The organism is Thioalkalivibrio sp. ALMg9 (genome assembly GCF_000380625.1).
Classification (GTDB): Bacteria; Pseudomonadota; Gammaproteobacteria; order Ectothiorhodospirales; family Ectothiorhodospiraceae; genus Thioalkalivibrio; species Thioalkalivibrio versutus.
Genome location: NZ_AQYC01000006.1, coordinates 1 through 52,766, shown reverse-complemented (window position 1 = coordinate 52,766; position 52,766 = coordinate 1). Strand labels below are relative to the sequence as shown.

Here is a 52,766-nt window from a genome sequence, read left to right as displayed (position 1 = left end):
GTCGGGTCGGACACGCCGATGTAGAGGCGATTGCCGCGTGCCATCAGTGGCAGGGCATGGTGCTTCTGGATCAGCTTCTCGTTGAGGTGATCCTTGGGCAGCAGTTCCGCATCGAAGCTCCCCAGGTCGAATACCGGGAGCCCGAACTCCTCGGCGGCGGCCTCGACCAGGCGGGCTTCCGCCACCTGGCCCTTGCTGGCAAGCAGGGTCATCAGCGGCGTCTGCTGGGACTGGGCTTCCTCGACCAGCTGGGAGGCGATGTCCTCCGCGATCAGGCCGGCTTCGACCAGGCGTTTCGCCAGCCCGGGTAGCCGCGGTGCCGTAGTGGTATTCGCCATGGGCCTCTGCGTATACAAACCTAGTGATGGGCCACACTCTACGTGCGTCCGCGGCGGAAGGGAAACGCGCTGCCAGGCAGCGAGAGCCCCTTGCTGAGCTCCGATCATAGGAATCAACCCTGCAAATGACAAGGCTGTAGTTCGCCCCCCTTGAGGGGTAATTCGGCGGGTGCTTGACGCTGTGCTTCGCGCTGGTTCAGAATACGCGGCTTGATCGAGGAGGGATACCCAAGCGGTCAACGGGGGCAGACTGTAAATCTGCTGGCTCAGCCTTCGGAGGTTCGAATCCTCCTCCCTCCACCATCGGGTTTTTCAAGCCAGCGGCCAGAAGCGGACGGTGGTGCGGCAAGCCAGGGTTCTGCGGGTGTAGTTCAATGGTAGAACCTCAGCCTTCCAAGCTGATGATGTGGGTTCGATCCCCATCACCCGCTCCAGATTTGGCCCGCACGATGTCGGGCGAGGCCCTGGCGGTAGTTCGGCTCATGTAGCTCAGTCGGTAGAGCACTTCCTTGGTAAGGAAGAGGTCACCGGTTCGAATCCGGTCATGAGCTCCATATTAATGTCAGCGTACAACCTGCGTCGCTGTTGAGTTTTAGCGTCACGATCCGGGGAAGCGAGAGATGTCCAAGGAAAAGTTCGAGCGTAAGAAGCCGCATGTGAATGTGGGTACGATTGGTCATGTGGACCATGGGAAAACGACGCTGACGGCGGCGATGACGGCGGTGCTGGGCAAGAAGTACGGTAGTGAAGCCCGTGCGTTTGACCAGATCGACAACGCGCCGGAAGAGAAGGCGCGCGGTATTACGATTGCGACCGCGCACGTCGAGTACGAATCCGACCTTCGTCACTATGCGCACGTCGATTGCCCCGGTCACGCGGACTACGTGAAGAACATGATCACGGGTGCGGCGCAGATGGATGGCGCGATCCTGGTGGTTTCGGCGGCCGATGGCCCGATGCCGCAGACCCGCGAGCACATCCTGCTGGCGCGTCAGGTCGGTGTTCCGTACATCGTGGTGTTCCTGAACAAGGCCGACATGGTCGATGATCCGGAGCTGCTGGAGCTGGTCGAGATGGAAGTACGCGACCTGCTGTCCTCGTACGATTTCCCGGGTGACGACACCCCGGTCATCACCGGTTCCGCGCTGAAGGCGCTGGAAGGTGACGAGAGCGAAGTAGGCGCCCCGGCGATCTACAAGCTGGTCGAGGCGATGGACACCTGGATTCCGGAGCCGGAGCGTGCCGTGGACGGCGCGTACCTGATGCCGGTGGAAGATGTGTTCTCGATCTCCGGTCGCGGCACCGTGGTGACCGGTCGTATCGAGCGCGGCGTGGTGAAGGTGGGCGAAGAGATCGAGATCGTCGGTATTCGCGACACGCAGAAGACTACCGTCACCGGTGTCGAGATGTTCCGCAAGCTGCTGGATCAGGGCGAAGCGGGCGACAACGTCGGCATTCTGCTGCGTGGCACCAAGCGTGACGACGTCCAGCGTGGTCAGGTGCTGTGCAAGCCGGGTTCGATTACCCCGCACACGCACTTCGAAGCCGAGGTGTACATCCTGGGCAAGGAAGAGGGCGGTCGTCACACGCCGTTCTTCAACGGGTACCGTCCGCAGTTCTACTTCCGCACGACGGACGTGACGGGCTCGGTGGAGCTTCCGGAAGGCACCGAGATGGTGATGCCGGGTGACAACGTGAAGATGACGGTGTCCCTGATCAATCCGATCGCGATGGAAGACGGTCTGCGCTTTGCGATCCGCGAAGGCGGCCGCACTGTGGGCGCCGGCGTCGTCTCCAAGATTATTGAGTGAACCAGATGGCTAACCAGCGCATTCGAATTCGTCTGAAGGCCTTTGATCATCGACTGATCGACCGTTCCGCGGCCGAGATCGTCGAGACTGCGAAGCGGACCGGTGCCCGAGTCAAGGGCCCGATCCCCCTGCCGACCAAGAGCGAGGCGTATACCGTCCTGGTTTCGCCGCACGTCAACAAGGACGCGCGGGACCAGTACGAGCTGCGCACGCACAAGCGACTGATGGATATCCTCGATCCGACCGACAAGACCGTGGATGCCCTGATGAAGCTGGATCTGGCTGCAGGCGTAAATGTTCAGATCAGGCTTAACTAACGTTAAATTTTCTGCCATACTATTGGGCTTTCCGTGGCCCGGCGGAATTTTCGCCGGGCCACGGCTTTAGGGCGCTTGTTAGCGCCGTCTGATACGGAAGGGGTTTTGTAATGGCTCTTGGACTCATCGGTCGCAAGCTCGGCATGTCGCGCGTCTTTACGGACGATGGCGTCTCTGTGCCGGTTACGGTGCTACAGGTGGACAACAATCGCGTGGTCCAGATCAAGCGCACCGAAGGCGACGGCTACAACGCGGTCCAGGTGACGGCGGGCTCGCGCAAGCCGTCCCGGGTAAGCAAGCCGGAGGCCGGGCACTACGCCGCGGCGTCGGTGGAGCCCGGGCGCGGTCTGTGGGAGTTTCGCGTCGACGAGACCGACCTCGAAGGCCTGGCTGCCGGTGATGCAATCACCGTCGACCGGTTCGAGGAGGGGCAGATCGTGGATGTGACCGCTCAGAGCAAGGGTAAGGGTTTCCAGGGTGCCGTGAAGCGTCACAACTTCCGCACCCAGGATGCGACCCATGGCAACTCGCTGGCGCATCGCGCTCCGGGTTCCATTGGTCAGAACCAGAGCCCGGGCCGTGTGTTCAAGGGCAAGAAGATGGCCGGGCACATGGGCGCCGAGCGCAAAACCATCCAGAACCTCAAGGTGGTGCGCGTCGACGCTGATCGCAGCCTGGTCCTGGTTCAGGGTGCCGTGCCGGGCGCGCCGAGTACCGACGTGATGATTCGTCCGGCCGTGAAGGCGAAGGGTTAAAACAATGCAAGTTACGACTGCCGATACCGGGGCCAGCGTGGAGCTGTCCGCCACCTGCTTTGAGCGGGATTTCAATGAACCGCTGGTGCATCAGAGCGTCGTCGCTCAGCTGGCCGGCGCCCGCAGCGGGACCCGTGCCCAGAAGACCCGGGCCCAGGTCAGTGGCGGCGGCATCAAGCCGTTCCGCCAGAAAGGGACTGGGCGCGCTCGCGCTGGTACGATTCGCAGCCCGCTGTGGACGGGTGGCGGCAAGGTGTTCGCTGCGCGCACTCAGGATTTCTCGCAGAAGCTGAACAAGAAGATGTACCGCGCCGCTATGGCGTCCATCCTCTCCGAACTGCTGCGGCAGGATCGCCTGAAAGTGGTCGCTGCATTCGCCGTCGAGTCGGGCAAGACCCGTGACGGCATTGCCAAGCTCGGTGAGCTCGGCCTGGAGCGGGGGCTGGTGGTGCTGGCCGAGGATGACGCGATGACCGAACGTGCGTTGAGCAACGTCCCGCACGTGGATGTGATCGATGTGAGCGGTGTCAATCCCGCCAACCTGGTCGGGGCCGATACGGTCGTGATTACGGAAGGCGCCATCCGCAAGCTTGAGGAGTGGCTGGCATGAATTCGCGTCTGATGCAGATTATTCAGGGTCCGGTGGTGTCGGAGAAGTCGACCAACGCCGGCGAAGTGGGGCAATACGTGTTCCGTGTGCTGCCGGATGCGGACAAGGCCGAGATCAAGGCCGCGATCGAGAAGCTGTTCGAGGTTCGGGTGGAGCACGTGCGCACATTGAACCAGCAGGGCAAGAACAAGCGCTTCGGTCGCATGTTCGGGCGTCGCAACCACTGGAAAAAGGCCTATGTGGCCCTCGCGGAAGGCGAGAGCATCGACATGGGTGAAGGAGAACAGGTCTAGTCATGGCGATTATCAAGACCAATCCGACCTCTGCCGGGCGCCGTCACGCGGTGAAGATCCGCGGCGAGGGTCTGCACAAGGGGGCGCCGCACGCGGCGCTGCTCGAAAAGCAGACTCGCTCGGGCGGCCGCAACAACGCTGGCCGCATTACCACGCGGCACGTCGGTGGTGGCCACAAGCAGCGCTACCGCATCGTTGACTTCAAGCGGAACAAGGACGGCGTGCCCGGCAAGGTCGAGCGGCTGGAGTATGATCCGAACCGCAGCGCTCATTTGGCGTTAGTACTGTACTCTGACGGCGAACGCCGGTACATTATTGCGCCCCGCGGGCTGAAGCAGGGTGATGCCGTGACTAGCGGCTCGCAGGCCCCGATTCGCGTGGGTAACGCGATGCCGCTGCGCTCTATTCCGGTGGGCACGGTGATTCACTGCATCGAGATGAAGCCGGGGAAGGGAGCGCAGATTGCGCGGTCCGCCGGTGCCTCGGCCCAGGTCGTGGCACGTGAAGGCGCGCACGCGACGATTCGCCTGCGCTCCGGTGAGATGCGCCGCATCCAGTCCGAGTGCCGGGCCACGATCGGCGAAGTCGGTCACAGCGAGCACAGCCTCAAGAAATTCGGGAAGGCCGGTGCCAAACGCTGGATGGGTGTCCGCCCAACCGTGCGTGGCACCGCGATGAACCCGGTCGACCACCCGCATGGTGGTGGTGAAGGTCGCAACTTCGGGCGTCACCCGGTGACCCCGTGGGGCCGCCCGACCAAGGGTTACAAGACCCGCAACAACAAACGTACCGACGGCATGATCGTGCGTCGGCGCAAGAAGTAACGGAGTGCCAGCATGCCGCGTTCACTGAAGAAAGGCCCGTTCGTCGATCATCACCTTCGCAAGAAGGTGGATGAGGCGCTCGAGAAGAACGATCGGCGTCCGATCAAGACCTGGTCGCGCCGCTCGATGATCATCCCGCAGATGGTGGGTCTCACCCTCGCGGTACACAACGGGCGTCAGCATATTCCGGTGCTGGTCAACGAAAACATGGTCGGCCACAAGCTGGGCGAGTTTGCGTTGACGCGGACCTTCAAGGGTCACATCGCCAACAAGAAGTCGCGCTGAGGACGAACGATGGAGACGATTGCAAAACTGCGCTACGCGCGCATCTCGCCGCAGAAGACGCGGCTGGTCGCCGACCAGGTTCGTGGTATGCGGGTGGAAGAGGCTCTGAACGAGTTGACTTTCAGCCCCAAAAAGCCGGCAGCGATTGTAAAAAAGGTGCTGGAGTCCGCGATTGCCAATGCGGAGAACAATGACGGTGCAGACATCGACGAGCTGCGCATCTCGCGCATCCAGATCGACGAAGGCCCGGTTCTCAAGCGCATGCAGGCGCGAGCCAAGGGTCGCGGCAACCGCATCATGAAGCGCACTAGCCACATTGTAGTGGGCGTGAGCGAGAAGGGAGCGAACTAACCATGGGTCAGAAAGTACATCCAACCGGCATCCGGCTGGGCATTTCTCGCCCGTGGTCGGCGACCTGGTACGCGGACGGTCGCGAGTTTGGTGAAACGCTGAACAACGACATCAAGCTGCGCACGTTTCTGCAGAAGAAACTTGCCCACGCGTCGGTCAGCCGAATTACCATCGAGCGTCCCGCCAAGGCCGCGCACATCACGATTCACACGGCACGTCCGGGGATTGTGATTGGCAAGAAGGGCGAGGACATCGAGAAGCTGCGCCGCGAAGTGGCAGCCGAGACGGGCCTGGAGCAGGGCAACGTCAAGATCAATATCGAAGAGGTGCGCAAGCCCGAGATCGAAGCCCAGCTGGTCGCGGAAGGCATCGCCCAGCAGCTTGAACGCCGCATCATGTTCCGTCGTGCGATGAAGCGCGCCGTGGGTAACGCGATGCGCCTGGGTGCTCAGGGCATCAAGGTGCACGTGGCCGGTCGCCTCAATGGCGCCGAGATCGCGCGTTCCGAGTGGTACCGCGAAGGCCGCGTACCGCTGCACACCCTGCGTGCGGACATCGATTACGGTTTCGCCGAGGCGCGTACGACCTACGGGATCATCGGCGTCAAGGTGTGGATCTTCAAGGGCGAAGTTTTCGGCCTGGAACCGGTCGAAGGGACGCGCGCTGCGGCCAACGCGAGCTAGGACATAGACCATGTTGCAGCCAAAAAGAACCAAATTCCGCAAGCAGTTCAAGGGCCGGAACCGGGGCATGGCCTCCACCGGCGCCAAGGTCAGCTTCGGCGAGTACGGCCTTCAGGCCGTGGAACGCGGTCGCATTACCGCGCGCCAGATCGAGGCGGCGCGGCGTGCGATGGTGCGTCACATCAAGCGTGGCGGGAAGATCTGGATCCGGGTGTTCCCGGACGTCCCGGTCACCAAGAAGCCGCTTGAAGTGCGCATGGGCAAGGGCAAGGGCGGTGTCGAGTACTGGGTCTGCAAGATTCAGCCCGGCCGCGTGCTCTACGAGATGGAAGGTGTGCATGAAGACGTTGCGCGTGAGGCAATGCGTCTGGCCGCCGCCAAGCTCCCGGTCAAGACGGTGTTTACCCGTCGGCAGGTGATGTGATGAAAGCAGAAGAGCTCAGAAAGAAGTCGGACGGCGATCTGGACCAGGAGCTGGAAGCGCTCTACAAGGAACAGTTCGGCCTCCGCATGCAGAAGTCGGTCGGGCAGCTTGCGCGCCCGGATCGTGTCGGCAAGGTGCGGCGCGAGATCGCGCAGATCAAGACGCTGATGAATGAACGTAGAAGGGCAGGTTAAGACAATGACCGAAGAAGGTTCCAGGACTCAGCGTTCCGTCGTCGGGCGCGTGATTAGCGACAAGACGGACAAGACCCGCACGGTTCTTGTCGAGCGTCGCGTCCGTCATCCGCTGTACGGGAAGTTCATTCGTCGCAGCACGAAACTGCACGTCCATGACGAAGAAAATGTATCGCGCATGGGCGATCGGGTTCGTATCCGTGAATGCCGGCCGATTTCCAAGCAGAAGCATCATGCCCTGATCGAAGTGGTCGGGCAGGACGCTCTCTGAATCGGCTGCCAGGAGATAAGTCATGATTCAAATGCAGACCGTGCTCGAGGCCGCCGATAACAGCGGTGCCCGACGCATCCAGTGCATCAAGGTGCTGGGCGGGTCGCACCGCCGGTACGCCCGGGTGGGCGACGTCATCAAGGTGAGCGTCAAGGATGCGATCCCGCGTGGCAAGGTGAAGAAGGGCGATGTCTATGACGCCGTCGTGGTGCGCACGGCCGCGGGCGTGCGCCGTGCGGATGGATCGCTGATCCGCTTCGACCGCAACGCCGCGGTCCTGCTGAACAACCAGCATCAGCCGATCGGCACCCGTATCTTCGGGCCGGTGACGCGTGAACTGCGAGGGGAGAAGTACATGAAGATTATCTCCCTCGCCCCGGAAGTGCTGTGAGGACGTGATGAACAAGATTCGCAAAGGCGACGATGTCGTCGTGATTTCTGGCAAGGACAAGGGTCGCCGGGGCACCATTATCAAGGTCCTCGATGGCAAGGTTCTGGTTCAGAACATCAACATGGTGAAGAAGCATCAGAAGCCGAACCCGCAACAGGGCGTCGGCGGTGGGATCATCGAGAAGGAAATGCCGATCGATGTGTCCAACGTGATGGTCTTCAACCCAGCAACCGACAAGGGTGATCGCGTGTCGTTCAAGACCCTGGAAGACGGCCGTAAGGTGCGGGTCTTCCGCTCGAACGGCGAAGTCGTGGACGCATAACGCGGGACGGACGGTTTTATGGAACGCTTGAGAGAAGAATACGAATCCACGGTGAAGCAGGCCCTGCGCGAGCAGTTCAGCTATGCCAACGTGATGGAAATCCCGCGTGTCACCAAGGTGACCCTGAATATGGGTCTGGGTGATGCCGTCGCGGACAAGAAGGTGATCGAGCACGCGGTCAGCGACATGACGGCCATTGCCGGGCAGAAGCCGGTCGTGACCAAGGCGCGCAAGTCGATCGCCGGGTTCAAGATCCGCGATGACTATCCGATCGGCTGCAAGGTCACCTTGCGCCGGCGGCAGATGTACGAGTTCCTGGATCGCCTGATCAGCGTAGCGCTGCCGCGCGTGCGGGACTTCCGCGGGTTTTCCGCGAAAGCCTTCGATGGCCGTGGCAACTACAGCATGGGCATCAAAGAACAGATCATCTTCCCGGAGATCGATTACGACCGTGTCGACAAATTGCGCGGCATGGACATCACGATTACCACCAGTGCAAGAACGGACGCGGAAGCCAAGGCCCTTTTGGAGGCCTTCCGATTCCCGTTCCGGCAGTAACCGAGGTAGGCGCACATGGCAAAGACATCGATGCTCGAACGCGAGAAAAAGCGCGAGCGACTGGTCAACAAGTACGCGGCCAAGCGGGCCGAACTGAAGGCGATCCTGGTCGACGAGACCAAGTCGTCCGAAGAACGCCTGGCAGCCATGCATGCGCTGCAAAAGCTGCCGCGTGATTCCGCGCGCGTCCGGCAGACGAACCGGTGCGGCGTCACTGGTCGGCCGAAAGGGTACTACCGCCGGTTTGGCCTGGGGCGCAACAAGCTGCGCGAACACGCCATGAAGGGCGAGATTCCGGGCCTGCGCAAGGCGAGCTGGTAAGGAGATTTGAACCGATGATGACCGATCCGATTTCCGACATGCTCACCCGTGTTCGCAACGCCCAGCGTGCGAACAAGGAGCAGGTGGCCATTCCTTTCAGCAAGGCCAAGGAGCGTATCCTTAAGGTCTTCGCCGATGAGGGTTTCGTAGGCGACATCCAGGTCGAGGGTGAAGTTGCCCAGAAGAAACTGGTGGTGAAGCTGAAGTACTTCGAGGGACGGCCGGTCATCGAGACCGTCGAGCGCATCTCGCGTCCGGGCCTGCGGATTTATCGCGGCAAGGACGAGCTGCCGCGAATTAACGCCGGTCTCGGGGTTGCCGTGGTCTCCACGCCACAGGGTGTCATGAGTGACCGCGCTGCCCGGGCCGCAGGCCAGGGCGGCGAAGTCCTCTGCAAGATTTACTGAGGAATCAGCCATGTCGCGCATTGCAAATCTGCCGATCAAGCTGCCGAACGGCGTCTCCGTCGAGCAGTCGGAAAGCGAGATCAAGATCAAGGGTCCGAAGGGCGAGCTACAGCTCACCTGCCCCGAGGCCGTGATCGTTACCGTCGAGGACGGGGTGGTTCGAGTGAAGGCCACGGAGAACGCGAAGAATGTCGCGTTGGCGGGTACTATTCGGGCACTCCTGGGCAATCATGTCCACGGGGTGAGCGAAGGGTTCGTCCGGGCGCTGGAGTTGGTCGGCGTCGGCTATCGCGCCCAAATGCAGGGCGCGAAGCTGAACCTGACGCTCGGGTACTCGCATCCGATCGACTTCGACATTCCGGAAGGCGTGACGGTGGAGACACCGACCCCGACCGAGGTCGTGGTCAAGGGAACGGATCGCCAGAAGGTGGGCCAGGTGGCAGCGAATATTCGCGCCTTCCGCCCGCCGGAGCCCTACAAGGGCAAGGGCGTGAAGTACAAAGACGAGCGCATCGTGCGCAAAGAAGCCAAGAAGAAGTAGGTAGGCACCAGTGGACAAGAAAGAGGCCAGACTTAAGAGGGCGCGGCGCGCACGGTTCAAGATCCGTGAGCTGGGGGTGCATCGTCTCTGTATCCACCGGACGCCGCGCCACATGTACGCGCAGATCATTGCCCCCTCGGGCGACGCGGTGCTTGCCGCGGCGTCGACCGTGGAGAAGGATCTGAAGAATGCCGGGGGTTCCACCGGCAACGCCGAGGCCGCCGCCCGCGTGGGCCAGGCCATCGCGGAGCGTGCGCGCAAAGCAGGGATCGAACAGGTCGCGTTTGACCGCGCGGGTTTTCGTTATCACGGACGGGTGAAGGCACTTGCCGACGCCGCCCGTGAAAGCGGCCTGCAGTTCTAGTCAAACGCGATCGAGCGGAGAGAGAAATGGCACGTAACGATGTAAGCGAAGCGCAGGACGGCCTCCAGGAAAAGCTGATTGGCGTCAACCGCGTTGCGAAGGTGGTCAAGGGCGGCCGGCAGTTCCGGTTTGCCGCACTGACCGTCGTCGGTGATGGCGAGGGACGAGTTGGATACGGGTACGCGAAGGCGCGCGAAGTGCCGGCGGCCATTCAGAAGGCAATGCAGCAGGCGCGCATGGAAATGCGCAATGTGTCGCTGAACGAAGGCACGCTGCACTATGCGGTGAACGGTCATCATGGCGCGGCCAACGTCTACATGCAGCCGGCTTCTGAGGGTACCGGGATCATCGCCGGGGGCGCGATGCGCGCAGTGCTCGAAGTAGCGGGCGTGCGTAACGTGCTGGCAAAGTGTGTCGGTTCGCGCAACCCCATCAACGTCGTGCAGGCGACCATCGACGGGCTCACCATGGTGAACTCGCCGGAACGGGTTGCGGCCAAGCGCGGCAAGTCCGTCGACGAAGTGAAGAGCTAAGCCATGAGCAAGCTGAAACTGACACTGGTACGCAGCACCGCCGGCCGTATCGCCACGCACAAGGCGTGCGTGCGTGGACTCGGGCTGCGCAAGACCCACAGCAGCGCGATCATCGAGGCCACGCCCGAGAACATGGGCATGGTCAAGAAGGTCTCGTACCTGCTGAAGGTAGAGGAAGTCTAATCATGCGACTGAATAACATTTCCAGCCCCGACGGTGCCCGCAAGCCGGCCAAGCGCGTCGGTCGGGGGATTGGCTCCGGTCTGGGCAAGACCGGCGGCCGCGGCCACAAGGGCCAGAAGTCTCGCTCGGGTGGTTACACGAAGGTCGGGTTCGAAGGCGGCCAGATGCCGCTGCAGCGTCGCCTGCCCAAGGTGGGCTTCCGCTCGCGCAAGCAACAGTATTCGGCCGAAGTGCGTCTCAGCGAACTGGCCAAGGTCGACGGCGACGTGACCCTGGACACCCTGAAGGCTGCGGGCGTCGTGCGCAGCGATGCGCAGAGCGCCAAGATCTTCGCCTCCGGTGAAGTCTCGAAGGCCTGTGCCGTGAAGGGCGTGGGCGTCACCAAGGGCGCGCGGGCGGCGATCGAAGCCGCTGGCGGGAGCGTTGAGGCCTAAATAATGGCACGTGGAGCGACAGCACGTTCCGGTGGCGGGCTCACCGGTTTTACCGAGTTACGCCAACGCCTGCTGTTCGTTCTGGGTGCCCTGGTGGTGTACCGGATCGGTACATTCATTCCGGTGCCCGGTATCAACCCGGTGGCCGTCTCGCAGTTCTTCGAACAGCAAAGCGGGACCATCCTGGACATGTTCAACATGTTTTCCGGGGGGGCGCTGGAGCGCCTGTCGATCTTCGCCCTGGGGGTGATGCCGTACATCTCGGCCGCCATCATCATGCAGCTTCTGGCCGCGACCGTTCCGGCGCTCCAGCAGTTGAAGAAAGAGGGCGAACAGGGACGTCGCAAGATTACGCAGTACACGCGCTACGGGACCGTGGCGCTCGCGCTGTTCCAGAGTATCGGGATCGGGATTGCCTTGAATGGTCAGACCATCCAGGGGATGCCGATGGCCCTGAACCCGGGCCCGATCTTTATCTTCACCGTGGTGGTCTCGCTGGTGACGGGGACGCTGTTCCTGATGTGGCTGGGTGAGCAGATTACGGAACGCGGCATTGGCAACGGGATCTCGATCATCATCTTCGCCGGTATCGTCGCAGGGCTTCCGGGCGCGATTGGCGGAACCCTGGAGTTGGCCCGCACCGGAGAACTGGCGGCAGCATTCGTGGTGATTCTGATCGTCTTGGCCCTGGCGGTGACCGCCTTCGTGGTGTTCGTCGAGCGCGGACAACGCCGGGTGACGATCAATTACGCCAAGCGCCAGGTGGGAAGGAAGATGGTCGGTGGCCAGTCCTCGCACCTGCCGCTGAAGCTGAACATGGCCGGGGTGATCCCGCCGATCTTCGCATCGAGTATCATTCTGTTCCCGTCGACGTTGGGGCAATGGTTCGGCCAGGCTGAAGGGATGGACTGGCTGCGCGAGATCTCGACGACGCTGGCGCCGGGACAGCCGCTGTACGTGATGTTCTATGCGGCCGCGATTATTTTCTTCTGCTTCTTCTATACCGCGCTGGTGTTCAACTCACGCGATACGGCGGAAAATCTGAAGAAGCAGGGCGCCTTCATTCCGGGGATCCGGCCAGGTGTCCAGACCGAAAGATTCATTGACGGGGTCATGACTCGACTGACGGCGGTGGGGGCGGTGTACATCACCGCAGTGTGCCTGCTGCCGGAGTTTCTGATCCTGTATTGGAACGTGCCCTTCTACTTTGGCGGGACCTCGCTTCTGATCATCGTGATCGTGGTGATGGATTTCATGGCGCAGTTGCAGTCGCATCTGGTGTCCCACCAGTACGAAGGCTTGATGAAGAAAGCGAATCTGAAGGGTTTCGGCGGGACCGGGATCCGCTAGACCAGGAGAAAGACCATGAAGGTACGTGCATCTGTAAAGCCGATGTGCCGGAACTGCAAAGTCATTCGGCGTAATGGCGTGGTCCGGGTGATCTGTTCCGACGCCCGCCACAAGCAGCGTCAGGGCTGAAGCTTGGCGTAACGCATAATCATTGCTACTATAGCCGGCTTTGCCGGATTTTGATGGAGAAGTTGGATGGCTCGCGTCGCTGGAATCAATATTCCTGACCAGAAGCACACGGTAATCGCGCTGACCGCGATCTATGGCATTGGCCCGACTCGGGCCGGCCTGATCTGCGATGGGGCGGGTGTGCGTCGGGACATCAAGGTGCGGGATCTGACGGATGCCGAAGTGGATGCTCTGCGCGCCCAGATCGACAAGATCCCCGTGGAAGGGGATCTGCGCCGGGAAGTCAGCATGAACATCAAGCGATTGATGGATCTGGGCTGCTACCGTGGCGTGCGCCACCGTCGCGGCCTGCCGCTGCGCGGTCAGCAGACGCAGACGAATGCACGCACCCGAAAGGGCCCGCGTCGCCCGATTCGCAAGTAATCAGACTGGGATCTCAGGTACATGGCACAAGCGCAAACACGGACCAAGAAAAAGGTCCGCAAAAACATCGCCGAGGGCGTGGCTCATGTGTACGCCACGTTCAACAACACGATCATCACGATCACCGACCGGCAGGGGAACACGATCAGCTGGGCCACCTCCGGTGGTTCGGGCTTCCGTGGTTCCCGCAAGTCGACGCCGTTCGCCGCGCAGATCGCGGCCGAGCGCGCCGGGACGACTGCGGCCGAACACGGCGTGAAGAATCTCGACGTGATGGTGCGGGGCCCGGGTCCGGGTCGCGAGTCGGCGGTACGTGCGCTGAACAATGCCGGGTTCAAGATCACGAATATCAGTGATGTAACCCCGATCCCTCACAACGGCTGCCGGCCGCCCAAGAAACGCCGCGTTTAAGGCTGGAGTTGAAGAATGGCTCGTTACATTGGACCGAAATGCAAGTTGAGTCGCCGTGAAGGCGTGGACCTGGGCCTGAAGAGTGGGGTCCGTGCGCTGGAAACAAAGTGCAAGCTCGACAAGCCGCCGGGTCAGCACGGTGAACGCCGTACTCGCCTGTCGGACTACGCCGTGCAGCTGCGCGAGAAGCAGAAGCTTCGCCGCATCTACGGCGTGCTGGAAAAGCAGTTCCGCAACTATTACAAGAAGGCCGCTCAGCGCAAGGGCTCGACGGGTGAGAACCTGCTGAAGCTGCTGGAAGGTCGTCTGGATAACGTGGTGTACCGCATGGGCTTCGGCTCCACCCGCTCCGAAGCGCGCCAGCTGGTTGCGCATCGAGCGATCCAGGTGAACGGCCAGGTGGTCAACATCGCGGCCTACCAGGTGCAGCCGTCCGACGTGGTTACGGTCCGGGAGAAGGCGCGCAAGCAGGTGCGCATCCAGGACTCGATGACGCTGGCCGAGCAGACCGGGTTCCCGAGCTGGATCGAAGTGGACACCAGCAAGTTCGAGGGTACGTTCAAGGCGATCCCGGATCGTTCCGATCTGCCTGCGGACATCAACGAGTCGCTCGTCGTCGAGCTGTACTCGAAGTAATCGTTTTTCGGCCTGGCGCCAGGAGTCACAATGCAGTCGAACGAACTGGTCAAGAAACAGCAGATCGAGGTCGAGGCCGAGAATCGGAATCAGGCCAAGGTCGCCCTCGAGCCGCTGGAACGCGGCTTCGGCCACACCCTGGGCAATGCCCTGCGACGTGTGTTGCTGTCGTCCATCCCGGGTGCCGCCATTGTCGAGGCCCGGATTGAAGGCGTGCTGCACGAGTACACCACCATCGAAGGGGTACAGGAAGATGTCGTCGACATCCTGCTGAACCTGAAGGGTGTTGCGCTGCGTATGCACAGCCGCGACGAGTCCACGCTGACCCTGAGGAAGAAGGGTCCGAGCGTGGTGACGGCCGGCGACATTCAGGTCGACCATGACGTCGAGGTGGTGAACCCGGAACACGTGATCGCGACGATCACCAAGAACGTGGATCTGGACATCACTCTGACGGCGCGCGCGGGTCGCGGGTACGAACCCGTCAGCACGCGTCGGCAAGCCGAGGGTGGGGATGACACGGGTATTGGTCGACTGTTGCTGGACGCCAGCTTCAGCCCGATTCGCCGCGTGTCCTATCGCGTCGAAAGCGCGCGTCTGGCCCAGCGGACCGATATGGATCGCCTGGTGCTCGAGCTCGAAACCAATGGTGCGATCGCCCCGGATGACGCCGTGCGTCAAGCCGCGACGATCCTTCAGGGCCAGCTGGCGCCGTTCGTGGACTTGCAAGAAGAGTCGGCCGAAGTGGCGGGTGCCGTGGGTGGCGCGATCGACCCGGTGCTGCTGCGTCCGGTGGACGAGCTGGAACTGACGGTGCGTTCGGCCAACTGCCTGAAGGCCGAGAACCTGTACTACATTGGGGATCTCGTCCAGCGCACCGAGGTCGAGCTGCTGCGTGCGCCGAACCTTGGTAAGAAATCGCTGACTGAAATCAAGGACACGCTGGCGACCCACGGGCTGTCGCTCGGCATGCGTCTCGAGAACTGGCCGCCGCCGGGTCTGCGCGACGACAACGAGTAATCACGGCGCCCCGCGCCCATCGTTTTTTAGAGGAAGCCTCTCATGCGTCATCGTCATTCCGGCCGTCAGCTGGGCCGCAACAGCTCGCACCGCAAGGCCACGTTTCAGGCCATGTCCGTGGCCCTGTTCCGGCACGAACTGATCAAGACCACGCTGCCCAAGGCGAAAGAGCTGCGTCGCGTCGCCGAACCGCTGATCACGCTGGCCAAGGAAGACAGCGTTCACGGTCGTCGGCTGGCGTTTGCCCGTCTTCGTGACAAGGAGATTGTGGGCAAGCTGTTCGCCGAACTGGGTCCGCGCTACCAGGCGCGGCCCGGTGGCTACCTGCGGATCCTGAAGTGCGGCAACCGCGCGGGTGATAATGCCCCGATGGCCTACGTTGAACTCGTGGATCGTCCGGAACTGGATGCCGGAGAAGGCGAAGCCGCCTGAGGGTCCGTCGCCAGAGGAAATCGCGCTCGCAGGTTGGGCGCTCGGAAAGCCGGCCTTGCGCCGGCTTTCTTGCGTCTGGGTAACCGCGAATTTAGAAAGAGAGAGGGAAGCGCGGTCTGTGGGGACGGTGCGCAGGCGCGCAGCCCGTGGAGATGGAAAAGGCCGCGGGTCGTTAACCGTTGGCGGCGTGGGAAGAGCTTGCGGCGGGGAGCAGCGGTGCAAGGAACTGCCCGGTGTGGCTGTGGGCGGTGGCGGCCACCGCTTCGGGGGCGCCTGCCACGAGGAGTTCACCGCCGCCGCTGCCGCCTTCGGGGCCGATATCGATCAGCCAGTCGGCGGTCTTGATGACGTCGAGGTTGTGCTCGATCACGACGATGGTATTGCCATGGTCGCGGAGGCGGTGGAGCACGCGCAGGAGCTGGGCGATATCCTCGAAATGCAGGCCGGTGGTCGGCTCGTCGAGGATGTAGAGCGTACGACCGGTATCGCGCTTGGAGAGCTCCCGGGCGAGCTTGATGCGCTGGGCCTCGCCACCGGAAAGGGTGGTGGCATTCTGTCCCAGCTGGATGTAGGACAGGCCCACCTCCATCAGCATCTCGAGCTTGCGGTGGATCACCGGTACCGGCTGGAAGAAGTCGAGGGCCTCTTCGACGGTCATCTCCAGGACTTCGTGGATATTCTTGCCCTTGTAGCGCACGTCCAGGGTCTCGCGGTTATAGCGATGCCCCTTGCAGACGTCGCAGGGGACGAAGACGTCCGGGAGGAAGTGCATTTCCACCTTGATCACGCCATCGCCCTGGCAGGCCTCGCAGCGCCCGCCACGGACGTTGAACGAGAAGCGCCCGGGCTTGTAGCCGCGCGAGCGGGCCTCGCCGGTTGCGGCAAACAGTTCGCGTATGGGCGTAAACAGGCCGGTATAGGTGGCCGGGTTGGAGCGCGGGGTACGCCCGATCGGGCTCTGGTCGATGTCGACCACTTTGTCGATCAACTCCATCCCGTCGATGCGGTCGTGGTCCTCGATGTGGTGGCGCCCGCCATGGAGGGCGGTGGCGACGGCCGGGTACAGGGTGTTGTTGACCAGGGTGGACTTGCCGGAGCCCGAGACCCCGGTCACGCAGGTGAACAGCCCGGTGGGGAAGGCGAAATCACCGCCCTTCAGGTTGTTGCCACGCGCGCCGATTACGCGGATCTCGCGCTCCGGGTCGGGCTGGGTCCGCTGGTCCGGCACCGGGATGCAGCGGGTGCCGCGCAGGTATGCGCCGGTGAGGGAATCGGGATGATTCGCGACCGCCTCCGGGGTGCCCGACGCCACAATGTGGCCGCCGTGGCGACCCGCGCCGGGGCCGATGTCCACCACATAATCGGCTTGGCGGATGGCATCCTCGTCATGCTCCACCACGATGACGGTGTTGCCGAGGTCGCGCAGGTGGCTCAGGGTCTTCAGCAGGCGTGCGTTGTCGCGCTGGTGCAGTCCGATTGATGGCTCGTCGAGGATGTACATCACCCCGACCAGGGCCGAGCCGATCTGCGAGGCGAGGCGGATACGCTGGGCCTCGCCGCCGGAAAGCGTGTCGGCGGAGCGGTCCAGGGTCAGGTAGTCGAGGCCGACATCGTTGAGGAACCCCAGGCGCGCGGAGATCTCGCGCACGATCTTCTCGGCGATCTGGGCGAAGCGTCCCGGCAGGCGGAGGTCGTCGAAAAAGGCCTGCGCGTTGGCCACGCTCATGTGCGTGACCTCGGGCAGGGTCATGTCGCTGACAAAGACGTTGCGCGCCGCCGAGTTGAGGCGCGTGCCGTGGCAGTCGGGGCAGGGCTGTTCCGCCTGGTAGCGGCCCAGTTCCTCGCGCACTGCCGCGGAGTCGGTCTCGCGGTAGCGCCGCTCCAGGTTCGGGATCACACCCTCGAACACGCGTTCGTCGGTGCGCAGTTGGCCGTTGGCGGCCGGGGTCGACAGCTTGACCTTCTCCGTGCCCGAACCATGCAGGACCACCGCGCGGACCTCGGCCGGCAATTCCTGCCAGGGGGCCTCCACGTCGAAGTCGTAATGCCGGGCGAGACTGGTCAGTAGGCTGAAGTACCAGGCGTTGCGCCGATCCCAGCCCCGTACGGCCCCGCCACCAAGGCTTAGCTCGGGCTGCGACACGACCCGTTCGGGGTCGAAGAACTGGTGCACACCGAGGCCGTCGCAGGTGGGGCAGGCGCCTGCCGGGTTGTTGAACGAGAACAGCCGGGGCTCCAGCTCGCGCAGGGCATAGCCGCAAATCGGACAGGCGTAGCGCGCCGAGAAGATCATCGGCTCGCGTTCCGGCTCGTCCATCCACGCGATCAGCGCCAGGCCATCGGCCAGTTCGGTGGCGGTTTCGAAGGACTCGGCCAGGCGCTGGCGCAGGTCCTCGCGCACGCGGAAGCGGTCGATCACGATCTCGATGTTGTGCTTGCGCTTGGGGTCCAGCGCCGGCAGGGCGTCGAGGTCGTGGATCTCGCCATTGATACGCGCGCGCAGGTAGCCCTGGGAGCGCATCGCCTCGAGCATCTTGTGGTGTTCGCCCTTGCGGCCGCGGACCACCGGCGACAACAGCATGACCTTGTCGCCCTCTGGCAGATCGAGTACCTGGTCGACCATCTGCGAGATGGTCTGGGCGGCCAGGGTCTCGCCGTGTTCCGGGCAGCGCGGCTCGCCGGCGCGCGCGAACAGCAGGCGCAGGTAGTCGTAGATCTCGGTGATGGTCCCGACGGTGGAGCGCGGGTTGTGCGAGGTACTCTTCTGCTCGATGGAGATCGCCGGCGACAGACCCTCGATCTGGTCGACGTCGGGCTTTTCCATCATCGACAGGAACTGCCGGGCGTAGGTCGACAGGCTCTCCACGTAGCGGCGCTGGCCCTCGGCGAACAGGGTGTCGAAGGCCAGCGAGGATTTGCCCGAACCGGAAACGCCGGTAATCACGATCAGCCGTTCGCGCGGCAGGTCGAGGTCCACGTTCTTCAGGTTATGGGTGCGGGCGCCGCGAATGCTGATGCTGTCCATGGGGCTGGATCGACTCCACTGGGTTACGTCGCGCGGCGCGCTAGCGAAAACACGGATCAGTGTTTCCATTGGGGCGCCGCAAACCATCCATGGTAACACCCGGGCCGCGCTCGCCATGGTTTCCCCGCCGCGCTTGCCGGTAAACTCCCCGGACATGAAGAGTTCTTCTTGCCTGCGTCGGTCCCGGACGCCATGAATCCCCGCGAGCTGCGCGCCACCACTGGGCTGGCGGCGATTTATGGCGTGCGCATGGCCGGCCTGTTCATGGTCCTGCCGGTGTTCATGCTGCATGCCGACCGTATCCCCGGCGCAACCCCGCTGCTGATGGGCCTGGCGCTCGGGATCTACGGACTCACCCAGGCCGTGCTGCAGATCCCGTTCGGTCTCTTGTCGGACCGGGTCGGCCGCAAGCCGCTGATCCTCGCCGGGCTGTTGCTGTTCGTTGCTGGCAGTGTGCTCGCCGCGGTCGCCGAGACCATCCACGGCATCATCCTCGGGCGTGCCCTGCAGGGGGCGGGTGCGGTGGCAGCGGTGATCCTGGCCCTGACAGCGGACCTGGTCGGCGAGGAACGGCGTATGCGGGCCCTCGCCGTGATCGGGCTGACCATCGGCCTGACCTTCACCGCAGCGATGGCCCTGGGCCCGGTGGTGGACCAGGCGGCGGGATTGTCCGGGATCTTCGGCCTGTCGGCATTGCTCGGGCTGGTTGCGATCGTGATCCTGTTCCTTTGGGTGCCAACCCCGGCACGGGCGCGGGCACACCCGGACATGGTGCCGGTCTGGTCGGCACTGCCCCGCGTGCTGCGCGCCCCGGACCTGTTGCGCCTGAACCTCGGCATCTTCGTGCTGCACCTGGTCCTGGCCGCGAACTTTCTGGTTATCCCGGTGCTGCTGGTGGAGACGCTCGGGCTAGCGGGTGCCAGCCACTGGAAGTTCTATGTGCCGGTGCTGCTGGCGGGGTTCGCGCTGATGCTCCCGGGGATCATCTTCGGCGAGCGCCGCCGGCGCGTGCACAGCGTGCTGCGCGGGGCGATCGCCCTGCTGGCCGGGGTGCAGATCCTGCTGGCCCTGCTGGTGCTCGACGGCGGCGGTCTGTGGACGCTGGCGGCGCTGATGGTCCTGTTCTTTGCCGCCTTCAACCTGCTTGAGGCGGGACTGCCGTCGCTGGTTGCGCGCGTGGCGCCGGTCGCCCACAAGGGCACGGCGATGGGCGGCTTTGCCACCGCGCAGTTCCTTGGGATCTTCGCCGGCGGCGTGCTGGGAGGTGTCCTGCTGACACTGGTCGGGCCGGTCGGGGTGTTCCTTGCCGGGGTGCCGTTGCTGCTGGCCTGGTGGTGGATCGCCCGCGGGATGCATCCGCGCTACCGGTCGAACCGGGTGGTCGCGGTACCCGACCACTGGTCCGGTCGTGACGCGGAACTGCTGCGGGCGCTTGCCGCATGGCCCGGCGTGCACGAGGCGGACCTGTCACCGGATGCCGGTTCCTTGTACCTGAAGGTGGAGCCAGGAGGCCCGGACACCCCCGAGCTGACAGCCTGGTTGGCGCGCAAGCCAGGCGCGTAGAACGCGCGCAATGCCTCCCCGACTGGCCGCGCGAATCTGTCCACATCCCGGACCGGTGCACTGTCGCGGCCGGGGTGGGCTGCTACACTACCGAATCTGTTTCTCCATGCTGGACACAAGGAGGCCCCATGGCCCGCGGCGTCAACAAAGTCATCCTGCTCGGCAACCTCGGGGCCGACCCGGAAAAGCGCGAGACCCCGAACGGGGTTACCGTCACCAATCTGCGTCTGGCGACGTCGGAGCAGTGGACCGACAAGAACTCCGGCGAGAAGCGCGAAAACACCGAATGGCACCGGGTGGTGATGTTCGGGCGCCTGGCGGATATCGCCGCGCAGTACCTGTCCAAGGGCTCGCAGGTCTATGTCGAAGGCAAGATCCAGACCCGCAAATGGCAGGACCAATCCGGTAACGATCGTTACAGCACCGAGGTCGTGGCCAACGAGATGCAGCTGATCGGCGGTCGCGGTGGCAGTGGCGGCGGTGGTGGCGGTTTCGACCAGGACCCGGGTTATGGCGGCGGCAATGCCTACGGCGGCGGTGGCCAGCAAGGCGGCAACCGCAGCAACGCGCCGGCCTCCGGCGGCGGCTTCGATGACGACGACGTCCCTTTCTAGAAAACACATAAGTCACTGTTCACCCACTAGCGAAGTACCGAGAGCATGATCCGCAAGGTCTACATCCAGACGCACGGCTGTCAGATGAACGAGTACGACTCCGATCGCATGCTCGACGCACTGCGTGAGCTGCACGGGGCGGAGCGTACCGATGATCCGGAGCAGGCCGACCTGCTGCTGATGAACACCTGCTCCATTCGCGAGAAGGCGCAGGAGAAGGTCTTCTCGCTACTGGGGCGCTGGCGGCAGATCAAGGAACGCCGGCCGGAGGTGATCATCGGTGTGGGCGGTTGTGTTGCCAGTCAGGAGGGCGATGCCCTGCGCGCCCGGGCCCCGTACGTGGATCTGGTATTCGGCCCGCAGACCCTGCATCGCCTGCCGGCGATGATCCAGTCGGTGCGCCGTGAGCGCGCCCCGGTGGTGGATATCTCCTTCCCCGAGATCGAGAAATTCGACCGCCTGCCGGAGCCGAAGGCCGACGGTCCGAGTGCGTTCGTCTCGGTGATGGAAGGCTGCTCCAAGTACTGCAGCTTCTGCGTGGTGCCCTATACGCGCGGCGACGAGATCAGCCGCCCGTTCGACGACGTGATTGCCGAGGTGGTCGCGCTGGCCGCGCAGGGGGTCAGGGAGATCAACCTGCTGGGGCAGAACGTGAATGCCTACCGCGGGCCGATGGATGACGGCGACACTGCGGACCTGGCCCTGCTGATCCACTATGTCGCGGCGGTCGACGGGATCGAACGTATCCGCTTCACTACCTCGCACCCGGTGGAGTTTTCCGATTCGCTGATCCAGGCCTTTGCCGACGAACCGAAGCTGGTCAGTCACCTGCACCTGCCGGTGCAAAGCGGCTCCGACCGCATCCTGGCGCAGATGAAGCGCGGCCACACGATCCTGGAATACAAGTCCAAGATCCGCCGCCTGCGCGAGGCGCGCCCGGACCTGGATCTCTCCTCGGACTTCATCGTCGGCTTCCCCGGCGAGACCGACGCCGACCACGCCGCGACGATGAAGCTGATCGAGGAGCTGCATTTTGATTTCTCCTTCAGCTTTATCTACAGCGCGCGCCCGGGCACCCCGGCCGCATCGCTGCCGGATGACGTGCCGATGGCGACCAAGAAGGCCCGTCTGGCCGAGTTGCAGGCCCTGATCGAGCAGAACGGCCGCGCGCGAAACGAGTCCATGGTGGGCAACATCGAGCCGGTACTGGTGGAGGGTCCGGCCAAGCGCAACCCCGGCGAACTGGCCGCGCGCACGGCGAACAACCGCATCGTCAACTTCGCCGGGGACCCCGGCCTGATCGGGCAGTTGATCCCGGTCGAGATTACCGAGGCCCTGGCACATTCCCTGCGCGGGCGTACGGTGGAGCGGACAATGCCCGCTGCCGTCGGCGCCTAGGGAAACCGAAGCATGGCCAATCGTCTGGATTTCACCCTGGAGCCTGGTGACCAGGAGACGCTCGCGCGGATCTCCGGGCCGCTGGATGCCCACCTGCGCCTGATCGAGTCACGCCTGGGCGTGGCGGTGCACAATCGCGGGCCGCGCTTCAATCTCACCGGGCCGGGCGGTGCCGTGAAGGCGGCCGGGGCCTTGATCCACGACCTGCACCGGATGGCGCAGGAAGAACCGGTCAGCCTGGAGCAGGTGCATACCGCGCTGCAGACCGCCCATGTTGAGGGGCTGGCGGAGCCCGAGGGCACGGGCGACGATCCCGCGTTGCGGCTCAAACGCGCGGTGATCCGTGGTCGCGGCCCGCGTCAGGCGAAATACCTGTCCGCGATCGCGCGGCACGATCTCAGTTTTGGCATCGGCCCGGCCGGGACCGGCAAGACCTACCTTGCGGTGGCCGCCGCGGTCGCCGCACTGGAGCAGGACCGCGTGCAGCGCCTGGTGCTCGTGCGTCCGGCGGTGGAGGCCGGCGAGCGCCTGGGCTTTTTGCCCGGCGATCTGGCGCAGAAGATCGACCCTTACCTGCGGCCGATGTACGACGCCCTGTACGAACTGATGGGCTTCGATCAGACCGCACGCTTGATGGAACGCCAGGTGATCGAAGTCGCGCCGCTGGCCTACATGCGCGGGCGCACCCTGAACGAGGCCTTCATCATCCTCGACGAGGCGCAGAACACCACCCTCGAGCAGATGAAGATGTTCCTGACCCGCATCGGCTTCGGCTCCACTGCGGTGGTCAACGGCGACATCACCCAGGTTGACCTGCCGCGGGGGCAGGGATCGGGCCTCAAGCACGCGATGCAGATCCTGCAGGGCGTGGAGGGGGTGCATATCACCCGTTTCCAGGCCGGTGACGTGGTGCGCCACCCGCTGGTGCAGCGCATCGTCGAGGCCTACGAGGCCCACGACCATGCGTCTGGCAAGCCGACTGGGGAGTCGGAGCCCGGTTCCGGGCGGGGTGCCGATGGCGCTTGAAATCGCGGTGCAATACGCTGTTCCGCGTGCCGGTCTGCCCGGCCCCACCACCTTGCACCGGGCGGCCCGCGCCGCCTGGCGCGGGGCGGGCGCGGCCACAGTCACTCTGCGCCTGGTGGAGGCCGAGGAGGGACAGTCGCTGAATCACACCTTCCGGGGACGCGACTACGCGACCAATGTGCTGTCATTCCCGGCGCCGGCGCTGCCGCCGGGCTTGCCGCCCGAGGCGAGCGCCTATCTCGGTGATGTCGTCCTGTGCGTGCCGGTGCTGGCGCGCGAGGCGGCGGAACAGGGCAAGACGCTGGCGGCCCATTACCACCACATGGTGGTGCACGGGATGTTGCACCTGCAGGGCATGGATCACCAGACGCCGGACGAGGCCGCGCGGATGGAGGCAATTGAGTCCTCGATCCTGGCCGGGTTAGGCTATCCCAACCCCTACGATGCCGACCCTCCGGCCCGCGTCCTGTCGCCGCATCCTGCCGGAACCGCCCCCGATGCCTGACCCCGAACCCGACGAACAACCCATCTGGCGGCGCTGGCTGATCCGCGCCGGCGAGATCCTGCGCCCGCGCCGCGAGCCGGCGACCCGACACGAGCTGATCGAGTGCCTGCGCGGTGCCCACGCCCGCGAGCTGGTCGATCCCGAGGCCCTGACCATGCTGGAGGGGGTGCTCAACGTCGCGGACATGCAGGTGCGCGACATCATGATCCCGCGCGCGCAGATGGAAGTGGTGCGCCGCGACGCCGGGCTCTCCGAGTTCCTCCCGGACGTGGTCGCTTCCGCGCATTCGCGCCTGCCGGTGGTGGGGGATCACCGCGACGAGGTGGTCGGCGTCCTGCTGGCCAAGGACCTGCTGCGCTTCTTTGGCGAGCCGGACGATGCCGCCTTCGATATGCAGGAAATCCTGCGCCCGGCGGTGTTCGTGCCGGAGAGCAAGCGTCTGAACGTGTTGCTGAAGGAATTTCGCCTGAGCCGCAACCACATGGCGATCGTGGTGGACGAGTATGGCGGCGTGGCCGGCCTGGTGACCATCGAGGACGTTCTGGAGCAGATCGTCGGCGAGATCGAGGACGAGCACGATGTCGAGGACTACCTGACCCAGATCATGCAGCACCCCGGCGGGCGTTACACCATCAAGGCGCTGACCCCGATGGAGGAGTTCAACGCCTACTTCCAGACCGCCTACAGCGAGGACGACTTCGACACCATCGGGGGCCTGGTGCTGTCGCATTTCGGGCATGTCCCGCGTCGTGGCGAACAGATCGTCGTGGATGGTATGCAGTTCCGCGTCCTGCGCGCTGACAACCGGCGCCTGCACCTGCTGGAGATGCGCCTGCCGGAGCCGGACATGCAGGCTGCCACCGGTGAAGGCTCGCAGCCGTTCGATGGTCCGGCCCGGGAGCCGGACGACCGCCACATCCCCTGATCGGCATGCAGACCCTTGTCGAACGCCTGCCGCCCTGGGCCTCCGGGCTCGTTGCCCTGCTGGCCGGGGCGGGTGCAACCCTGGCCTTTGCCCCGGTTGGCTGGTTCCTGGCCGCCCCGTTGGCCCTGGCCGTGTGGTTCGCCCTGTTGCCGGGTGCCCGACCGCGCCGCGCCGCGTGGACGGGCTATGCCTTCGGCCTCGGATTCTTCGGGATGGGGGTGAGCTGGATCTTCAATAGCCTGTTGGTGTTCGGGCAGGCGCCACTGGTGGTCGCCTCGCTGATTACCGTGCTATTCGTACTGGCCCTGGCGGGCTATCCGGCGTTGCTGGCCGGATTGGCGGCGCGCTTCCTGCCACTGGGGCGTCCGGCCGGCTTGCTGGCGCTGGCCGGTGGCCTGGTGCTGATGGAGCTGGCGCGTTCCTGGCTGTTCTCCGGCTTCCCCTGGCTGCTGTTCGGCCACACCGTGCTCGACACGCCGCTACAGCCCTGGCTGCCGCTGGTCGGCGAGCTGGGGGCGGGGCTGGTGGTGGCCCTGCTGGCCGTGGCGCTGGTCCTGGTGTTTCTGACCCGGCAGCGCTGGCTGGGCGCGGGCCTGGTGGGGGCACTGGTGATCGCCTCGTTGTCGCTGGGGCTCGCGCGCTGGGTGGAGCCGGGCGGCGAGACGATCTCGGTGGCCATGGTCCAGGGCAACATCGATCAGGCGCGCAAGTGGGATGCCGATGGCATCGAGTATTCGCTGGGGGTCTACGAGGAACTGACCCGCGAGGCGGGTGAGGTGGACCTGGTGGTCTGGCCGGAGACCGCGATCCCGGCGTTCTATGTCGAGGTCCAGCAGCCACTCGGGCAGCTCGCCCAGTCGCTGGCGGAGCATGACAGCGAACTGGTGACTGGGGTCTTCGACCATGCGTCGGCCGGACGCCATGTGTATAACTCGGTGGTCAACGTGACCACCGGGGCCGGCTACAACAAGCGCCAGCTGGTCCCCTTCGGCGAGTACATCCCGTTGCGCGGCCAGCTCGACTGGCTGGACCGGTTGCTGGCGATCCCGATGTCCGACCTTTCCCCGGGCACCGGCGACGGGCGTATGCGGGTGGCCGGTCAGACCGCCGGGGTCAGCATCTGCTACGAAGCGGCATATTCGCGCCACATCCGCGCCGCGCTGCCGGAGGCCGGCTTCCTGGTCAACGTCTCCAACGACGCCTGGTTTGGCGACAGCCTCGCCCCGGCCCAGCATCTGCAGATTGCCCGGGTACGGGCGGTGGAGACCGGGCGCCCGATGATCCGGGCAACCAATACCGGCATCTCGGCCCTGATTGATGCCGATGGCCGGATACTCGAGCGTTCGGGGATCTTCACCCGCGAGGTAGTCACGGGCACGCTGCAGCCTCGCCACGGCGTGACGCCGGCAACCGCCACCGGGGCGGGGCCGGCCGTGCTGGCCGCGCTGGTGCTGGTGGTTGCCGGTGCCGCGGTCGGCCGTCGCCGCCGACGCTGACGGGTTATTCGGCCTCGGTCCCGCCGGGGCCGCGACGGAACGTCGTGTTGTGGCAGTTGGAGCACGGCGGGATGCGGCCGACCTTCGTCATGTGCACGGGATGGCCGCATTGCTTGCAGAGCAGTTCGCCGGGGCCGGTGATCTCGCCGGTGTGCCACTCGCCCATCACCTGGGCGCGCGCGGTCAGTTCGGTGATCTCGATCCGGGTGCGGTCCGCGATGCGTTCCAGGGCGTTCTTGATGCTGGCCTCGATCAGACCCAGATCGATCTGTAGCCAGCCACGCCAGTCGGAGCTGCGGTTGTCGAGGTAGGCGCCCAGATCCTGCAGGTCGCGGCGCAGGTAGTCCATCACCTCGTGAGCCTCTTCGCGGGTCAGGTCACTGGCCTTCTGCACGCGGTCGCGGGCGTTCTCCAGAGCCTCGGTGATCGCCTTGCTGGTCTTGTCCTCCAGCTTTTCGAGATCCTCGGTGACCTCGTTCAGCATGCGGTGGTAGGCATCGCTCAACCGGTGCTCGCGTTCCTGGTCGTGTTCCGGGGCCGTATCCCTGGGTTTGTCGCTCATGCGCTGCTCCTCGCTGATCGATATGTGGCTGTGTGTCCCGCTCGGGGACGTTTCGGATGGTCAATGCGTCCAAGGTAGCACGATGGCCGGGCCGCACCAGCGTCACGGGAGCGGGTTTCGTTGGTTACCGGCAATCAGGGGGTGCATATTGAGCTGCATCTCCCGCAAGGTAGGGGCTAACAACAGTGGAGACGGATATGACGCGACCCGCATCCCTGACCGCGGAGCAGGTCTATCAGCGGTGCCCGCCAGAGCATCTGGATTTCGAGACCACCGAGACGCTGGAGGCGCTCGAGTTGCCCTGTGGCCAGGAACGCGTGCTGCGTGCGCTCGAATTCGGTGCGTCGATGCGTGGCAATGGTTTCAACCTGTTCGTGCTGGGGCCGGCAGGCAGCGGGCGGCACGACCTGGTGCGACGCTTTCTGGAGCGCCGCGCGGCCGACGAGTCTGCCCCGCCGGACTGGGGCTACGTGTTCAACTTTGACCAGCCGGAGTGTCCGCGGGCCATTCGGCTGGCGGCCGGCGAGGGCCGGACCCTTCAGGCGGACCTGGACCGTCTGATCGAAGACCTGCATGCCAGTATCCCGGCCGCGTTCGAGAGCGAGGAATACCAGCGGCGCCTGCAGGAGCTGAAGGAGGCGTCTGAAGAGGCCCAGACCGAGGGCGCGCGCAAGGTGCAGGAAGAGGCCGAGGCGCACGACATTGCCCTGATCAGCGCGCCACACACCTTCTCGTTCGCGCCGATGCGCGATGGGGAGATCCTCAAGCCGGAGGAATACGACGCACTGTCCGAGGAGGAACGCGGGCGCATCGACGAGAAGGTCGAGGAGCTGCAGGAGAAGTTGCAGCAGGTCATGCACCAGGTGCCTCGCCTGCGCAAGGAGCTGCAGGAGAAGATTCGGGCCCTGAATGCGGAGATGCTGCAATGGGCCCTGGGCGGTCCGATCCACGAGTTGAAGGAGAAATGGTCGCACCGGCCGGCGGTGGTCGAGCATCTGGAGGCGATCCTCGACGAGGTGGTGAGACACGCGGAGGCGTTTCGCGGCGGCCGTAGCCATGCCCCGCCCGAGGGGCTGCTGGAACGGTTTCGGATCAACCTGCTGGTGGATCACGCGGACACGCGGGGCGCCCCGGTGATCTACGAGGACCTGCCGAATCATCAGCACTTGACCGGCCTGATCGAGCACCAGGTGCACGAGGGGGCCCTGGTTACCGATTTCTCGCTGGTGCGCGCCGGGGCCCTGCACCGGGCCAGTGGCGGTTATCTGATCGTGGATGCCCGGCGTGTGCTGACGCAGCCGCTGGCCTGGGAGAGCCTCAAACGGGTCCTGTTTTCCGGCGAGATCCGCATCGAGTCCCTGGAGCGCCTGTTCGGGCTGGTGAGTGCGGTGGGGCTGGAGCCGGATCCCATTCCGGTGACCCCGAAGGTGGTGCTGATCGGTGATCGCCTGTTGTACTACCTGCTGTCCGCGTTCGATCCGGACTTCCTTGAGTTGTTCAAGGTCGAGGCCGACTTCGAGGACGACTTGGACCGCAGCGACGCCAGTCATGTGCTGTATGCGCGCATGCTGGCCACGATGGCGCGGCGTGTCGAACTACGGCCGCTGAACCGCGAGGCGGTGGCGCGCGTGATCGAGCATGCCAGCCGTCTGGCCGGCGACCAGTGCAAGCTGTCGGCCCACGATCGCACCCTGCGCGACCTGCTGCTGGAGGCCGACCACTGGGCGAGGAAGGCCGGCGCGGACGTCGTCGGCGCCGGGCATGTCGAACAGGCCATCCGGGAACGCCAGGAGCGCGGTGCGCGGCTACAGCGCCGCAGCCTGGAGCAGATCCGTCGCGGGGTGGTGCTGATCGCCACCAGCGGGGCGCAGATTGCCCAGGTCAACGGGCTGTCGCTGCTGCAGCTGGGCGACGCGATGTTCGGGCGGCCAATCCGGATCACCGCGACCGCGCGCTCGGGCAAGGGCCATGTGGTCGACATCGAACGCGAGGCCAAGCTGGGTGGCCCGGTGCACAGCAAGGCGGTGATGATCCTGTCCCGGTTCATCGCCAGCCACTATGCCGAGGACAGCGAGCTCTCGCTGTCCGCCAGCCTGGCCTTCGAGCAGTCGTATGGCGACATCGAGGGGGATTCCGCCTCGGTGGCCGAGACCTGCGCGTTGTTGTCGGCGATCGCGCGGATCCCGTTGCGCCAGTCGCTGGCGGTTACCGGCTCGCTCAACCAGCATGGCGAGGTCCAGGCCGTGGGTGGGGTCAACGAGAAGATCGAGGGCTTCTTCGACGTCTGTCGCGAGGCCGGCGAACTGGATGGTCACGGTGTGCTGTTGCCGGGGAGTAATGTCGAGAACCTGATGCTGCGCCACGACGTCCGCGAGGCGATCGCGGAGGGACGATTCCATGTCTACCCCGTAGCCACGGTGGACGAGGCCATCGAGCTCCTGACCGGGATGACGGCGGGTGAACGCGGCGCGTGGGGGGGGTTCCCGGCGGGCAGCTTCAACCGCGTGGTCGCCGATCGCCTGGCGGCGTTTGCGCGTTTGAGCCATCGGCGCGGGTCCCGCGATGACGATGCGGAAGCCACGCCGGGCGGCCCCTCCGGGGAGGATGCCTGAGGGGGCATCAATTGGTGTCCCCCGGAGCTTCCGTCCGCCGACCCGAGATGGAGCGCGAGGTGGATTGGCATGGGCCCGACGCGGGGTCGGACCCATCGCGTGGGGCGTCGCTGGGGATTAACGGGCGTCGACCAGATCCCGGTAGCCGTGCCACATGGCAAAGCCCAGCCAGGGGAAGATCACGATCAGCGCCAGCAGCGCAGTCGCCACCGAGACCATGAACAGCGCGGTGATGATCAGGCCCCACAGGATCAGCGTACCCGGGTTGTGGCTGAAGGCCTTCAGGCTGACCCCGATCGATTCGATCAGGCTCTTTTGCGGGGCATCATCGCGTATCCGGTGATCCAGCAGGGCCGGGATCGTGACCAGGCTGAGGGCGAATACCGCGAGGCCGAAGACGATGGCGGCCACCACCACCCCGACCAGCGAGATAATGCCGGCGCCGCTGCTGAGCATCGCGCCCACCAGGTGATGCAACTGCCCCATGACCGCGATTTCGCCGATGTTGAGCACCGCGATCCACATCCACACAAAGCTGGCCCAGATCACGAACAGGATGGCCAGCAGCGCGGCAAAGGCCCAGATCGAGCCACCCATCGGCCCCAGCCAGCCGAGGCCGGAACCGCCCGGCTCGCCGCGCTCTTTCTGCAGCGCGAGGTAGTTCACACCGACGGCGAGTACGGGTCCGAGGAGCAGGATGCCGGCCAGAAGCGAGAAGGCCATCCATGGCTGATTCCAGGACAGGCCCAGCAGGATCAGCGCGGCCAGGGTGATCACCAGGCCGTGCACCAGGGCCACTGGCATCTGCCAGAGGTCCCGCCAGCCCTTGCCGAGCCAGGTGCCCAGGTCCTCCGTCGCGATCTCGCGGATGGCCGGGGAATCCGTCTCCGGCGTGTGTTCGGGGACCGTTTCCCCCAAGTCCTCGGGATAGGCGCGCTGGAGCATGGGGACCACGTCTTTCTCTTCGCTCATAACCTGCCTCCTTGGAACGTTTTGCCAACCGCTTTCTTTGAATGTAGGTCTTGTGGCAGTCAGGTAGGGGTACTGTTCCCGGAGTTGCGTGACGGATATCACATCGAAGACGTGTGGCGAGGGGTGGCCGGGCCGTATCCCAGCCGCTTGGAGGGGGTGGGGGCGACTGGTATTCTGCGCAGTTCTTTGTTTCACGCGAACACACAGGGCAGGTGGGCCACATGCAGGAGCAGTATTCCCCGGAGATGATCGAGGCGCAGGTGCAGCGCCAGTGGGAGGAGGCCGACTGCTTCCGTGCGCGCGAGGATGCCGCCGGCGAGCCGTTCTACTGCCTGTCCATGTTCCCGTACCCCTCGGGCAAGCTGCACATGGGGCATGTGCGCAACTACACCATCGGCGACGTGATCGCGCGCTTCCAGCGCATGCAGGGGCGCAGCGTGCTGCAGCCGATGGGCTGGGACGCCTTTGGCCTGCCGGCCGAGAACGCGGCGATGCAGAACCACGTGCCGCCGGCGGCCTGGACCCGCCAGAACATCGAGCAGATGCGCACCCAGCTCAAGCGCCTGGGCTTTGCCTACGACTGGTCGCGCGAGTTCGCCACCTGCGACGCCGATTACTACCGCTGGGAACAGTGGCTGTTCGTGCGCCTGCTGAAGAAAGGCCTGGTCTATCGCAAGAAGGCGACCGTGAACTGGGACCCGGTGGACCAGACCGTGCTCGCCAACGAACAGGTGATCGAGGGCCGTGGCTGGCGCTCCGGGGCGGTCGTCGAGCGCCGCGAGATGCCGCAGTGGTTCCTGCGCATCACCGACTACGCCGACGAGCTGCTGGAGGCCCTGGACGCGCTGGACGGCTGGCCGGACCAGGTGCGCACCATGCAGCGCAACTGGATCGGGCGTTCCGAGGGCGTGGAACTCGAGTTCGCGGTGGACGGTGGCGAGGCGCTGGCTGTCTACACCACGCGCCCGGATACCCTGTTCGGCGTCTCCTACATGGCGCTGGCGCCGGAGCACCCACGGGTGCAGGCGCTGGCGGAGCAGGACGCCGAGCTGGCCGCGTTTGTCGCGGATTGCGCGCAGGGCGGGGTGGCCGAGGCGGACCTGGCCACGATGGAGAAGAAGGGCCGCGCGCTGGGCTTCACCGCCCGCCACCCGCTGACCGGCGAGGATGTCCCGGTCTGGGTCGCCAACTTCGTGCTGATGGAATACGGCACCGGCGCGGTGATGGCCGTGCCCGCGCATGACGAGCGCGACCACGAGTTCGCGACGAAATATGGCCTGCCGATCCGCCAGGTGATCGCCCCGGCGGATGGCGCCACGGTCGATGTGCAGCAGGCCGCGTTCACCGAGGCCGGCGTGCTGGTGAACTCCGGTGATTTCGACGGCCAGGCATCGGAGGCGGCCAAGGCAGCGATCGCCGAGCACTTGGAGCAGACCGGCATCGGCCGGCGCCGGCGCAACTACCGCCTGCGCGACTGGGGCATCTCGCGCCAGCGCTACTGGGGTTGCCCGATCCCGGTGATCCACTGCGAGGCCTGCGGGGCGGTGCCGGTGCCGGAAGCCGACCTGCCGGTGCGCCTGCCCGAGGACGTGATCCCGGACGGCGCCGGCTCGCCGCTGGCGCGCATGCCCGAATTCTTCGAGACCCCGTGCCCGGAATGCGGCCAACCGGCGCGGCGCGAGACCGATACCTTCGACACCTTCTTCGAATCCAGCTGGTACTTCGCCCGCTACGCCTGCGCCGACAACGGCACAGCCATGCTGGATGCACGCGCCGACCACTGGCTGCCGGTCGACCAGTATGTCGGCGGCATCGAGCACGCGGTGCTGCACCTGTTGTACGCGCGCTTCTTCCACAAGCTGCTGCGCGACGAGGGCCTGCTGGCCTCCGACGAGCCGTTCACCCGCTTGCTGACCCAGGGCATGGTGATCGCACCGACCTTCTATCGCGAGCGTGCTGACGGCGGGAAGGACTGGATCAACCCGGCGGATGTCGAACTGGAGCGCGCCGAGGACGGTTCGGTGAAGGCCGCGCGCCACCGCGAGGACGGGGCGCCGGTCGTGGTCGGCGGCATGGAGAAGATGTCCAAGTCGAAGAACAACGGCGTGGACCCGCAGGCCCTGATCGAGCGCTTCGGCGCCGATACCGCGCGGCTGTTCACCATGTTCGCCGCACCCCCGGACCTGTCGCTGGAATGGTCCGACTCCGGCGTGGAGGGCGCGCATCGCTTCATCAAGCGGCTGTGGCGCGCGGTGCACGAGCATGTGGGCGGCGAGTCGCCCGGGGCGCTGGACACGGACGCGCTGGACGATGCCGGGCGCGAGCTGCGGCGCAAGCTGCACGACACCATCGCCAAGGTCACTGACGACATCGGCCGGCGCCAGACCTTCAACACCGCGGTGGCCGCGAACATGGAACTGCTGAACGACCTCGGCAAGTTCCCGCAGGACGCCGCCGGGGCCCCGGCCGTGCGCCAGGAGGCGCTGGAGGGCATCGTGCGCATGCTGGCCCCGATCATCCCGCACGTGACCGAAACGCTGTGGCGGACCCTGGGTCACGACGAGCTGGTGGCCGCCACGCAATGGCCGCAGGTCGACGAGGCCGCACGCCAGGCCGCGCAGGAGACCCTGGCGGTGCAGGTGAACGGCAAGCGCCGTGCCGAGATCGCGGTCCCGTCCGGGGCCGACAAGGACGCGATCGAGACCGTTGCGCGCAACGACGAGAACGTGCAGCGCCATATCGAGGGGCAGGATGTGATCAAGGTGATTGTCGTTCCCGGCCGTCTGGTCAATTTCGTGGTGAAGCCGCAATGAGCGCCCTTTTGCGCGCGGGTCTGGTACTGGTCCTGGTGGCCGCGCTGGCCGCCTGCGGCTTTCAGCTGCGTGGCGGTAGCGAGTGGCCGGAGACACTGAATCCGGTGCAGATCACGGGCATCAATGCGCGCGACTCGCTGTACCGCGAACTGGCCGTGACCCTGGGCTCCTCGGGCGTGGACGTCGTGCGCCAGCGCCCGGAGGGCCAGGGTGCGATCCTGGAGATCCGTTCGGTCAACGATCAGCGCCGCACGCTGTCGGTGACCGAGGCCGCGCGGGTGTCCGAGTACGAACTGGTGCGCACGGTCGACGCGCGCCTGCGCCCGGTGGACGGCGAGGCGGTCGACCTGGGGCCAATGCGCGCCTCGCGCATCTATCTGTTCGATGGCACCGCGGTGCTCAGCCGGGGCGAGCGCGAATCCACCCTGCGCGAGGCGATGGACCGCGACATCGTCAGCCAGCTGCAGCGCCGGATTGCCGCCCTGATCGAGCCGGACGGCAGCCTGCGCGAAGCCGCGGAGGACCCGGCCCCGTAATGGCGCTGGATATCGCCCGCCTGGAGCAGGATCTGGCGCGCGGGCTCGCGCCGATCTACCTGTTGCTGGCCGAGGAGCCGTTGCAGGCGATCGAGGCGGCCGATGCGATCCGCGCTGCCGCCCGCGAGCAGGGCTTCCTGGAGCGCACGGTGCTGGACCTGACCGCGCAATCGGACTGGGGCCCGTTCGAGGCCGCGATCCGCGACCGGTCGCTGTTTGCCGAGCGCACGGTGCTGGACGTGCGCCTGGCGACCGGCAAGCCGGGCAAGACCGGTGGCGACCACCTGAAGGCCTACGCCGGCGACCCGCAGGCTGACCTGGTTCTGCTGCTGCAGTTGCCGCGGCCGGATCGCGACATGCGGCGGGCGGCCTGGTTCAAGGCCCTGGAGAACCGTGCGGTGGTGATCCACGCGCGCCCGGTGCCGCCGGCCCAGCTGGGTAGCTGGATCCGTGCGCGGCTGCAGAGGAACGGTCTGCGCATCACCGACCCGGCGCTGGCGTTGCTGGTCGCGCGGGTGGAGGGCAACCTGCTGGCCGCGCGCCAGGAGATCGAGAAGCTGGCACTGGCCGGCGTGACCGAGATCGACGAGACCGTGCTGGCGGAGGCCACCACGGATTCCGCCCGCTTCGAGCTGTTTGCCCTGGCCCCGACCGCGCTGCGCGGTGATGTCCGCCACGCCCTGCGCATGCTGGAGGGGCTGCTGGACGAGGGCCAGGCCGAGCCGCTGATCCTGTGGGCGCTGGCGCGCGAATGCCGGCTGCTGGTGCAGGCGATGGAGCGCAAGGCCGCCGGTGCGCCCGACCGCGAGGCGTTCCAGGGCAGCTTTGGCGACGGCCAGAAGGCCCTGCGCCAGGCAATGTCGCGCCTGGACCTGAGCGCGGCGCGGGGCCTGCTGGGCGAGGCCGCGCGCGTGGATCGGGTCATCAAGGGTCAGGAAAACGGCAATGCCCGGCAGGGGTTGCTAGACTTGGTGGCCCGTATGGCGGGGCGGCCGCTGACCCGACCCGAACCCGCACTGAATTCTCAACGAGTCTGACTGCATGAACGCTGCCGTGAACCCCACTGAATCCGCCGCTACCAGCGGCGTGGTCGCCCAGGTCGAGGCGCTCGGCCGCGCTGCGCGCGCCGCATCGCGGCGCATGGCCGAGGCCGAGCCGGGGGCGAAGAACGCCGCACTGCATGCGATCGCCGAGGGCATCGCCGCGCGCCGCGCCGAGCTGAATGAGGCCAACAGCCGTGACCTGGAGGCCGGGCGCGAGCGCGGCCTGGACGCCGCGATGCTGGATCGCCTGGCGCTGACCGATGCCCGCATCGATACCATGATCGAGGGCTGCCGCCAGGTAGCCGGGCTGCCCGACCCGGTGGGCACGATCTCCGACATGGCCTACCAGCCGAGCGGTATCCAGGTCGGCCAGATGCGCGTACCGCTGGGCGTGATCGGGATCATCTACGAGTCGCGGCCGAACGTGACCATCGACGCCGCCGCGCTGTGCCTGAAGTCCGGCAATGCGGCGATCCTGCGTGGCGGCTCCGAGTCGCTGCATTCCAATCAGGCCCTGGCCGCGATTATCCAGGCCGGGCTGGAGCAGGCGGGGTTGCCGCGCGAGGCGGTGCAGGTGGTGCCGACCACCGACCGCGCGGCGGTCGGCGCGCTGCTGCGCATGCCGCAGTACGTCGACGTGATCGTCCCGCGCGGCGGCAAGGGCCTGATCGAGCGCGTCAGCAACGAGTCGCAGATCCCGGTGATCAAGCACCTGGACGGCGTCTGCCACGTGTACGTGGATGGCGGTGCGGATGCCGACAAGGCGCTGGCCGTCGCGGTGAACGCGAAGACCCAGCGCTACGGCACCTGCAACACCATGGAGACGCTGCTGGTGCACGCGGACCAGGCCGAGGCCTTCCTGCCGCGCCTGGCCACGGTCCTGGGCGAGCACCAGGTGAGCCTGCGCGGCTGCGCGCGGACCCGCGCCATCCTCGCCGACATCGCGGAGGCCACCGAGGACGACTGGGTGGCCGAATACCTGGGGCCGATCCTCGCGATCCGCGTGGTCGACGACCTCGATATGGCGATCGATCACATCAATACCTATGGCTCGCACCACACCGACAGCATCGTGACCGAGGACTACACCCGCGCCCGGCGTTTCCTGCGCGCGGTGGACTCCAGCTCGGTCATGGTGAATGCCTCCACCCGCTTCGCCGACGGCTTCGAGTACGGCCTGGGCGCGGAGATCGGCATCTCCACCGACAAGTTGCATGCCCGGGGCCCGGTGGGCCTGCACGGGCTGACCACGCTCAAGTACGTGGTGTTCGGCGACGGCCATGTACGTGGCTAAGGGAGACGCGCGATTGAATCAGCGTCTCCCTGGGGCGATCCCCGCGTGATCGGGATCCTCGGCGGCACCTTCGACCCGATCCACTTCGGCCACCTGCGCCCGGCGCTGGAGATCCAGCAGCACCTGGGGCTGGAGCGCGTGCACTTCATCCCCTGCCACGTACCGCCGCATCGTGCGAGCCCCGGAACCGGCAGCGACGACCGCCTGGCGATGGTGGAGCAGGCGATTGCGGACGTACCGGGATTCGTCGCCGACCGTCGCGAGCTGGATCGTCAGGGGCCGTCCTACACCGTGGATACCCTGCTCAGTTTCCGCGAGGAGCTGGGGCCGGACGCGCCGTTGGTGCTGATCATGGGCATGGACGCCTTCGCCGGGCTGCCATCGTGGAACCGCTGGCAGCAGATCTTCGAGCTGGCGCATATCGTGGTCTCGCACCGCCCCGGCAGCCCGGCCTCCCACGATCTGGGCGGCTGGCTGGGGAACGCCGCGACGCACGACCCGGCGGCGCTGCGCAAGGCGCCCGGGGGACTGGTCTACTTCCAGCCGGTGACCCAGCTCGACATCTCCGCCACCGCCATCCGGGACGAGCTGCAGGCCGGGCGCAGCCCGCGCTTCCTGCTCCCCGGGGCCGTCAATCGCTACATCCAGGACCACGGTCTGTACCGGGCCGGGTCGAACCGCAATCACGGGACATGACCGACACAATGAACAGCGAACAACTCCTGGAGCTGGTGACCACCGCTCTGGACGACATGAAGGCACAGAACATCCGCACCATCGACGTGCGTGGCAAGACCACGCTGACGGATTTCATGGTGATCGCCTCCGGGACCTCCGGGCGTCACGTGCAGTCCACCGCCGAGTCGGTGGCCACCGAGGCCAAGCAGGCCGGCATCCCGCCCTTGGGGGTCGAGGGTCAGGAGAGCCAGGAGTGGGTGCTGGTGGACCTGAACGATGTGATCGTCCACGTGATGCTCCCGGAGACCCGCGACTTCTACAACCTGGAGAAGCTCTGGATGGCGGAGGAGGCCGCGGACACCGAAAAGGCCGCCCCCGAGGACCCCAGCCTGGAGCGGGTCCGGCGCCTGCGGCGCTGAACGCCGAGCGAGGCTTCGCCCGATGCGCCTGGACCTGATCGCGATCGGCAAGCGCATGCCCGACTGGGTGGCGGATGGCTTCGCCGAATACGCCGGGCGCCTGCCGCGCGAACTGGAGCTGAACCTGCAGGCCCTTCCGGGGCCTTCCGGCGCGAAGTCCATGGATACCACCACGCTCCTGCGCCGCGAGGGCGAGATCCTGTTGAAGGCGATCCCCGAGGGTGCCCGCGTGATCCTGCTGGACGAGCGCGGCAAGGCCGTCGACACCAGGGGCGTGGCGAAGCGCCTGGAAGGTTGGCAGACCGATGGGCGTGACGTTGCGCTGGTGATCGGGGGCGCCGCCGGGCTGGACGAGGCCGTGCGTGCCCGCGCCGAGTGGGCCTGGTCGCTGTCGCCGCTGACCTTCCCGCACATGCTGGTGCGGGTGCTGGTCGCCGAGCAGCTCTACCGCGCCTGGTCGCTATTGAACAACCATCCCTATCACCGCGCCTGAGTCCCGCATGAGCCTGACGCCGCCGCTGTTGCTCGCCTCCGCCTCGCCGCGTCGGCGGGAACTGTTGGAGCAGGTCCAGCTTGCCTTCGAGGTGGCGCCGATGGACGTGGACGAGAGCGCGCAGCCGGGCGAGACGCCGGAGGCCCTGGTCGAGCGCCTGGCCGTCGCCAAGGCGGAGGCGGCGCGCGATCGCCTGGCCTCCGGCCAGTGGGTGCTGGCGGCCGACACCGTGGTCGCCGTGGATGCCGACGCACTGGGCAAGCCCGCGGATTTCGCCGACGCCGCCGCCATGCTCGGGCGGCTGTCCGGGCGCGAGCACCGGGTCGTGTCCGGCATGGCCCTGTGGCGCCCCGGCGAGGCCATGCGCGCCCGTCACGTGACGACCCGGGTACGCCTGCGCGAGCTGAGCCCGGCCGACATCGAGACCTACTGGGCGACCGGCGAACCGCGCGGCAAGGCCGGCGCCTACGCCATCCAGGGCCGCGGCGCGGCCTTTGTCGCGTGGATCGAGGGCTCCTACACCAATGTGGTCGGGCTGCCCCTGTTCGAGCTGGAGGCCTGGCTGCGCGAGATCCCCGACCCGCCGCCGCGCGTCTGATCCGCGTCTCCGCAGCCCGCCCTTACTGGATAGTGTGGTGTTCCAGTGGGTAGCCGCGCTCCTTGAAGAAGCGGTAGCGGCTACGGCCGGCCTCGCGCCCCGTCTCGTCGCCACCGACGATGTCGGCGACCCGTTCGAAACGCCCGCAGTACTCCGGGACCTCGGGGGCGAGGTTGATCAGCACGTCGCAGCGATCCGGCGGGGCATGCGCCTCGTGCAGGGAAACCGCGACGTCCGTGTCGCGCACATCGGTGCTGTGCGGGACGAAGGCGGTGTCCTCGAAGGTCCACAGCCATTCATCCAGGGTGCGCGTCAGTTCCGGTGAGCCGGTATGGATATGCACGCGGTGGCCCTGGCCGCTGGCCTTCTTCGCCAGCCGACAGACGAAGCGCAGGCGTGCCTCCGGGGCCGGGTCCTTGAGCAGGTAGAAGCTGACGTGGGTCATGCCCGCAAGCCCCGGATCAGGCCTGGTCGAGCAGGTAGCGCATCAGCATCGGGACCGGCCGCCCGGTCGCGCCCTTTTCCTTGCCGCTCTTCCAGGCCACGCCGGCGATGTCGACATGCGCCCAGGTGTAGTCCTCGGTATAGCGCGACAGGAAGCAGGCGGCGGTGATGGTGCCGGCCGGGCGCCCGCCGATGTTGGCCATGTCGGCGAAATTGCTCTTCAGCTGTTCTTGGTATTCCGGCCACAGCGGGAGCTGCCAGGCGCGATCCCCGCTCTCTTCGCCAGCAGCCAGCAGGCCCTTGGCCAGGCGCTCGTTGTTGCCGAGCACGGCCGCGCCCTGGTGGCCCAGTGCGATGATGCAGGCGCCGGTCAGGGTGGCGATGTCGATCACCGCCTTTGGCTTGTAGCGCTCGACCCAGGTCAGCGCGTCGGCCAGGACCAGGCGGCCCTCGGCGTCGGTGTTCAGGATCTCCACTGTCTGTCCGGACAGGGTGGTGATGATGTCGCCCGGGCGCGTCGCGCGGCCGTCGGGCATGTTCTCGGCGCTGGTGACCACACCGACCACGTTGATCGGCAGGCCCAGTTCGCAGCAAGCCTCGATCACGCCAAACACGCTGGCCGCGCCGCACATGTCGTACTTCATCTCGTCCATCTCGGCGCCGGGCTTGAGCGAGATGCCGCCGGTGTCGAAGGTGATGCCCTTGCCCACCAGCACCACCGGGGCGTCACCCTTGTTGCCGCCGGAGTACTCCATCGCGATCAGCCGTGGCGGGCGCTCGGAGCCCTTGCCCACGGCCAGGATCGCGCCGGCGCCGAGCTTCTCCAGGTCCTTCTCGTCGAGCACCGTCGCCTTCAGTTTCTTGTGCTGCTTGGCCAGTTCGCGGGCGGTGTCGGCCAGGCTCTCCGGGTAGCAGACATTCGGCGGGGTGTTGCCCAGGTCCTTGGCACGATTGACGCCGGTGGCGATCGCCGCGGCCTCGCTGCAGGCCTTGTTGGCCGTCTCGGCCTCGTCGCGCTCCACGCTGAGCTGGATCTTCTCCAGCTTCACCGGCGGGGTCTTCTCCTTGCCCTTGAACGGGGTGAAGCGGTAGGCGGCGTCCGCGATCGCCGCAACCAGGGTGTGCACCGTCCAGGCAATGTCCTTGCCGCGCGGCTGGAAGTCCGCCACCGCGATCACCGCGCTGGTGGCGGGGCGTTCGACCAGGGCGGCCGCCAGCGTCTGCGCCGCCTTGCGTGCGGCGCGGGCGTCGAAGTCCTTCTTCGCACCCAGGCCGATCAGGAGTGCGCTACCCTTCCCTTGATTGCCTGGGCCCCCACCGCCGGGCAGCAGCAGTTGGCTGCCGGCCTCGCCGTCCATCTCGCCGGCCTTCAGCAGGGCGGTGATCTCGCCGTCGCGCGCGGCATCCAGGGCGGTGGCGCCCGCGGCCGGCTTGCGTTTGTGGACGATCCCGGCGGCGCGGATGCCGGCGCGGGGTTTGTCGAGGGTCGAGGTGGTGACGGAGAATTGCATGAATGCCTCCCGAAAATGAGTTCGATCATGGTACCAGCGCCAAGCGGCGTCCGACCACGCGCCGCGCGGGCCGCGGGGTAATGCGCGCATGATCCTGCGCCGCGCCGAGCGTTTTATCGCCCGCGAACTGCTGGTCACGCAGACCGCGGTCACCGTCGTGCTGTTGCTGGTGATCATCGGCGGTGTATTGGGGCGGGTGCTGCGCGATGTCGCCGAGGGCAGTATCCCCGTGGATTTCCTGCCGGGCATGGTCGCCTTCGGCGCGTTCAAGGGCATTGTCTTCCTTTGGCCGGTGGCGCTGTTCCTGGCCTTCATGCTGGTGCTGGGCCGGTTGCAGCGCGACAGCGAGCTGGTGGCGCTGCAGGCCAGCGGCATGTCCTTCGCCGCGTTTTATCGCGCGCTGTTCTGGGTGGCTGCGCCAGCCACGCTGCTGTTGCTGGTGCTGATGACGCTGGTGGTGCCACGCACCGAGGCCCAGATCGATCAACTGCGCGACCTCGCCGAGACACGCTCCGACCTGGTCGGCATCACGCCCGGGCGCTTCCTGCGCTCGCGGGTTGGCGAGCAGGTCTTCTTCGCCGAGCGCTTGAGCGAGGACCGCGAGGCCCTGCTGGAGGTGTTCATCTACCGCGAGGTCGACGGCGAGGCGCAGGTGACCGTAGCCGAGCGGGCGATCCCCGATCCGGGGGCCGAGGGCAGTGGCTTCCTGATCCTCGAGAACGGCTATCGCCATGTCGGCGTGCCGGGCGAGGGCAGCTTCCGCATGCTCGAGTTCGAGCGACTGCGGACCCAGATCACCGAACCGGATGCCGGGGCCGGGCGGCGCTCGCTGAACGCGATGTCGACGCTCCAACTGTGGGCGGAGCGTGATCGGCCGGAACACCGTGCGGAGCTCGAATGGCGCATTGCGATGCCACTGTCCATCCTGGTGCTGACCCTGATTGCACTGCCGCTGGCCCAGGTGCCGCCCCGTTCCGGGCGTTATGCCCGCATCCCGGCGGCCATCGGGGTCTACGTGCTGTACGCGAACTTCCTGATCCTGGGGCAGGGGCAGCTGGCGGACGGCCGCACGCCACTGGCCCTGGGGCTTTGGTGGACGCACGGCCTGATGCTGGTTCTCTGGCTGTGGCTGGCCTGGCGCAAGGGCATGCTGGGCCTTGGCCGGGGCGCGGGTGGCGGCCCTCGCCGCGTCGAGCGTGACGAGGTGGCTTCGTGACGACCGTGCTGGGTCGCTACATCATGCGTCAGGTCCTGATCGGGACGGCGCTGGCCGTGGTCCTGCTGGTGGCGCTGGATGCGGTCTTCGCGCTGATTGACGAGCTGCGTGACACCGGGCGTGGCAACTATGGCCTGACCGAGGCGCTGCTGTATGTGGCGCTGACCCTGCCGCGGCGGATGTACGACATGCTGCCCCCGGCGGCGCTGCTGGGCGGACTGCTGTGGCTGGGCAATCTGGCCGCCAACAGCGAGCTGACCGCGATGCGAGCCGCTGGGATGACGCTTGGGCGCTTCATCGGCTGGGTGATGCAGGCCGGGCTGGTGGTCGTGGTGGTGATGGTGGTGGTCGGCGAATTCTTCGCCCCGGCCGCCGAGAGCCGCGCGCAGAACCTGAAGGCGAGCGCCTTCGATGAGCAACTGAGCGTGAGCCCGATCGGCCTGTGGGCGCGCGATGGCCAGCGCATGGTGCAGGCGGATGCGGTGCTGCCGGGCAATCGCCTGATCGGCGTACGCATCATCGAGGTGGATGCGAACCGCGAGCCGCGCGAGATCACGCGCGCCCAGAGCGCGCAGTACGAGGACGGGGCCTGGCGGCTGCAGGGCGTGGAGCGTTCGCGGTTGTCGCTGGAGCGCGTCGAGGCCGAACGCCTGGAGGAGGAGACCATCGAGCGCCTGATCGCGCCGGAGTACTTCGACGTACTGGTGGTCGAGCCGAGCCAGATGGCGGCGCAGAACCTGGCGCGCTATATCGACTACCTGCAGGAAAATCGCCTGGACTCGGCCCCCTACGAGGTCGCGTTCTGGCAGCGACTGACCCTGCCGGCCAGCACCTTCGTGATGCTGCTGCTGGCGATCCCGTTCCTGTTCGGCTCGCAGCGCGAGGGTGGTGCCGGGCGGCGCCTGTTCATCGGCATCGCCATCGGCGTGTCGTTCGCCATCGTGATGCGCGCGATGACCCATCTGGGGCTGGTCTACAACCTGCCCCCGGTGGTTGCGGCGAGCCTGCCGGTGGTGCTGTTCCTGATCCTTGCGCTGGTGGCGCTGCAACGCATGGGGCGTCAGACATGAGGGGCTGGCTGCGCGGCGGGTTCCTGATCCTGCTGGCGGCCCTTCTGGCGGCCTGTGGTGGCGCGGGCCCGGGCGACTTCGAGCCACTCCCGCGCCAGGCCACGGTGCTCGCCTTCGGCGACAGCGTGACCCACGGGACCGGGGCGGGCTCGGGCGAGGACTATCCGGCGCGGCTGGCGGCGATCACCGGCTGGACGCTCATCAACGACGGGGTGCCGGGCGACCGCGCCAATAGCGCCCGCGGGCGCCTGGAGCCCAGCCTGCGCGAACACCAGCCGGACCTGGTGCTGATCTGGCTGGGCGGCAACGACTTTCTGCGCCAGCGCGATCCCGCCGCGGTCAAGGAGGATTTGCGCGCCCTGGTGGCAGCGGTGCATGAACACGGGGCCCAGCCATTGCTGCTGGGGGTGCCGCGGGCCTCGGCCCTGGGGGCCGCCACCGGGCGCCTGCGGGACGATCCGATCTATCGCGAACTCGCCCGCGAGGAACAGGTGGCCCTGATCGAGGGCGTGCTCTCCGGCGTGTTGTCCGAGCGCGACCTGCGTGCCGACCCCGTGCACCCCAACGCCCGTGGTTACCGTCGCATCGCCGACGAGATTGCCGAGGCCCTGGACGACCTCGGCCTCTGGCTCGCCCCCTGAGGGTTGTTCAATTAGCAACGAGCTTCAGCCCATTGCAGGGAACGTTCTCCCAAAGGCAGGCTCCTTCCGCCGCGGTAGGGTGCTGTTGAGCGCAGCGAAACGCACCATTTCCCGCGTTGTGCCCGTTCCTTGATGGGATTCGCTGCGCTCATCCCATCCTACGCCCCTACGATCCGGCGGCTGGTTGAACGTGATCGCTCATCAGGACGGCTTTTGACCTTGCCCGTCTTCGTGTGCTTCGTGGTGAAATAAAAAACCGGCTCGGGATCAGCTCTTGCGGTTCTGTTTCCAGCGCGGCTTGGCGAGACCCTGGATGCGTACCAGTTCGGTGCTGGAGAGCCAGTCGTGCAGCATCCAGCGGCGCGGGTGGAACTGCGACAGGCCGAGCGCGAACAGCGCCGCCGCCGTGACCACGGTGATTGCCACGGCGCCGTGCTCGCGCACCGCCCAGATCGCCATCAGGATTACTAGCCACTGGGCCACCGCGACCAGGTAGCGCAGGGTGGCCTGCCAGGCATTGACCGCGTGGCCCCCCTCGGTGCGCAGCTGGATGTTCCAGGCCTGCATGCCAAGTGTCTGTCCGGTGCGGGTCCAGAACCAGTAGAAGAAGCCCCAGGCCACGATCAGGTTGAGCACGAAGTGCACACGCGGCGAGTACAGCCCGGTGGTATTGCCGAGGACAACCACCAGCAGGCCAAGGACCATCCAGATCGCTACCAGCAGCAGGGCATCGTAGACGATGGCGGCCAGGCGGCGGAGCAGGCTGGTCGGCTGGCCGTCGACGGACGAGGCGGCGGTTTCGGTCATGGGATTCCCGGATGGTTCTGGATTTGGCCGCAGGCGCGGAGTGGGCGTAGTCTTGCCGTATGGAGCGACGCTTTCAACGTATCCCTCTGGAATTTCCGGCTACCCTGCTCACCGACGGCGGGGACTGCGCGGTTCGCGTGGAGGATATCTCCCTGAAGGGGGTGCTGCTGGAGGGCGCGGATCTTCCGGTCCTGGCCGATGGGGACGAGGTCAGCGTCGATATCCCGCTCAGCGGCGAGGCGCGCATCACCGTCGAGGGCCGCGTGTGCTGGCACGAAGGCCTGTGGCTGGGCGTGGAGATCGAGGCGATGCCGCTCGAATCCGCCTCGCACCTGCGGCGCCTGGTCGAGCTCAACCTGGGTGACGAGGCCCTGCTGGAGCGGGAATTCGCCGCGCTCGTCCAGTCCCCCTGAGCGCGGGCGGCAACCCGGGTCACACCTCCGGGAAGATCTCCCGGAACGGCAGCACCTCCACCCAGTCCCCCGCCCGGGCCCCGCTGGACTCGCGGGGCAAAACCACGTAGGCGTTGGCCTCGCTCATCGCGCGCAGCTGGTGCGAGCCCTGGCCGCCGGCTGCGCGGACCACCCAGCCGCGGTCGTCAGTCTCGAGTAACGCGCGCTGGAAGTCCTTGCGGCCCGGGGTCTTGTACAGATCCTCCAGCAGGCGGGCGTTCAGGGTCTGCGGCTCGGTCGCGTCGCGCCCGGCCAGCTGCAGCAAGGCCGGGCGCACCAGCAGGGCGAAGGTGGTCATCACCGCCACCGGGTTGCCGGGCAGGCCGAAGAAATGCGCGCGGCCGAACTGTCCGAATGCCAGTGGCCGTCCGGGCTTGATCGCCAGCTTCCAGAAACCGACTTGTCCCGAGGCCTGCAGTACGCGGGTCACGTGATCGGCATCGCCCACCGAGACGCCCCCGGTGGTGATGATCATGTCCGCGTCCGCACCGGCCCGGGTCAGGGCTCGTGAGACCTCCGCCTCGGTGTCGCGGATCACGCCGTAGTCCAGTACCTCCACCGGATAGGCGCTCAGCAGCGCGCGCAGGGTGTGGCGGTTGCTGTCGTGGATCTGTCCCGGGCCCAGCGGTTGATCGACGGGGACCAGTTCGTCCCCGGTCGAGAAGAAGGCCACGCGCGGCCGGCGCAGCACGCTTACCCGGGCGATACCCTGACTGGCCAGGACCCCGATCTCGGCGGCGCCGATGCGCTGCCCGGAAGCATATAGCGGGCTGCCGGCGGCGGTGTCACTGCCCGGTCCACGGATGTTGTGTCCCGTTGTCAGGCCGCCGTTTTGCAGGGTGATCGATTCCCCGTCCCGCTGCACCTGCTCCTGCATGATGACCAGTTCGGCCCCGGCCGGGACGACCGCGCCGGTCAGGATGCGCAGGCACTGGCCGGGCTGCAGCTCGCCATCCCAGGGATGCCCGGCCGCTGATGTGCCCACCAGTGCGAGACAGGCCCCGTCCGTTGCGTCCGCGGCGCGCAGGGCGTAGCCATCCATGGCCGAGACCGCCGCCGGTGGCACGTCGATGCGTGCGTGAATCGGCTGGGCCAGGGTGCGCCCGAGGGCCTCTTCCAGCGTGACCTGTTCGCTCTGGGTGATCGTCCGGCAGGCCTCCAGGATCGCGGCACGGGCCTGTTCCAGGGTCTTGGCGCTGGGGTCGAATTCGTCGCAACCGGGGGCAGCCTCGGGCATGGGATGTCTCCGCTTCAGGGATGGATATTCAGGTAGTCGATGATGAAGGCGGCCACCGCGTCGGGGTCGTTGACCGGCAGCAGTGGGCCGTCGAAGTCCAGGGTCGGGGCATCGGTGGCCACCGCGATCACCCCGGCGACCTCGCGGTACAGCGGCGGCTTGCCGACCGACGGGCGGTGCACCTCGATCTTCGGCAGGTCCCACTGCTTGAAGCCCTCGACCAGGATCAGGTCGGAGCGTCGCGGGTCCAGCCGCGCGCACAGCATGTCCAGATCCGGCACGCGGCCGTCGTCGGTCTCCGGCGTCTCCACCATCAGGGCGTAGCGCCGCCCGGAGGCGACCAGCATCTGGTCCGCCCCTGAGTGGCGCAGCTCAAAGCTGTCCTTGCCCGGCTTGTCCACGTCGAACTCGTGGTGGGCGTGCTTGATCATTGCCGGGCGCAGGCCGCGGGCGCGCAGGGCCGGGATCACGCCCTTGAGCAGGGTGGTCTTGCCGCTGCCGCTCCAGGCGGCGAAGGCGATGCGGGGCAGGGGCGAGGGGATGGTCGGCTGGGTCATGGGCGTCGTTCCCGGGCACTGCGGTTCGGGATCGAAAGTATAGCGATCATGATCAGTCCCTCCCCAGGTCATCCGGTGTGTTGATGTTGGCGAACGCCTGCGGCTGATCGGAGAAATCGACGGGGATTGCCCCCATGTCGCGAAACCAGCGTCCCGCGGCCAGGGACCCGCGCTCCAGGTCGTCCAGCAGGGCCTGCGCCAGGGTCGGGCGCAGCAGCGCGAACAGCGGCTGCAGCCGTTCGCCGTCGTGGGCGACCGCGGCCGGGGCGTGTTCCCGGTCCACGGCCTGTTGCAGGCGTTCGCCGAGATCCCGCGGGCAATGCGGGGCGTCCACCGGGGCGCACAGGAGGTTCTGGCCGGGGAAGGCTGCGAAGGCCGCCGCGATCCCGGCCAGCGGGCCGCGGTAATCCGGGTGCCGATCGCACAGACAGGGAAACCCCAGCGCCCGATAGCGGTCGATATCGGTATTGCTGCTGATGGCCAGCTGTGCGGCCTGGGGCTGCAGGCGCTCGATCGCGTGTTCGATCAGCGGGCGCCCGTGGTACTCGACCCAGCCCTTGTTGCACCCGCCCATGCGGCGGCCCTGGCCGCCGGCCAGGATCACGGCGGTGAGGGTTTCGGGCGGGGTCTGCATTGCCTGCGTTTCCATGCGGGTCTGCGGGTTCGGCGCCGGTCCGGGCTTTGGTTTATCGTGGTGGTGTCGGCTGTCGCGTGTGCGCACGCAGTGTACGACGAATCCATCCTGACGGGAGAGGAAGCCCATGCGGGTTCCATTCGGGCGCAACGCGGGACAGGGCGGATGGCGCCCCTGGCGACATCTGTTGTGGCTGGCCTTGCTGGTGCTCGGTGCGGGCTGGCTGGTCGCGGCGAGTATGGCCGATACCGGGGATCGCCACGGCCTGATGCTGACCGTGGAGGACGCCATCGGCCCGGCCACCGGCGATTACATCCGTCGCGGCATTGAACGCGCGGAGGCGGAAGACGCCGAGATCCTGATCCTGATGCTGGATACCCCCGGCGGACTGGATTCCAGTATGCGCAGCATCATCAAGAACATCCTGCAATCGGACGTGCCGGTGGTGACGTATGTCCACCCGGCCGGCTCGCGCGCGGCCAGTGCCGGGACCTACATGCTCTATGGGTCGCATGTTGCGGCCATGACCCCGGCCACCAATCTGGGGTCGGCCACGCCGGTGCAGATGGGGGGCGGTGGGCTCCCGGGCATGGATCCGCCGGAAGCGGGCGAGGACGCCGACGAGGCCCGTGGCGACGAACGCAGCGACGACGATGCGGACGAGGCGCCAGCGGGCGAAAACGGAGCGCCTGACGGCGAGGTGGAGCCGGCCAGCGAGGAAGAGCTGCTGGAGGACGAGGCGGCCCCGCGGCGTGGCGACGACGCGATGGGGCGGAAGGTGCTGGAGGACGCGGTCTCGTACATCCGCGGTCTGGCCGAGCGTTATGATCGCAACGCCGACTGGGCGGAGGAGACGGTACGCGAGGGTTCCAACCTGACCGCCTCCGCGGCGCTGGAGCAGAACGTCATCGACTTTGTGGCGGACAACCTGGACGACCTGCTCGCCCAGATCGACGGGCATACCGTGCGCATGCACGACGGTGAGCGCACACTCTCCACCGAGGGACTGGAGATCGTGCGCATGGACCCGGACTGGCGCACCCAGTTGCTGTCCGTGATCACCAACCCGAACATTGCCTATATCCTGATGCTGCTGGGGATCTACGGCATCATCTTCGAGCTGGCCAATCCGGGCGCGATCTATCCCGGCGTGATTGGCTCGATCGCGCTGATCCTGGCGTTCTTCGCGCTGCAGGTGATGCCGGTGAACTATGCGGGTCTGGCGCTGATGCTGCTGGGGATGATCTTTATGGTCGCGGAGGCCTTTGTGCCCAGTTTCGGGGCCCTGGGCATAGGAGGAATCGTGGCGTTTACAACCGGTTCGATCATTCTGTGGGACGACCCCAACCTGAATGTGGCCCTGCCGCTGGTGATCGGCACGGCCATCGCCATCGGCATCCTGTCGGTCTGGGTGCTGGGGCGTCTGTTCAGTCTGCGGGGCAAGAAGCCCGCCACCGGCCATGAAGAGATGATCGGCATGCTTGGCGAGGCGCGCGAGGACTTTGAACGCAGTGGCCGGGTCTGGGTCCACAGCGAGCAGTGGAACGCGGAGACCTCGGCACCCGTGCGCGAGGGGCAGAAGGTGCGGGTGACCGCCATCGACGGACTCAAGTTGCAGGTCGAACCCGCGACCGAAGAGGACACCCCGGGCACTGCACCGACCGGCTGACCGGTCGGTGCAGTACTCACAACGTAGAAGGAGCAGGACATGAACGATCTCGGTTTCTTTGTCGTTCCGCTAGTCATCCTGATCGCCATCATCGTGATGTCGATCAAGGTGCTGCGCGAGTACGAGCGTGGCGTCATCTTCTTTCTGGGGCGGTTCCAGGCAGTCAAGGGTCCGGGCCTGATCATCGTCATCCCGGGCATCCAGCAGATCGTGCGGATCGACCTGCGCATCATCACCCTCGATGTGCCCAGTCAGGACGTGATCTCCCAGGACAACGTGACGGTACGGGTCAACGCGGTGCTGTACTTCCGCGTGGTGGATTCGGCCAAGTCGGTGATCCAGGTGGAGGACTACTACGCCGCGACCAGCCAGCTCGCGCAGACCACATTGCGCTCGGTCCTCGGCAAGCATGATCTCGATGAAATGCTCTCCGAGCGCGACAAGCTGAACAACGACATCCAGGAGATCCTCGACTCGCAGACCGACGCCTGGGGCATCAAGGTCACCAACGTCGAGATCAAGCACGTCGACCTGGACGACTCGATGATCCGTGCGATCGCCCGCCAGGCCGAGGCCGAGCGCGAACGCCGCGCCAAGGTCATCCACGCCGAGGGCGAATTGCAGGCGGCCGAGAAGCTGGTGCAGGCCGCGCAGAAGATGGAGGCGAGCCCGGCTGCGCTGCAGCTGCGCTACCTGCAGACCATGGCCGACATGTCGACCAACGGCACCGCCAACAGCATCTTCTTCCCGCTGCCGCTGGAACTGACCAAGGTGTTCGAGAGCCTGGCCGGAAAATTCCGCGCCGAGACCCCGGGGGCACCGGGCAATCCGGGCAATCCCGGGGGCGGCCAGCCGTAACGCGTGACCAGCGCCGAGACGACCTCGTCGCCCCTCGATCGTTTCCTGGACGAGCTCTGGGCGGTCGAGGGGCTCTCCGATCACACCCTGGCGGCGTACCGCCGCGACCTGGAGGGCCTGGCGCACTGGCTGGAGCCCAGGGGCGTGGACCTGGAGACCGCCGGGGCGCCCGACCTGCTGGGGTACATCAGCGCGCGCATGCAGGCCGGGGCCCGGCCGAAGTCCATTACCCGGGCGCTGTCCAGCATCCGGCGTTTCTATCGCTATCGGGTCTATCAGGGCGAGCGCGAGGATGACCCCAGTGCCGGGATCGAATCGCCCCGCGCCGGACGCCCGTTGCCGGCCAGCCTGTCCGAGGCCCAGGTGGACGCCCTGTTGCAGGCGCCCGACCTCGAGACCGCGGTGGGCCTGCGCGACCGCGCGATGCTGGAGCTGATGTACGCCACTGGCCTGCGCGTGTCGGAACTGGTGGGCCTGGAGCAGTCGGAGGTGAACAGCCGTCAGGGTGTGGTGCGCATCACCGGCAAGGGCGACAAGGAACGCCTGGTGCCGCTGGGCGAGGAGGCGGCGCACTGGCTGGCCCGTTTCCAGCGCGAGGCGCGGCCGGACCTGATGGATGGCCACCCGCCCTGCGAGGCGGTGTTTGTCACCCGCCGCGGGCGCGGGCTGACGCGCCAGGCCTTCTGGTACCGTATCAAGGCTCATGCAAGGAGTGCCGGCATCGAATCGCCATTGTCGCCGCATACCCTGCGCCACGCCTTCGCGACCCACCTGCTCGATCACGGGGCGGACCTGCGCGTGGTGCAGATGCTGCTGGGCCACAGCAGCCTCTCGACCACGCAAATCTATACCCACGTCGCACGCGCCCGTCTGCAAAGCCTGCATGCGGAACATCATCCCCGCGGCTGACGTCTATTACGCACTCTTGCCAGCTTTCGCAGGTTCCCCGCGTGGGGGCTGCTAGACTGGCTCTGTTTTCTGTACTGACACGAGAGAATCCATGCTCCTGAAACGCGTTCTTCCCCTTGCCGCGGCCCTGGCCGTGTTCAGCACCCCGGTCATGGCGACCGATGCCATCGAGGAAACCATGGCCCGGGTGATTCCGGATGCCGAGGCCGACAGCATCCGGGAGACCCCGATGGCTGGCATCTACGAGGTGCGCTACGGCACCGATATCCTCTATGTGTCCGGGGACGGCCGCTATCTGATTCAGGGCAACCTGGTCGATCTGGACACCCGCGAGAACCTGACCCAGGCCGCGCTCAGCGGGGTGCGCGCCGACATGTTCGCCGCCATCGGCGACAGTGAGCTGGTGACCTACTCGCCGAACGGTGACACTCGCGGTGTGCTGAACATCTTCACCGACCCGAACTGCCCCTACTGCCGCGAAATCCACCAGGACCTGCCGGAGTATCTGGCGGCTGGCATCAAGGTGCGCTACCTGATGTTCCCGGTCCTCGGTCGCGATTCTCCGGAGATCATGGATCGCATCTGGTGCGCGGATGACCGCGAAGACGCGATGGACCGTGCCAAGGAAGGCGACAAGCTGAACGACATCGACGGCAGCTGCGCCACGCCGCAGGATCAGCACATGGCCATGGGCCAGCAACTTGGGCTGCGCGGCACCCCGGCACTGATCACGGAGAGCGGACAACAGATGTCCGGCTACCAGGAACCGCAGGCGGTGATCGAGCGCATCCTCGGCAGTAACTGATATCCAGGCGCCGGGTCGCGCATTGCGATCCGGCTGCGGGATGGAGATGACATGCTCGAGTATCAGCTGAACGTCGAACGGGTGGACGCGCACGGCAGCCTGGCACACGCCAAGCAGGCCGAGGTCACCCTGGACACCGACATGGACGGGCGCGACGATGCCCTGAGTCCGCCGGAGCTTTTGCTGGCGTCACTCGGTGCCTGCATGGTGCGCGGCATCCAGCGCGCCCTGCCGATGCTGCGTATGGAGGTGGACAGCATCTCCATCCAGTTGCGCGGCTGGCGCCAGGACGACCCACCGGCCATCGCGAAGATCGAGTATCGCGTCGAAGTCGGCACCGATGCCGATGAGGAAATGGTCGAGCTGCTGCACCGCAACGTGCAGAAGGGCACCATCTACTCCACCCTTGCCGCCGGCACCCAACTCACCGGCGAGGTCGTCGCCAGGCAATAGGTCATGCAACAGGTGGGAAGCCCCCTGTGGGAGCGAGCTTGCTCGCGAAGCCTCCGCCCGCGCCTGCGGTTACCTCCGCAGGGAGGAAGCTCGGGCCGATGGGCTTGGCCACGGCCCGATCACCGAAGGGGCTCGGCTCCGGGGGTGCCGACGTGTAGGAGATTCTATGTCTCTCCACAAGGGATCTTAGGTTGGTAATCGGTCTGATTTTTCATCAGGGCGAAGGCGACGCGGGCCAGCTTTCGAGCCAAGGCGTTCAGTGCCTGGGTCGTCGCCAGGCCACGGTCCAGGCAGCGCTGGTAGTAGTCGCTCCAGGCGGCTTTCGACTTGGCCTGCATCGCGGCCAGATAGAGCAGCCGTCGCAACTCTGGATCGCCCTGTTTGGTGAGTTTGCGCTGCCCCCGTTTCGTGCCGGAGTCGCGTATGCGGACATCCAACCCCAGGAAGGCAACGAACGCATCACCGCTGCGGAAGGCGCCGCGATGGAACGCCATCGTCAAGCCGGTGGCGGTGAGCGGGCCCACACCCTCGATCTGCTGGCAGCGTCGGGCGTGATCCGACCAGCCGGCGCGACCGACCGTCTCGCGCAGCACACGCTGGAGGACAGCGTCCAGCCGACCGATCTCCCGGAGCAGATCCTTCAGATTGGACTGCAGTTCGGGTACGCCTCGCAGGCTCTGCTCCAGCATGACCCGTGCCCGCACCAGCGTGGCACGCCGGCGCAGCAGCTTTTGCAGGGTCCGGTAGCCCTCGGGTGGCGGTGTCCAGGGGCGCAGTTCGTCCTGTTCGCGTTGCAGATAACGCACCAGAAGCCGAGCATCCCCGGCATCGGTCTTGGCCCGGCCACCGATGCTCTCGCGGTAGCGATTGAGGCGATAGCCATTAATCAGATACACCCGGTGGCCCTGATGATGAGCCTCCAGCGCCAGGGCCAAGTGATAGTCGTTGGTGGCTTCCAGGGCAAAGTCGGCCGGACCCTCCAAGCCACGGACCCACCGGCGGATCGCCGGGAGCTCGTTGGGACACGGCTGTGCGGTTTCACCGTCGATGCTGATCCACAACTCGGCCTTGCCGACATCGACCCCGATCCGATGCGTTGCCATCATCACACCTCCCGAGCTAGCTTGGAGTTGTCTGTCGGGGCCTCACCGAACGCTGGCTTGCCATCTATCGTCGGTCCCGTGCCGATCGATTCCTTATCGGCGTTTAAGGTGAGGGGTGGGACGAATTCTCCTACCGTCTGTGCCACAGGCCAGATGCCGGCCTCGTCCCTCCACCCCGACAGACCCTTTCTAGGCCTGCCGGGGTTAAACATACAAG

The 52,766-nt window shown here is 66.2% G+C and carries 65 protein-coding genes and 3 tRNA genes (1 of these 68 running past the window's edge); 57 read left to right on the top strand and 11 right to left on the bottom strand.

From position 1 onward, the window contains the following. Nucleotides 1-338 carry the 5' end (the start) of a type IV-A pilus assembly ATPase PilB gene (pilB, locus tag F792_RS0102375; RefSeq protein WP_018168214.1) on the bottom strand. The gene continues 1,381 nt to the left of window position 1, outside the view, so only the first 338 of its 1,719 coding nucleotides appear in the window; its start codon is at nucleotides 336-338; its stop codon lies off the left edge, out of view. 218 nt (nucleotides 339-556) lie between these two features. On the opposite strand from pilB, the gene F792_RS0102370 reads away from it, so the two are divergent. The 32 genes from F792_RS0102370 to rplQ all read left to right on the top strand — a co-directional run bounded on the left by F792_RS0102370 (nucleotide 557) and on the right by rplQ (nucleotide 15,611). Then, nucleotides 557-641 (top strand) — tRNA-Tyr (locus tag F792_RS0102370). A 57-nt stretch (nucleotides 642-698) separates the two neighbouring features. Beyond that, nucleotides 699-772, top strand: a tRNA-Gly gene (locus tag F792_RS0102365). Nucleotides 773-816: 44 nt separating this feature from the next. Continuing rightward, nucleotides 817-892: transfer RNA gene (locus F792_RS0102360), tRNA-Thr, on the top strand. A 66-nt stretch (nucleotides 893-958) separates the two neighbouring features. Further along, entirely contained in the window at nucleotides 959-2,149 is a 1,191-nt protein-coding gene (gene tuf, locus F792_RS0102355) for an elongation factor Tu (RefSeq protein WP_018168213.1), read from the top strand. Between the two features lie 5 nt (nucleotides 2,150-2,154). Then, a complete protein-coding gene (gene rpsJ, locus F792_RS0102350; RefSeq protein WP_017941070.1) occupies nucleotides 2,155-2,466 on the top strand; it encodes a 30S ribosomal protein S10 in 312 nt (103 codons plus the stop codon). Nucleotides 2,467-2,576: 110 nt separating this feature from the next. Next, nucleotides 2,577-3,221 carry a 50S ribosomal protein L3 gene (gene rplC, locus F792_RS0102345; protein WP_018146460.1) on the top strand — a complete coding sequence of 215 codons (645 nt, stop codon included), beginning with the start codon at nucleotides 2,577-2,579 and terminating at the stop codon, nucleotides 3,219-3,221. Nucleotides 3,222-3,225: 4 nt separating this feature from the next. After that, nucleotides 3,226-3,831, top strand: coding sequence for a 50S ribosomal protein L4 (gene rplD / locus F792_RS0102340; RefSeq protein WP_018168211.1), 606 nt, complete (start codon nucleotides 3,226-3,228; stop codon nucleotides 3,829-3,831). Next, nucleotides 3,828-4,124 (top strand): 50S ribosomal protein L23, encoded by a 297-nt coding sequence (rplW, locus tag F792_RS0102335; RefSeq protein ID WP_018146458.1) that lies wholly within the window; start codon nucleotides 3,828-3,830, stop codon nucleotides 4,122-4,124. Before rplD ends, rplW begins: the two co-directional genes overlap by 4 nt. A 2-nt stretch (nucleotides 4,125-4,126) precedes the next feature. Then, the gene (gene rplB / locus F792_RS0102330) at nucleotides 4,127-4,948 is read left to right on the top strand and encodes a 50S ribosomal protein L2 (RefSeq protein ID WP_018168210.1); all 822 of its coding nucleotides are present in this window, start codon (nucleotides 4,127-4,129) and stop codon (nucleotides 4,946-4,948) included. A gap of 12 nt (nucleotides 4,949-4,960) precedes the next feature. Further along, nucleotides 4,961-5,233, top strand: a complete 273-nt coding sequence (gene rpsS / locus F792_RS0102325) for a 30S ribosomal protein S19 (protein WP_018146456.1) — start codon at nucleotides 4,961-4,963, stop codon at nucleotides 5,231-5,233. A 9-nt stretch (nucleotides 5,234-5,242) separates the two neighbouring features. Beyond that, a complete protein-coding gene (gene rplV / locus F792_RS0102320; protein ID WP_018146455.1) occupies nucleotides 5,243-5,584 on the top strand; it encodes a 50S ribosomal protein L22 in 342 nt (113 codons plus the stop codon). 2 nt (nucleotides 5,585-5,586) lie between these two features. Further along, entirely contained in the window at nucleotides 5,587-6,267 is a 681-nt protein-coding gene (gene rpsC / locus F792_RS0102315; protein WP_018146454.1) for a 30S ribosomal protein S3, read from the top strand. Between the two features lie 10 nt (nucleotides 6,268-6,277). Beyond that, nucleotides 6,278-6,691 carry a 50S ribosomal protein L16 gene (rplP, locus tag F792_RS0102310; RefSeq protein WP_017941078.1) on the top strand — a complete coding sequence of 138 codons (414 nt, stop codon included), beginning with the start codon at nucleotides 6,278-6,280 and terminating at the stop codon, nucleotides 6,689-6,691. Continuing rightward, nucleotides 6,691-6,885, top strand: coding sequence for a 50S ribosomal protein L29 (gene rpmC / locus F792_RS0102305; protein ID WP_018168209.1), 195 nt, complete (start codon nucleotides 6,691-6,693; stop codon nucleotides 6,883-6,885). The genes rplP and rpmC overlap by 1 nt, the downstream gene beginning before the upstream one ends. Before the next feature lie 4 nt (nucleotides 6,886-6,889). Next, nucleotides 6,890-7,156 (top strand): 30S ribosomal protein S17, encoded by a 267-nt coding sequence (gene rpsQ, locus F792_RS0102300; protein WP_018146452.1) that lies wholly within the window; start codon nucleotides 6,890-6,892, stop codon nucleotides 7,154-7,156. A 22-nt stretch (nucleotides 7,157-7,178) separates the two neighbouring features. After that, nucleotides 7,179-7,547 carry a 50S ribosomal protein L14 gene (gene rplN / locus F792_RS0102295; protein WP_018146451.1) on the top strand — a complete coding sequence of 123 codons (369 nt, stop codon included), beginning with the start codon at nucleotides 7,179-7,181 and terminating at the stop codon, nucleotides 7,545-7,547. Between the two features lie 7 nt (nucleotides 7,548-7,554). Continuing rightward, a complete protein-coding gene (gene rplX / locus F792_RS0102290) occupies nucleotides 7,555-7,869 on the top strand; it encodes a 50S ribosomal protein L24 (protein ID WP_018146450.1) in 315 nt (104 codons plus the stop codon). Between the two features lie 18 nt (nucleotides 7,870-7,887). Further along, nucleotides 7,888-8,427 (top strand): 50S ribosomal protein L5, encoded by a 540-nt coding sequence (rplE, locus tag F792_RS0102285; RefSeq protein ID WP_018146449.1) that lies wholly within the window; start codon nucleotides 7,888-7,890, stop codon nucleotides 8,425-8,427. 15 nt (nucleotides 8,428-8,442) lie between these two features. After that, nucleotides 8,443-8,748 (top strand): 30S ribosomal protein S14, encoded by a 306-nt coding sequence (gene rpsN, locus F792_RS0102280; protein WP_019563614.1) that lies wholly within the window; start codon nucleotides 8,443-8,445, stop codon nucleotides 8,746-8,748. A gap of 14 nt (nucleotides 8,749-8,762) precedes the next feature. After that, nucleotides 8,763-9,155, top strand: coding sequence for a 30S ribosomal protein S8 (gene rpsH / locus F792_RS0102275; RefSeq protein WP_018146447.1), 393 nt, complete (start codon nucleotides 8,763-8,765; stop codon nucleotides 9,153-9,155). Nucleotides 9,156-9,165: 10 nt separating this feature from the next. Beyond that, nucleotides 9,166-9,696 carry a 50S ribosomal protein L6 gene (gene rplF, locus F792_RS0102270; protein ID WP_018168207.1) on the top strand — a complete coding sequence of 177 codons (531 nt, stop codon included), beginning with the start codon at nucleotides 9,166-9,168 and terminating at the stop codon, nucleotides 9,694-9,696. A 10-nt stretch (nucleotides 9,697-9,706) separates the two neighbouring features. Next, complete coding sequence (gene rplR / locus F792_RS0102265; protein ID WP_018168206.1) at nucleotides 9,707-10,060, top strand: 50S ribosomal protein L18; 354 nt, start codon at nucleotides 9,707-9,709, stop codon at nucleotides 10,058-10,060. Nucleotides 10,061-10,086: 26 nt separating this feature from the next. Further along, a complete protein-coding gene (rpsE, locus tag F792_RS0102260; protein ID WP_018146444.1) occupies nucleotides 10,087-10,593 on the top strand; it encodes a 30S ribosomal protein S5 in 507 nt (168 codons plus the stop codon). A 3-nt stretch (nucleotides 10,594-10,596) separates the two neighbouring features. Next, entirely contained in the window at nucleotides 10,597-10,776 is a 180-nt protein-coding gene (rpmD, locus tag F792_RS0102255; protein WP_018168205.1) for a 50S ribosomal protein L30, read from the top strand. Nucleotides 10,777-10,778: 2 nt separating this feature from the next. Next, on the top strand, nucleotides 10,779-11,210 hold the full coding sequence (gene rplO / locus F792_RS0102250) for a 50S ribosomal protein L15 (RefSeq protein WP_018146442.1): 432 nt from the start codon (nucleotides 10,779-10,781) through the stop codon (nucleotides 11,208-11,210). A 3-nt stretch (nucleotides 11,211-11,213) separates the two neighbouring features. After that, nucleotides 11,214-12,560 (top strand): preprotein translocase subunit SecY, encoded by a 1,347-nt coding sequence (gene secY, locus F792_RS0102245; protein WP_018146441.1) that lies wholly within the window; start codon nucleotides 11,214-11,216, stop codon nucleotides 12,558-12,560. A gap of 15 nt (nucleotides 12,561-12,575) precedes the next feature. After that, a complete protein-coding gene (rpmJ, locus tag F792_RS14420) occupies nucleotides 12,576-12,689 on the top strand; it encodes a 50S ribosomal protein L36 (RefSeq protein WP_077277041.1) in 114 nt (37 codons plus the stop codon). A 66-nt stretch (nucleotides 12,690-12,755) separates the two neighbouring features. After that, nucleotides 12,756-13,112 carry a 30S ribosomal protein S13 gene (rpsM, locus tag F792_RS0102240; protein WP_018139891.1) on the top strand — a complete coding sequence of 119 codons (357 nt, stop codon included), beginning with the start codon at nucleotides 12,756-12,758 and terminating at the stop codon, nucleotides 13,110-13,112. Between the two features lie 21 nt (nucleotides 13,113-13,133). Continuing rightward, on the top strand, nucleotides 13,134-13,523 hold the full coding sequence (rpsK, locus tag F792_RS0102235) for a 30S ribosomal protein S11 (protein WP_017941093.1): 390 nt from the start codon (nucleotides 13,134-13,136) through the stop codon (nucleotides 13,521-13,523). 15 nt (nucleotides 13,524-13,538) lie between these two features. Beyond that, the gene (rpsD, locus tag F792_RS0102230) at nucleotides 13,539-14,159 is read left to right on the top strand and encodes a 30S ribosomal protein S4 (protein ID WP_018146440.1); all 621 of its coding nucleotides are present in this window, start codon (nucleotides 13,539-13,541) and stop codon (nucleotides 14,157-14,159) included. Nucleotides 14,160-14,189: 30 nt separating this feature from the next. Beyond that, entirely contained in the window at nucleotides 14,190-15,179 is a 990-nt protein-coding gene (gene rpoA / locus F792_RS0102225) for a DNA-directed RNA polymerase subunit alpha (RefSeq protein WP_018168204.1), read from the top strand. Nucleotides 15,180-15,221: 42 nt separating this feature from the next. Next, on the top strand, nucleotides 15,222-15,611 hold the full coding sequence (gene rplQ / locus F792_RS0102220) for a 50S ribosomal protein L17 (protein WP_018146438.1): 390 nt from the start codon (nucleotides 15,222-15,224) through the stop codon (nucleotides 15,609-15,611). Nucleotides 15,612-15,783: 172 nt separating this feature from the next. Here rplQ and uvrA read toward each other — a convergent pair whose 3' ends face one another. Continuing rightward, complete coding sequence (gene uvrA, locus F792_RS0102215) at nucleotides 15,784-18,636, bottom strand: excinuclease ABC subunit UvrA (RefSeq protein WP_018168203.1); 2,853 nt, start codon at nucleotides 18,634-18,636, stop codon at nucleotides 15,784-15,786. A gap of 192 nt (nucleotides 18,637-18,828) precedes the next feature. Between uvrA and F792_RS0102210 the strand changes: the two genes are divergently transcribed. From F792_RS0102210 to lnt, 7 genes are all read left to right on the top strand, one after another. Then, on the top strand, nucleotides 18,829-20,199 hold the full coding sequence (locus F792_RS0102210) for an MFS transporter (RefSeq protein WP_018168202.1): 1,371 nt from the start codon (nucleotides 18,829-18,831) through the stop codon (nucleotides 20,197-20,199). Between the two features lie 128 nt (nucleotides 20,200-20,327). Further along, nucleotides 20,328-20,813 (top strand): single-stranded DNA-binding protein, encoded by a 486-nt coding sequence (gene ssb, locus F792_RS0102205; protein ID WP_018146435.1) that lies wholly within the window; start codon nucleotides 20,328-20,330, stop codon nucleotides 20,811-20,813. A gap of 45 nt (nucleotides 20,814-20,858) precedes the next feature. Beyond that, nucleotides 20,859-22,211, top strand: coding sequence for a tRNA (N6-isopentenyl adenosine(37)-C2)-methylthiotransferase MiaB (miaB, locus tag F792_RS14090; protein WP_018168201.1), 1,353 nt, complete (start codon nucleotides 20,859-20,861; stop codon nucleotides 22,209-22,211). A gap of 12 nt (nucleotides 22,212-22,223) precedes the next feature. Next, complete coding sequence (locus F792_RS0102195; RefSeq protein ID WP_018168200.1) at nucleotides 22,224-23,237, top strand: PhoH family protein; 1,014 nt, start codon at nucleotides 22,224-22,226, stop codon at nucleotides 23,235-23,237. Then, nucleotides 23,227-23,742, top strand: coding sequence for an rRNA maturation RNase YbeY (gene ybeY, locus F792_RS0102190; RefSeq protein ID WP_018168199.1), 516 nt, complete (start codon nucleotides 23,227-23,229; stop codon nucleotides 23,740-23,742). Before F792_RS0102195 ends, ybeY begins: the two co-directional genes overlap by 11 nt. Then, on the top strand, nucleotides 23,735-24,667 hold the full coding sequence (locus tag F792_RS0102185) for an HlyC/CorC family transporter (RefSeq protein WP_018168198.1): 933 nt from the start codon (nucleotides 23,735-23,737) through the stop codon (nucleotides 24,665-24,667). The genes ybeY and F792_RS0102185 overlap by 8 nt, the downstream gene beginning before the upstream one ends. Nucleotides 24,668-24,672: 5 nt before the next feature. Then, complete coding sequence (gene lnt / locus F792_RS0102180) at nucleotides 24,673-26,163, top strand: apolipoprotein N-acyltransferase (protein ID WP_018168197.1); 1,491 nt, start codon at nucleotides 24,673-24,675, stop codon at nucleotides 26,161-26,163. 4 nt (nucleotides 26,164-26,167) lie between these two features. On the opposite strand, the gene F792_RS0102175 is transcribed toward lnt, so the two are convergent. Next, on the bottom strand, nucleotides 26,168-26,725 hold the full coding sequence (locus tag F792_RS0102175; protein ID WP_018168196.1) for a zinc ribbon-containing protein: 558 nt from the start codon (nucleotides 26,723-26,725) through the stop codon (nucleotides 26,168-26,170). 197 nt (nucleotides 26,726-26,922) lie between these two features. On the opposite strand from F792_RS0102175, the gene F792_RS0102170 reads away from it, so the two are divergent. Further along, entirely contained in the window at nucleotides 26,923-29,337 is a 2,415-nt protein-coding gene (locus F792_RS0102170; RefSeq protein WP_018168195.1) for a Lon protease family protein, read from the top strand. A gap of 117 nt (nucleotides 29,338-29,454) precedes the next feature. Here the strand turns inward: F792_RS0102170 and F792_RS0102165 are convergent, their stop codons facing one another. Further along, on the bottom strand, nucleotides 29,455-30,309 hold the full coding sequence (locus F792_RS0102165) for a DUF2189 domain-containing protein (RefSeq protein WP_018146427.1): 855 nt from the start codon (nucleotides 30,307-30,309) through the stop codon (nucleotides 29,455-29,457). Between the two features lie 221 nt (nucleotides 30,310-30,530). Between F792_RS0102165 and leuS the strand changes: the two genes are divergently transcribed. The 8 genes from leuS to F792_RS0102125 are packed head-to-tail and all read left to right on the top strand — an operon-like array spanning nucleotide 30,531 to nucleotide 38,183. After that, nucleotides 30,531-33,122, top strand: coding sequence for a leucine--tRNA ligase (gene leuS, locus F792_RS0102160; RefSeq protein WP_018168194.1), 2,592 nt, complete (start codon nucleotides 30,531-30,533; stop codon nucleotides 33,120-33,122). Further along, on the top strand, nucleotides 33,119-33,658 hold the full coding sequence (lptE, locus tag F792_RS0102155; RefSeq protein WP_026305879.1) for an LPS assembly lipoprotein LptE: 540 nt from the start codon (nucleotides 33,119-33,121) through the stop codon (nucleotides 33,656-33,658). The genes leuS and lptE overlap by 4 nt, the downstream gene beginning before the upstream one ends. Next, a complete protein-coding gene (gene holA / locus F792_RS0102150) occupies nucleotides 33,658-34,695 on the top strand; it encodes a DNA polymerase III subunit delta (protein ID WP_018168192.1) in 1,038 nt (345 codons plus the stop codon). Before lptE ends, holA begins: the two co-directional genes overlap by 1 nt. A gap of 4 nt (nucleotides 34,696-34,699) precedes the next feature. Then, nucleotides 34,700-35,995: a glutamate-5-semialdehyde dehydrogenase gene (locus F792_RS0102145; RefSeq protein ID WP_018168191.1), complete on the top strand. Its 1,296-nt coding sequence runs from the start codon at nucleotides 34,700-34,702 to the stop codon at nucleotides 35,993-35,995. Nucleotides 35,996-36,040: 45 nt separating this feature from the next. Beyond that, complete coding sequence (nadD, locus tag F792_RS0102140; protein WP_018168190.1) at nucleotides 36,041-36,691, top strand: nicotinate-nucleotide adenylyltransferase; 651 nt, start codon at nucleotides 36,041-36,043, stop codon at nucleotides 36,689-36,691. 8 nt (nucleotides 36,692-36,699) lie between these two features. Beyond that, entirely contained in the window at nucleotides 36,700-37,092 is a 393-nt protein-coding gene (gene rsfS, locus F792_RS0102135; RefSeq protein ID WP_018146421.1) for a ribosome silencing factor, read from the top strand. Nucleotides 37,093-37,114: 22 nt separating this feature from the next. Continuing rightward, a complete protein-coding gene (gene rlmH / locus F792_RS0102130; protein WP_018168189.1) occupies nucleotides 37,115-37,585 on the top strand; it encodes a 23S rRNA (pseudouridine(1915)-N(3))-methyltransferase RlmH in 471 nt (156 codons plus the stop codon). Between the two features lie 7 nt (nucleotides 37,586-37,592). Next, nucleotides 37,593-38,183 carry a nucleoside triphosphate pyrophosphatase gene (locus F792_RS0102125; RefSeq protein ID WP_018168188.1) on the top strand — a complete coding sequence of 197 codons (591 nt, stop codon included), beginning with the start codon at nucleotides 37,593-37,595 and terminating at the stop codon, nucleotides 38,181-38,183. A 22-nt stretch (nucleotides 38,184-38,205) separates the two neighbouring features. Here F792_RS0102125 and F792_RS0102120 read toward each other — a convergent pair whose 3' ends face one another. Further along, nucleotides 38,206-38,628, bottom strand: coding sequence for a DNA polymerase III subunit chi (locus F792_RS0102120; RefSeq protein WP_018168187.1), 423 nt, complete (start codon nucleotides 38,626-38,628; stop codon nucleotides 38,206-38,208). A gap of 16 nt (nucleotides 38,629-38,644) precedes the next feature. After that, a complete protein-coding gene (locus tag F792_RS0102115) occupies nucleotides 38,645-40,138 on the bottom strand; it encodes a leucyl aminopeptidase (protein ID WP_018168186.1) in 1,494 nt (497 codons plus the stop codon). An 88-nt stretch (nucleotides 40,139-40,226) separates the two neighbouring features. Here F792_RS0102115 and lptF point away from each other — a divergent pair, with 88 nt between their 5' ends. The 3 genes from lptF to F792_RS0102100 are packed head-to-tail and all read left to right on the top strand — an operon-like array spanning nucleotide 40,227 to nucleotide 43,065. Continuing rightward, nucleotides 40,227-41,354, top strand: a complete 1,128-nt coding sequence (gene lptF / locus F792_RS0102110) for an LPS export ABC transporter permease LptF (RefSeq protein WP_018168185.1) — start codon at nucleotides 40,227-40,229, stop codon at nucleotides 41,352-41,354. After that, nucleotides 41,351-42,424, top strand: a complete 1,074-nt coding sequence (gene lptG, locus F792_RS0102105) for an LPS export ABC transporter permease LptG (protein WP_018168184.1) — start codon at nucleotides 41,351-41,353, stop codon at nucleotides 42,422-42,424. Before lptF ends, lptG begins: the two co-directional genes overlap by 4 nt. After that, nucleotides 42,421-43,065 carry a GDSL-type esterase/lipase family protein gene (locus tag F792_RS0102100; RefSeq protein ID WP_018168183.1) on the top strand — a complete coding sequence of 215 codons (645 nt, stop codon included), beginning with the start codon at nucleotides 42,421-42,423 and terminating at the stop codon, nucleotides 43,063-43,065. Before lptG ends, F792_RS0102100 begins: the two co-directional genes overlap by 4 nt. 267 nt (nucleotides 43,066-43,332) lie before the next feature. On the opposite strand, the gene F792_RS0102095 is transcribed toward F792_RS0102100, so the two are convergent. Continuing rightward, entirely contained in the window at nucleotides 43,333-43,872 is a 540-nt protein-coding gene (locus F792_RS0102095; protein WP_018168182.1) for an RDD family protein, read from the bottom strand. A 59-nt stretch (nucleotides 43,873-43,931) separates the two neighbouring features. Between F792_RS0102095 and F792_RS0102090 the strand changes: the two genes are divergently transcribed. Then, nucleotides 43,932-44,285, top strand: coding sequence for a PilZ domain-containing protein (locus F792_RS0102090; RefSeq protein ID WP_018168181.1), 354 nt, complete (start codon nucleotides 43,932-43,934; stop codon nucleotides 44,283-44,285). A gap of 19 nt (nucleotides 44,286-44,304) precedes the next feature. On the opposite strand, the gene glp is transcribed toward F792_RS0102090, so the two are convergent. The 3 genes from glp to mobA are packed head-to-tail and all read right to left on the bottom strand — an operon-like array spanning nucleotide 44,305 to nucleotide 46,752. Next, the gene (gene glp / locus F792_RS0102085) at nucleotides 44,305-45,561 is read right to left on the bottom strand and encodes a gephyrin-like molybdotransferase Glp (protein WP_018168180.1); all 1,257 of its coding nucleotides are present in this window, start codon (nucleotides 45,559-45,561) and stop codon (nucleotides 44,305-44,307) included. Nucleotides 45,562-45,575: 14 nt separating this feature from the next. Beyond that, a complete protein-coding gene (gene mobB / locus F792_RS0102080) occupies nucleotides 45,576-46,118 on the bottom strand; it encodes a molybdopterin-guanine dinucleotide biosynthesis protein B (RefSeq protein ID WP_018168179.1) in 543 nt (180 codons plus the stop codon). Between the two features lie 52 nt (nucleotides 46,119-46,170). Further along, the gene (mobA, locus tag F792_RS0102075) at nucleotides 46,171-46,752 is read right to left on the bottom strand and encodes a molybdenum cofactor guanylyltransferase MobA (RefSeq protein WP_018168178.1); all 582 of its coding nucleotides are present in this window, start codon (nucleotides 46,750-46,752) and stop codon (nucleotides 46,171-46,173) included. A 127-nt stretch (nucleotides 46,753-46,879) separates the two neighbouring features. On the opposite strand from mobA, the gene F792_RS0102070 reads away from it, so the two are divergent. From F792_RS0102070 to F792_RS0102050, 5 genes are all read left to right on the top strand, one after another. Beyond that, the gene (locus tag F792_RS0102070) at nucleotides 46,880-48,421 is read left to right on the top strand and encodes a nodulation protein NfeD (protein ID WP_018168177.1); all 1,542 of its coding nucleotides are present in this window, start codon (nucleotides 46,880-46,882) and stop codon (nucleotides 48,419-48,421) included. A gap of 39 nt (nucleotides 48,422-48,460) precedes the next feature. Further along, the gene (locus F792_RS0102065; protein WP_018168176.1) at nucleotides 48,461-49,279 is read left to right on the top strand and encodes a slipin family protein; all 819 of its coding nucleotides are present in this window, start codon (nucleotides 48,461-48,463) and stop codon (nucleotides 49,277-49,279) included. A 3-nt stretch (nucleotides 49,280-49,282) separates the two neighbouring features. Then, entirely contained in the window at nucleotides 49,283-50,188 is a 906-nt protein-coding gene (gene xerD, locus F792_RS0102060; protein WP_018168175.1) for a site-specific tyrosine recombinase XerD, read from the top strand. 91 nt (nucleotides 50,189-50,279) lie between these two features. Continuing rightward, a complete protein-coding gene (locus F792_RS0102055; protein WP_018168174.1) occupies nucleotides 50,280-50,993 on the top strand; it encodes a DsbC family protein in 714 nt (237 codons plus the stop codon). 51 nt (nucleotides 50,994-51,044) lie between these two features. Next, the gene (locus tag F792_RS0102050; RefSeq protein ID WP_018168173.1) at nucleotides 51,045-51,446 is read left to right on the top strand and encodes an OsmC family protein; all 402 of its coding nucleotides are present in this window, start codon (nucleotides 51,045-51,047) and stop codon (nucleotides 51,444-51,446) included. Nucleotides 51,447-51,610: 164 nt separating this feature from the next. Here F792_RS0102050 and F792_RS0102045 read toward each other — a convergent pair whose 3' ends face one another. Next, nucleotides 51,611-52,552: an IS110 family transposase gene (locus F792_RS0102045; protein ID WP_018167930.1), complete on the bottom strand. Its 942-nt coding sequence runs from the start codon at nucleotides 52,550-52,552 to the stop codon at nucleotides 51,611-51,613. Between the last annotated feature and the right edge of the window lie 214 nt (nucleotides 52,553-52,766).

Excerpts from the sequence above, each read along its gene's own strand:
- tuf (WP_018168213.1), top strand. The coding sequence starts at position 959 with ATGTCCAAGGAAAAGTTCGAGCGTAAGAAGCCGCATGTGAATGTGGGT.
- rpsJ (WP_017941070.1), top strand. The coding sequence starts at position 2,155 with ATGGCTAACCAGCGCATTCGAATTCGTCTGAAGGCCTTTGATCATCGA.
- rplC (WP_018146460.1), top strand. The coding sequence starts at position 2,577 with ATGGCTCTTGGACTCATCGGTCGCAAGCTCGGCATGTCGCGCGTCTTT.
- rplD (WP_018168211.1), top strand. The coding sequence starts at position 3,226 with ATGCAAGTTACGACTGCCGATACCGGGGCCAGCGTGGAGCTGTCCGCC.
- rplW (WP_018146458.1), top strand. The coding sequence starts at position 3,828 with ATGAATTCGCGTCTGATGCAGATTATTCAGGGTCCGGTGGTGTCGGAG.
- rplB (WP_018168210.1), top strand. The coding sequence starts at position 4,127 with ATGGCGATTATCAAGACCAATCCGACCTCTGCCGGGCGCCGTCACGCG.
- rpsS (WP_018146456.1), top strand. The coding sequence starts at position 4,961 with ATGCCGCGTTCACTGAAGAAAGGCCCGTTCGTCGATCATCACCTTCGC.
- rplV (WP_018146455.1), top strand. The coding sequence starts at position 5,243 with ATGGAGACGATTGCAAAACTGCGCTACGCGCGCATCTCGCCGCAGAAG.
- rpsC (WP_018146454.1), top strand. The coding sequence starts at position 5,587 with ATGGGTCAGAAAGTACATCCAACCGGCATCCGGCTGGGCATTTCTCGC.
- rplP (WP_017941078.1), top strand. The coding sequence starts at position 6,278 with ATGTTGCAGCCAAAAAGAACCAAATTCCGCAAGCAGTTCAAGGGCCGG.
- rpmC (WP_018168209.1), top strand. The coding sequence starts at position 6,691 with ATGAAAGCAGAAGAGCTCAGAAAGAAGTCGGACGGCGATCTGGACCAG.
- rpsQ (WP_018146452.1), top strand. The coding sequence starts at position 6,890 with ATGACCGAAGAAGGTTCCAGGACTCAGCGTTCCGTCGTCGGGCGCGTG.
- rplN (WP_018146451.1), top strand. The coding sequence starts at position 7,179 with ATGATTCAAATGCAGACCGTGCTCGAGGCCGCCGATAACAGCGGTGCC.
- rplX (WP_018146450.1), top strand. The coding sequence starts at position 7,555 with ATGAACAAGATTCGCAAAGGCGACGATGTCGTCGTGATTTCTGGCAAG.
- rplE (WP_018146449.1), top strand. The coding sequence starts at position 7,888 with ATGGAACGCTTGAGAGAAGAATACGAATCCACGGTGAAGCAGGCCCTG.
- rpsN (WP_019563614.1), top strand. The coding sequence starts at position 8,443 with ATGGCAAAGACATCGATGCTCGAACGCGAGAAAAAGCGCGAGCGACTG.
- rpsH (WP_018146447.1), top strand. The coding sequence starts at position 8,763 with ATGATGACCGATCCGATTTCCGACATGCTCACCCGTGTTCGCAACGCC.
- rplF (WP_018168207.1), top strand. The coding sequence starts at position 9,166 with ATGTCGCGCATTGCAAATCTGCCGATCAAGCTGCCGAACGGCGTCTCC.
- rpsE (WP_018146444.1), top strand. The coding sequence starts at position 10,087 with ATGGCACGTAACGATGTAAGCGAAGCGCAGGACGGCCTCCAGGAAAAG.
- rpmD (WP_018168205.1), top strand. The coding sequence starts at position 10,597 with ATGAGCAAGCTGAAACTGACACTGGTACGCAGCACCGCCGGCCGTATC.
- rplO (WP_018146442.1), top strand. The coding sequence starts at position 10,779 with ATGCGACTGAATAACATTTCCAGCCCCGACGGTGCCCGCAAGCCGGCC.
- secY (WP_018146441.1), top strand. The coding sequence starts at position 11,214 with ATGGCACGTGGAGCGACAGCACGTTCCGGTGGCGGGCTCACCGGTTTT.
- rpmJ (WP_077277041.1), top strand. The coding sequence starts at position 12,576 with ATGAAGGTACGTGCATCTGTAAAGCCGATGTGCCGGAACTGCAAAGTC.
- rpsM (WP_018139891.1), top strand. The coding sequence starts at position 12,756 with ATGGCTCGCGTCGCTGGAATCAATATTCCTGACCAGAAGCACACGGTA.
- rpsK (WP_017941093.1), top strand. The coding sequence starts at position 13,134 with ATGGCACAAGCGCAAACACGGACCAAGAAAAAGGTCCGCAAAAACATC.
- rpsD (WP_018146440.1), top strand. The coding sequence starts at position 13,539 with ATGGCTCGTTACATTGGACCGAAATGCAAGTTGAGTCGCCGTGAAGGC.
- rpoA (WP_018168204.1), top strand. The coding sequence starts at position 14,190 with ATGCAGTCGAACGAACTGGTCAAGAAACAGCAGATCGAGGTCGAGGCC.
- rplQ (WP_018146438.1), top strand. The coding sequence starts at position 15,222 with ATGCGTCATCGTCATTCCGGCCGTCAGCTGGGCCGCAACAGCTCGCAC.
- uvrA (WP_018168203.1), bottom strand. The coding sequence starts at position 18,636 with ATGGACAGCATCAGCATTCGCGGCGCCCGCACCCATAACCTGAAGAAC.
- F792_RS0102210 (WP_018168202.1), top strand. The coding sequence starts at position 18,829 with ATGAATCCCCGCGAGCTGCGCGCCACCACTGGGCTGGCGGCGATTTAT.
- ssb (WP_018146435.1), top strand. The coding sequence starts at position 20,328 with ATGGCCCGCGGCGTCAACAAAGTCATCCTGCTCGGCAACCTCGGGGCC.
- miaB (WP_018168201.1), top strand. The coding sequence starts at position 20,859 with ATGATCCGCAAGGTCTACATCCAGACGCACGGCTGTCAGATGAACGAG.
- F792_RS0102195 (WP_018168200.1), top strand. The coding sequence starts at position 22,224 with ATGGCCAATCGTCTGGATTTCACCCTGGAGCCTGGTGACCAGGAGACG.
- ybeY (WP_018168199.1), top strand. The coding sequence starts at position 23,227 with ATGGCGCTTGAAATCGCGGTGCAATACGCTGTTCCGCGTGCCGGTCTG.
- F792_RS0102185 (WP_018168198.1), top strand. The coding sequence starts at position 23,735 with ATGCCTGACCCCGAACCCGACGAACAACCCATCTGGCGGCGCTGGCTG.
- lnt (WP_018168197.1), top strand. The coding sequence starts at position 24,673 with ATGCAGACCCTTGTCGAACGCCTGCCGCCCTGGGCCTCCGGGCTCGTT.
- F792_RS0102175 (WP_018168196.1), bottom strand. The coding sequence starts at position 26,725 with ATGAGCGACAAACCCAGGGATACGGCCCCGGAACACGACCAGGAACGC.
- F792_RS0102170 (WP_018168195.1), top strand. The coding sequence starts at position 26,923 with ATGACGCGACCCGCATCCCTGACCGCGGAGCAGGTCTATCAGCGGTGC.
- F792_RS0102165 (WP_018146427.1), bottom strand. The coding sequence starts at position 30,309 with ATGAGCGAAGAGAAAGACGTGGTCCCCATGCTCCAGCGCGCCTATCCC.
- leuS (WP_018168194.1), top strand. The coding sequence starts at position 30,531 with ATGCAGGAGCAGTATTCCCCGGAGATGATCGAGGCGCAGGTGCAGCGC.
- lptE (WP_026305879.1), top strand. The coding sequence starts at position 33,119 with ATGAGCGCCCTTTTGCGCGCGGGTCTGGTACTGGTCCTGGTGGCCGCG.
- holA (WP_018168192.1), top strand. The coding sequence starts at position 33,658 with ATGGCGCTGGATATCGCCCGCCTGGAGCAGGATCTGGCGCGCGGGCTC.
- F792_RS0102145 (WP_018168191.1), top strand. The coding sequence starts at position 34,700 with ATGAACGCTGCCGTGAACCCCACTGAATCCGCCGCTACCAGCGGCGTG.
- rsfS (WP_018146421.1), top strand. The coding sequence starts at position 36,700 with ATGAACAGCGAACAACTCCTGGAGCTGGTGACCACCGCTCTGGACGAC.
- rlmH (WP_018168189.1), top strand. The coding sequence starts at position 37,115 with ATGCGCCTGGACCTGATCGCGATCGGCAAGCGCATGCCCGACTGGGTG.
- F792_RS0102125 (WP_018168188.1), top strand. The coding sequence starts at position 37,593 with ATGAGCCTGACGCCGCCGCTGTTGCTCGCCTCCGCCTCGCCGCGTCGG.
- F792_RS0102120 (WP_018168187.1), bottom strand. The coding sequence starts at position 38,628 with ATGACCCACGTCAGCTTCTACCTGCTCAAGGACCCGGCCCCGGAGGCA.
- F792_RS0102115 (WP_018168186.1), bottom strand. The coding sequence starts at position 40,138 with ATGCAATTCTCCGTCACCACCTCGACCCTCGACAAACCCCGCGCCGGC.
- lptF (WP_018168185.1), top strand. The coding sequence starts at position 40,227 with ATGATCCTGCGCCGCGCCGAGCGTTTTATCGCCCGCGAACTGCTGGTC.
- F792_RS0102100 (WP_018168183.1), top strand. The coding sequence starts at position 42,421 with ATGAGGGGCTGGCTGCGCGGCGGGTTCCTGATCCTGCTGGCGGCCCTT.
- F792_RS0102095 (WP_018168182.1), bottom strand. The coding sequence starts at position 43,872 with ATGACCGAAACCGCCGCCTCGTCCGTCGACGGCCAGCCGACCAGCCTG.
- F792_RS0102090 (WP_018168181.1), top strand. The coding sequence starts at position 43,932 with ATGGAGCGACGCTTTCAACGTATCCCTCTGGAATTTCCGGCTACCCTG.
- glp (WP_018168180.1), bottom strand. The coding sequence starts at position 45,561 with ATGCCCGAGGCTGCCCCCGGTTGCGACGAATTCGACCCCAGCGCCAAG.
- mobB (WP_018168179.1), bottom strand. The coding sequence starts at position 46,118 with ATGACCCAGCCGACCATCCCCTCGCCCCTGCCCCGCATCGCCTTCGCC.
- mobA (WP_018168178.1), bottom strand. The coding sequence starts at position 46,752 with ATGCAGACCCCGCCCGAAACCCTCACCGCCGTGATCCTGGCCGGCGGC.
- F792_RS0102070 (WP_018168177.1), top strand. The coding sequence starts at position 46,880 with ATGCGGGTTCCATTCGGGCGCAACGCGGGACAGGGCGGATGGCGCCCC.
- F792_RS0102065 (WP_018168176.1), top strand. The coding sequence starts at position 48,461 with ATGAACGATCTCGGTTTCTTTGTCGTTCCGCTAGTCATCCTGATCGCC.
- F792_RS0102055 (WP_018168174.1), top strand. The coding sequence starts at position 50,280 with ATGCTCCTGAAACGCGTTCTTCCCCTTGCCGCGGCCCTGGCCGTGTTC.
- F792_RS0102050 (WP_018168173.1), top strand. The coding sequence starts at position 51,045 with ATGCTCGAGTATCAGCTGAACGTCGAACGGGTGGACGCGCACGGCAGC.
- F792_RS0102045 (WP_018167930.1), bottom strand. The coding sequence starts at position 52,552 with ATGATGGCAACGCATCGGATCGGGGTCGATGTCGGCAAGGCCGAGTTG.